This window comes from Chryseobacterium sp. MHB01, assembly GCF_034651565.1.
Classification (GTDB): Bacteria; Bacteroidota; Bacteroidia; order Flavobacteriales; family Weeksellaceae; genus Chryseobacterium; species Chryseobacterium nepalense.
Map to the genome: position 1 here is coordinate 1 of NZ_JAYEDA010000002.1, position 57,671 is coordinate 57,671.

Consider the following 57,671-nt stretch of genomic DNA (forward strand, 5'->3'; position numbering starts at 1 on the left):
ATACTGTCCGTTTGGTTCGGTAAAAGTAATATTTAACTTATCATAAGTCAGTTTACGGAATATATTAACTCCGGATGAATTCTTGCTCAGGGAAAACTTTCCGCTGCGCCCTAATACATTATAATAATAAGTATCTTCAGGAAAACCGTTGAAAGGATTGATATTCCTGTAAATAAGAGCGGTCAGTCCGTAGGTAGACCATCCTAAGCCCAGATCTGAAGCCTTATTGTAACGGCCTGAGTTATTGGGGTGGTAATTCATACCACAATTAAGAGTAATATCTTTGCTATGCGTTGCCAGAGAAAAAAACGGAATATTGGTTTCCGGAATACCGGAAGATATGGCTACAGGAGATTTTACATAAGTCGGTAAAGAAGCCGCTGACGGAGCTGAAAGAAAATTCTCTTCAATAGTAGCCGACTGGGCTGAAAAAAAGTTTACCGAAAGCTTTACTACAAGCAGTATTTTTATAATGTTCTTGATTCTCATAGTTACTTCTTAATCAATTTAGCACTCGCTGTTTTGTTATCATTCGTCTTCACCGTCACCAGATACGCTCCCTGAACCAGGTTCTGTGTATTGATCTTGGTCACTTTATTTTTTGTTTTCAGGCTCTGCAATTGTCTTCCGCCCATATCATATACAACAATTTCTGCCTCGAACTTTCCATCACCCAGCTTCCATCTTCCATCTTCCATTCCAATCTCCACATACGCGTAATCTGATACAGGATTCGGATAGATCTTAATATCCTGCTTTTCAATAAGCTGATCAATCTGCCTGTCACCCAGCTTTACGATCTTCCAGTTTTCTTTGCCAAGCTCTTCGGCGCTCGTCCCGGCCAAAACAATCGAACCGTCTCTGTTCAGCTTTATATCCGAAAGTCGTTCCTCTCTTTTCCTGGATTCTCCTTTTACATGTTTTCTCCACTGCTCATTACCATTCTGATCCAGATACAGCATCCAGAACGTTTCATCATCACTTTCAATTCTTCCTTCAGCCTGGGTATGGCCTCCTAAGAGAACGCCTTTAGACTTCCCGCTTCCATCTTCCTGCTTCCCGGCTATTACGCTCATTCCCATCAGCACATCCCGGTTTTTAAAATTGTAGGACTTCTGCCAGATCTCTTCTCCTCTTTCGTTGAGTGAGATCAGCCACAAATCGGTTCCTTCTTCAATGCCTACGGTTTTGTTTCCTGACCGTTCAGATCTTGATTCGCCTCCGATTAAATAACCTGTAGATGTTAAAGCTAAAGTTCTCAAATGGTCGTCTCCCTTTCCTCCGAAATTCTTCTCCCATTCTACTTTGCCTTCTTTATTGAGTTTGATAATCCAGTAATCACCCTCCCCAAAATTGCCGCTGGCTTTTGGCATCTGGCTGCTGGCTTTACTTCCCGCTTCCGGCATCCCGCTTCCAGCTACCGCTCCGCTTCTGGAATACACTCCAAGCAATGCCCCTCCGTCTTTCGTAGGAATCATTTTCTCTACTTCATCCAAGCCTTTTCCTCCTAAAATAAGTTGCGATAATTCTTTTCCGTTTTTATCTAATTTAACGACCAAAACATCTTTGGATCCGTAACCTTTTGCTGAATTCTGGACATTTCCTGCCACAAAGAATCCCATATCCGTTGTCTGAATTACCGCTCTGGCTTCTTCATCCGAATTACTTCCAATCGTTTTCTGCCACAATTCATCCCCGAATTCGTTGATGCGAATCAGCCAAAAATCGCTTCCGCCTTTGGAATCTTCCTTCTTGTCTAAGCCTTTCCCGCTGAATGATGTTCCTGCTAAAACGAATCCACCGTCCTGGGTATTCACGGTAGCCGAAAGGAAATCATGGTTCTGTCCCGAGAAATATTTCTCCCAGACTTCTTCGCCCTGCTGGTTGAGTTTAACCAAATGAAAATCGTAACCGTTGTTGGGCTGCTGGTTGTTGGCTGAAGCAGCGGTCCCTGAGGCTCTCGAAGGGATGCTGCTTCCTGTGATTAAATACTGCTGGTCGATGGTAGTGGTAACCTGGGAAAGAAAATCCTGGGTGGAGGATCTAATGTCTTTCTGCCAGATCACTTCCTGGGCAGAAATGCCCAGAACAAAGCACAAGAACAGTGCTCCTGAGTAGATTTTATTCATTCCTAATGTTTATTTCGAGTTGTGTTGATTATTAATTTTAAATCGCCGCAAAAATACTTATTTTATACAAGCTGGGGAAAAACTACAATATCAATTTATTATGAATTTGATCAGATAAAATATTTCCCCTTATTATAAATATGATTTGCAAAACTATGATCCATTAACGACAGAACATGTCGTTTCTTATATTAACATGATGAGAAAAATCAGGTAACCGTTGGAATGGCTATTAAAACTCCAATAAAAGGCTGTCGAAGATTTGACCAATATACAATCTCTAATTACGGAAGGCTGAAAAGCCTGGAACGGCAGGCGCCTTCACTATTCGGGAGGGAAAGAATGCTTCCTGAAAAAATGATGAAGCTGATTTTTGTAAAATATTTTAACCAATATCTCCAACAAAACAGTTATCACGTCCATTGTACTTTATCTTCAGACGGTAAAAAATACCGTAAGGTCCGTAGCAAGGCTGATATATTATCACTTTATTGAAAAGTTTGATTACAGCGATCAGGGTATTTCCATGTCCAAAGACGGGGACAGCCTGCATGTACACCAGTCGAATGTACAAAAGGAAAGCAACATTTACGGCTAACCGGGCAAGGAACCGAAATGTTATTTATTAGCAGGAAAGATTAAAGTAATTAGTTTTTCTCTGACTGATATATATTTTGTTTAACCGTTGGCATAAATTGAGATATAATACCGGTATTTTTCTGATAACAATACCCGATTATCATCATTATCAACGCAGGTAATAAAAGTATTAACCCCTCAGTTGCAAAGTATTTATGAAGCAATAAAGCCGCTAAAATGAGAATCCATCCCGATATGAAATAGTAATTTGCCAACCAGCAGCTTCGGTATTTCGGGTCTTTCTTTCGGTAAGGAATGATAATAAAGCTAACATGTGCAAGAATGGCTCCGGTTAAAATATCAATGACATGATGTTGATAGGTAGTCAATGTTGAAATTCCTAAAAGAATCAGCCAAATCATTAGAAACATCCGCCAATTGGTAAGATCTTTAAATACCGACCAGAATATAAAAGCAAAAGCAATATGCAGCGAAGGTGACTGGTTAAAAGGTGAATCAAAAGTATGTAAAAAAGAAAAAGGAAGTTTCAGGATACTGTTGGATACCTCCGGTTTTGTCAATGAAAATCGTAAAGGAACCGTAATAAAAAATATTCCGGCGATAATAATTACAAAAAGCATCCTCCATGTTAATATTTTTAGTTGATTTTTATTTTTACATGAAAAAAATACGAGACAGAAAAAAAATCCGCTTGCCATATACGGAACAATTGATAAAGGCACGAATGGAATTGATCTCTCAAAGTCAAAAGTAAATGATGGCAGATGCCCTAAAGAAGTAGCATGCCACGTACACAGATTGTAGACAGCCATGAATACAATTGTACAGACGGATAATGCAAAAGCCTGCTGCCGGATTTTCAATTGCTTTTCAGTCATTGATCTTTTTAACATAACTATTTTAACGAAATGATACAAAATGATGTACCAAAAAATCCCTGATGCACAGGTTTCTCTATAAAAGCTATTTTTGTGGTACTTTATTATTACGCTCTTACAGCGTTCTGTTGCATGAAGGGCGTCGTCTTAAAAAAACAGCCGGAATTTCTTCCGGCCATGAGTTGATTAATTACTTCTTTTTCTTCTTTGACGATATAACGCTTATGGCAATAGCAGTAACGGCCGCCGTTGCAGCTATCTTCAGCAGAAAATTCTTTCTGTTGTATTTCCATTCTGCTCCCCAGCCGCGCTCAGCAAAAATATTGGGCAAATGACCTTTTTTTAAGTCATCAATAATCCCTTCCAATGCACCGACGCGATCTGCCAATACCAGCGGAAGCCACCTGCCATAGCTGGATTCACTGTATTTAAAAGCAAATTTTCTGATTTCTCCGTTAAGACCTTCAGGCGGTGATGCCGTTCCAAAAGCAGCGGTTAAATTAGGCCGCTCTACTGACTTCAAAATTTCAACGTCTTCAGGCTGCTGTTCCGGTCTTTGCCAGGCATAACCTTCATGTTCTTCGTTGGTACGTTTCTTCATGGGATAAACGGGATCATTTTCAGGATCCGCATCAATTCCCCAGCCTTTTATATGAGTATAATCTGCCTGTTCACTTTTCTTAAAGTCGGAAGGCTTTGTTTCGTCTGTAATCATGTTGTACTATTTTTGGGTTAAAAAACTTTTAAGCAGTTGGCGGAATAAGCACAGTCTTTATGCAACCGTCAAGCTTTCTTGAAAATATATGATACGCATCCGCTACTTCTTCCAGCGGAACGCGGTGCGTAATGATTTGTTTCGGATCAAGAATTCCGTTTTTTACGTGTTCGATAAGCTTAGGCAAGTGACGTTTCACCGCCGCCTGGTTAGCCCGAATCGTAATTCCTTTATTCACCACATTCCCTATCGGAACCAAAGCATCCGTAGGACCGTAAACCCCTACAATAGAAACAATTCCACCTTTTTTAACGGAATTAATAGCCCAATGAAGCGCCGTTGTAGAGCCACCCTGTAAAAGTAATTTTGTTCCCATGACAGTATTCATGAAGTTTCCTTTCGCCTCGCAGCCTACGGCATCAATGCAGACATCGGCACCCAGAGAATCAGTCTGTGTTTTTATGAAGACCACGGGATCGCCGATACTGTTAAAATTATAAGCTTCGCATTGTGCATATTTGGCCACAAAATCAAGTCTGTATTCCAGCTCGTCGATGACAATTACCCGTCCTGCTCCAAAAAGCCATGCCGATTTAGCCGCCATAATACCGATAGGTCCCGCACCGAAAACCACTACCGTATCGCCTTTCTGAATACCCGCCATTTCTGCTGCCTGATAACCTGTAGGAACTACGTCTGTAAGAAGCACGGCATCATCGGGATCCATCCAGTCGGGAATAACGGTTGGGCCTACATCTGCGTAAGGTACGCGGGCATATTCTGCCTGTCCGCCCTGATATCCTCCGGCGGTATGGGAATATCCAAAAATACCGCCTACTGCGGTGGCCATCGGATTAGATTCATGGCAATTGCCGTACAGCTCCTGCTTGCAAAAGGCACATTTACCACAAGAAATATTAAAAGGGACCATAACCTTATCCCCTACTTTAAGGTTTTGTACAGAAGAGCCGATTTCAACGACTTCTCCAATAAACTCATGCCCAAAAGTAGTGCCGGTACGAGTATCGGGAACAAGGCCATGATAAAGATGCAGATCCGAACCGCAAATGCAGGATCTTAATACCTTTACAATAGCGTCTTCCGGATGTTCTATTTGCGGCTCGGGCATATTGCGGTCTGCGCGCACGCGGAAAGGTCCGCGGAAATTCATTGCTAACATATATGTATATTTTGTTGGTGATGCCATAGGTAAAGCAAAACAGAGACCGCCATAACGGCTTTTACTATAATTCCAGCACTATGTGGTATCTAAAGTTTTTTTGAAAAAGTATGTGGTAATAAGCAGATTGTTAATAAAATGTAAAAAATAGTAGATCATTTATTAAAAAGATGTCTGCAAATTGAAAAAGATTATAATTACAGCGATTAATCGGCCTTACATTAATTTTTATATATCAAAATTATAAAAAAAAATCCCGGCCAAAACCGGGATTTCAAATTTCATATTCAACCTTACTTAATCTCCACAGGAACCGAGATTTTATCCCAATCCATGGTGAATCCGTTTTTGTTGATTTTGTACACCAACGCTTCCTGGGTGGTTGGTAACGCTTTTGTTTTTACATCTACGCGTAAAGCATCTTTCGCCTGATCGTATTTATAAGCGCCCCATTGTTTTGGCTCTTTGTTGAAGATAGCCGTCCACAAACCGCTGGCTTTAGGGATCAGGAAAAAGCTGTATTTTCCGGCCAGAAGTTTTTTACCCTGAACGGTAATGTCTTTACTCGTTTCAAAAGTAGTGGCTTCATTGGCACCGGCACGCCAAACTTTATCGTAAGGTTCCAGTCCGCCCCAGATCGTACGTCCTTTCACGGAAGGACTGCTGTAATTGATAGTAATGTCGGCATCTTTAATTTTCCCTGTCGCAGTCATTGGTGGACTTGCCGGTTTTTTAGTTTCCTGTGCAAAGGCATTTACGGAAATCGTCATGGCCGCAACAAGAATGGTAGCAGATTTAAAAATTGTTTTCATAACACTTTATTTGTTTGTTGTCAAAGTATATTTTTCAGAATGATATTTTTTACCTGTTCTTAGGCTTATATTACCTTTATGCTAATAATACGCTCGCAGATCGGGCAGATTTAGCAGATTTTTTTGCGTAGATATCTGCGTCATCACCATAATTTGCGTGAGCTTTGGTTTTCTGCCAAAATGTAACCAGGCTTTTTATCTTATTCTTTTTCGTTTACGAATGTACTGCTTTCGGCTTATAAAACAATAACCCAATTGCTGAAAATAAAATGACCGCCGCAGCGCCGATGACATTGAGCCACAGGAAAGAAACAATATCGAATTGATAAACGGCAATAACCGCAATTTCAGAAAGAATTGCAGAAATAAAAACGTTTTGACCGTTGATTTTTTTATAGTAAAAGGCGACCAGGAAAATCCCCAATATCGGACCGTAGAAAAGGGAGCCTAATACATTCACCGCTTCAATAAGAGAACCCATCTGCGTGGCAAACATGGCAACGCCAATCGAGAAGATTCCCCAGGCTAACGTATGCAGTCGGCTGTACTTCAGTTCGGTTTTCTCATCCGGAATTTCTTTTCTGAATATCAGATGAATATCTTTTACCGAGCAGGCTGCCAGAGAATTCAGCGCCGCCGAAATGGAACCCCAGCTCGCTAAGAAAATGACTGCAAACAATAACCCGATCATTCCGGCAGGCAGGGTATTTTTTACGAAATACAGAAAAATATAATTGGTATCTGTTTTTTCCGCGTTATAATTCGATGTATTGATTGCCTCCTCTACCCTTCCGTGAAGTGCTTTTACCTCATCCTGCGTGTTTTTAAAATCCTGAATTGTTTTGTTAAGCTGAGGAGAATGTGTGTCTTTTAGCTTTAAAATTTCTTTCGATTCTGCATTAAATTTTGCTTGTAAATCCCGATGCTCTTTTTCGAATACCGCGGCCTGTTCAGGTTGTATCTCTTTCAGATTCTGATAAGAACGTTCATTAAAATAAATCGGAGCCGGCTTCAGGGAAAAGAAGGCGAAAAGCAAGGCACCGATCAGAAGAATTGAAAACTGCATCGGGATTTTAACCAATCCGTTCAGCAGCAAACCCATTTTTGCATTGGTATTGTCTTTCGCGGTAATATACCTTCCCACCTGACTCTGATCTGTCCCAAAGTAAGAAAGTGCCAGAAAAAAACCACCAATCAGTCCACTCCAGATATTGTATTTATCTTTCCAGTCGAATTCTGTGGTAATGACATTCAGCTTTCCGGATTTCCCGGCCAGATAAAGGGCGTCTTTAAAACCGATTCCGTTCGGCATATTTTCAATAAGCAGATAACCGGCGAAAGCCATGGTTCCCAGAATGATAAGGAACTGAAATTTTTGGGTATGGGCGATCGCTTTTGCCCCACCGACGTAGGTATAAATCAACAAAATCCCACCCGTTAAAACATTGGTTAAATAAATATTCCAGTTCAATACGCTGGATAAGATGATGCTCGGTGCATAAATGCTGATTCCTGTGGATAATCCTCTTGAAAAAAGGAAAAGCAGCGAAGTGAGCACTCTTGTTTTTTTATCAAACCGGTTTTCTAAATATTCGTAAGCCGTGTACACATTCAGACGCTGAAAAATCGGGATGAAGGTAATACAGATAACGATCATCGCCAAAGGCAGACCAAAGTAATACTGAACAAAACGCATACCATCAGTATAGGCCTGACCCGGCGCCGAAAGAAAAGTAATAGCACTTGCCTGAGTTGCCATAATCCCGATCAGCACTATATACCACGGCATTTTATTATCTGCTTTCAGGTAAGACTCGTTGCTTTTTTGGCCACGGCCTATATAAACCCCGTAAATAACCACTGCAACAAGGGTAAAGATGAGAACAGTCCAATCTATAGTACTCATGACCAGAATTTAGTAAAACAATAATAAAATACAATCTGAAAGACCAGCGCAGCTGCCAATAATATATACCAGAGATTCCAATTTTTAAGTTTTTTGTTCATCAGTTTTTCTGTGCAGATAAAAAGTTTAAAAATAATCGTGCAGCTCCCACATTTCCGGCAGGCAGCTGTCTGAAAAATGCCAGCGGCGTATAAATAAAATTACCCTTTCCATATTTGGCATATAAAGTTGAACCCTTCAGCGGCTCCTCGCCGGTGTCATGCATTTCGAAAAGCGGTTCATAAGCGGCATCCCATTGATCAGGAAAATAAGCGCCACGTTCCTGTACCCAGCCGTTGAAATCATTTTGAGTGATCTTATTCGGGAAGTTCAGTAACTTATGATTAGGGTTTAAGAATGTAACCTCAGCATTTTCTTCAGTTACCCGTTTATTGGCGATATGCAAATTATATATTCCCAGCTGGTCAACGGTTGTATCCTGATTGGTGTTATACTGCATCACCAGATTTCCTCCGCCTTTCACATAAGACCATAAAAAAGGCATCCAGCCTCCCAGTTTTTTCTCTGTGTTGTTGGCACGAACTCCCAGTACGATAGCATCATATTGCGACAGTTTGTTCTGAGTCCCGTTTCCAGATTCATTTACATTGCCGTAGAAATCTTCGTCTTTCAGAATATCTACCTGAATACCTGCAATGCGAAGAAACTCAGGAATGAAATCGCCGGCGCCTTCGATGTACCCTACTTTTTTAACATTCGCCCGGATATCACCTTTCATAACATTAACCGATGCCAGTGCAAAATATTGCAGGGAAGGTAAATGCGGATACTGGATTAATACCTGTTTTTTGTCATAAGTAATACCATCGGCAACGAAGTTCGCATCTAATTTCAGGCGGTTTGCCTGTATTGAAGCCAGCTTCGTTTTTGGAATTATATAATCTACGGTAAAATATTTTCCATTAACCGATTGTAAATCACCACCGCCTAATCGTTCTCCATTATACATCAGATTTACTCTTCCATTGCTTAATGGTTTATCGGAATTGACTTTAAAATTTAAACTTACCCGTAAATCTTCATTTTCTTTAACCAGATAAAGAGGTTGCGTAAATTTTACTTCTAATGCAGGAACAATGCGTAAAGGTTCGACGACATCGCCGCGTACAGGGTCCAATTTCTTAAATGATAAAGGAAGCTTTACCTGAAAATTTTCCGAACCTATTTTTAAAGTCAGTAAAACATTCAATGGTGAATCTGTCTCGGGTAAACCGACCAAAGTATCATTCGGAACAGAGAAAGTCGCCGCATTTGCGGGTGGTTTTGCTAACCAGTAAGGCTCCGTAAGTGCTGCATCTGCAGGAATCTGAATATCTTGCTGAATGGTAATTAATGAATCTTTTGCCAGTTTTCTGTTGAACTTTTCTGACTGGGTTAACCATTTTATATGTTCTAAAACGACAGGGCTTTCAGCTCTTGAAATCATATTCAACCTGAAATTGTATTGATCGCCGGCAACAGCTTCAGCCCGATTGGTAACGACTTCACCCATAAATCCTGCACAGCTTAAAATAATATGATCAAGAGATTTAATTTTATTTTTTTTCAGGTCTGAATCCTTTAATGCCATTACCTTTTTCCTCAAAACAAGCAAAGCGGGCAAACTAAGGTCCGGATGATTGAAATTGAATGTAGAAATAATCTTATCCAAAGCCTGGTCAATATCGGGACTTCCTTCTTTAGTCCAGGTTTTACTGATTCCGTCAAAAAGACTTGTTTTTGCAGGCTCACCATCAACGTGTGAAAAATATTCGGTTTTAATTCCGGCTACAGACTGTGTTCCTGCGCCCTGACTTTTATGCAGACTTCGACTTAATCCGGCCAGCTCACCGTAACCCATTCCCAGTTGGGCATCATATTGCCCAACCGTGATTTTCAGTTGATTTTCAGCGGTTGTATTGACCGAACCAAACCTAAACGTATTCCACAATACGCGTTTTGGCTGCCATGCATTAACATATTTCAGCTGATTCGGGAAAGCCGCTTTATCACCGGCGAGCTTAAAAGCTTTTTCTGCGACCACTGCCGAAGCCGCATGTTGTCCATGACCTGCCGCAGCTGTAGGAGGAAAACGACAAATAATCACATCAGGACGGAATTTTCGGATTACCCAGACCACATCAGCTATAATACTGTTTTCATCCCATTGTTTAAAAGTATCCGTTGTATTTTTGGAAAACCCGAAATCAATGGCGCGGGTAAAAAACTGTTGGGCGCCGTCCAGTTTTCTTGCTTCTAAAAGCTCATGCGTTCTGATTAAACCCAATGCAGCACCCTGTTCGGTGCCTAATAAATTCTGACCGCCATCACCTCTGGTTAAAGACAAATATCCTGTTTCCACATTCCGGTCGTTTACCAGCCAGGAAAGTAGACCTGTATTTTCATCGTCGGGATGTGCTGCAAGGTATAAAACTTTAGGCAGGTTTTTGAGTGTTTTAAGTTCGCGGTAAATTTCAGAAGATTTTGCAGGCCGGACCTGTTGAGCCGAACAAAAACCCGTATAAGCGCTAAGAATAAATACAATGAAAACTTTTTTGAACATTTGAATTGGCTTTGCAGGGCAAATATAAGTAAATCGTTTTTCTTAAAATTAAACAATAAGTATATAGTATAAAAATGCAGTTATTATGATGAATCACTCTTTAAAGGTCTTAAAAAACTAATGAAATTTATAAGTTAAGCTAAATAGTAAAACTTCTACATTATAATTCACCATTTTCAGGAAAACTTTCAATATCATGATTTTTTATTCCTTTTAAGGAACTGTTTGTGGTGGTTTGATCGTACATTTTAACGACACTAAGATCTCCATTTGCTTCAATAACCACAGCAAGTATTTCATCTATATTCTCTATACCTTTCTGGCGGATGGATGCCAGAATTTCTTCTTTGGTAACCGATTCCTTTTCCATATTGCTTTCAAGATAGATGCCCTTATAAAACAAAAGCTTCGGTGATGAATTGAGTAGCTTCTCCATAACTTTCGACTTGCGGGAAAGTTTTGCAAATAATAACTGCATGGAAATAATAAGGAATAATACAACGACACCTTCAGTAAGGCTCACTTGTGCAAGCATCATATAAGCCAGGACCGACCCGAGTGTTACCGTTACCACAAAATCGAATGCATTAAACTTGGCGAGTGTACGCTTTCCTGAGATTCTTATAAACAGAAAAAGTGTTACAAAAGAAATGACGGTAAGTAACGCAACATGCCCTACTTTAGTCCAGCTTTCAAAAAATATATTATCCATAGGAAGTGTTTTTAAATTAATCCTGACTTATTGATGTTTATCAAGTACATCTGCAAACATCCAACCATTAGATTTTTATAACATTTATCAGTTATTTAAATAAACAAAAGAAAATCATATGTTAAAAGCTTATTTTCAACATACTCTTTGAATTATTCTCATAATATAATATGTACTTAAATCTATTGCAAATCGCACAGGATATTTTATTCTCATTTCAACTTAACCTATTAAAAGATAATCTAAATTTGTAAACAAAATAACAACAGTGAGTAAAATACTGGTCATCGACGATGAAGAGAAAATAAGAACGCTTTTATCTAAAATTTTAAGTCTTGAAGGATATGAAGTTTTCCAGGCTTCAGATCTCAAAAATGCGATGAAAAGACTGGAGTTTAGCGATATAGAGGTTGCAGTATGCGATGTAAAGCTTCCGGACGGCAGCGGAGTGGATTTTGTGAAAAAAATAAAAGAAAAATATCCCTCGCTGGAAATTATTCTCTTAACTGCTTACGGCAATATTCAGGATGGTGTTCAGGCGATTAAAAACGGGGCTTTTGATTATATTACAAAAGGCGACGACAATAATAAGATCATCCCACTGGTCTATAAGGCGCTGGAAAAAGTTTCTCTCAATAAAAGAATTTCCCAGCTCGAAAAACAGCTGGGTAACAAACATTCATTTGAATCGATTATAGGACATTCCAGAAAAATAAAATCTGCGATAGAATCTGCGAAAAAAGTAGCGACCACTGATGCAACAGTACTGCTTACCGGTGAAACAGGAACCGGAAAAGAAGTTTTTGCCAACGCTATTCATAATGCAAGCAACCGTACAAAGTATAATTTTATTGCCGTAAACTGCTCTGCCTTCAGTAAAGAACTATTGGAGAATGAACTCTTCGGACATAAAGCAGGAGCCTTCACCGGAGCCGTAAAAGATTCGAAAGGAATTTTTGAAGAGGCCGATAAAGGGACCGTTTTCCTGGATGAGATCGGCGAAATGCCAATGGATCTTCAGGCTAAATTATTACGTGTTCTGGAATCCGGAGAGTTTTTAAAAGTAGGAGACAGTAAAACCACTAAGATAGACGTAAGAATTATTGCAGCGACCAATCGGAACCTCGAAAAAGAAATAGAAAACGGAAATTTCCGGGAAGACCTTTTTTACCGCATTAACATTTTTACCGTACAATTACCGCCTCTTCGGGAAAGAGTGAGTGATATCGAAGAGCTTACTTACAACTTTCTGAAGAACTTTTCTCTAAAAACCGGCAAAAAAATATCCGGCTTTTCAAAAGAGTACGGAGAAGCCCTGAAAAAACATCCCTGGAAAGGAAACATCCGTGAGCTACGGAATGTCATTGAGAGAAGCACTATTCTTACCGATGAAGATGAGCTTCAGGTAGAATCGCTCCCTCAGGATTTTCAATATGATCAGGAAATCAATATAAAAGGTAAAATCCTTTCAGCTTTTGAGCTGGCAGGTGCCGAAAAAATTCATATCCAAAAAGTCCTGAACTATGCCAATGGAAACAAAACCAAAACGGCAGAACTTTTAGGTATCGCGCTTACAACATTATACAGGAAAATTGAAGAATATCAGATTAAGTAGAGAGAGGTAAGAGGTGAGAAGTAAGAAGTAAGAAGTAAGAAGTAAAAAGTGAAATGGAAAACGTAATAAATATTGCAGCGAATTTCATCCTCTCACTTCTCACTTTTTACTTTCAATTGCCAGTTCTCACTCAAATAAATCCTTTCATAATAACAGCATCAACCCTTTCATTTTGAAAGGGTTTTTTGTTGTTTAAAATCTATATTAAATTTTAATATGATGAAATTCAATATTTTATATAAAAAATTCTCAGCTGGACCAGCATTTGAAAAATAGTATGGCATAACAATAATCGTTCGCTATGCAAAAATGGAAAATCAGGATGTACAGGAAAACAAAGACCTGGCATTTATTAGCAATCTTCTATGGCCTTTTGGTCTGCTTCGCAATTACATACAGAATTTTTAATCAATAAAACATGACACTTGTATTAACCATCTCGGGTATTGTACTTTTTGTACTTTTTTTTCTAACCGTAAAATATTTTGAAAAAATATGACAGCATTATTCATCATCGCCATCGCCGTATTTGTTTACATAGGCTACGTGCTGATAAAACCGGAAAAATTTTAAAACCGGTAAAAAGTGAAACGTGAAAACTAAGACGTCCTTCTGATGTTCTTTATTATAGCTAATCACCACTTACCTCTTATTTACAACATCTAACTATCTAAAAAATGAATACAGAAATTGCAGGAATTTTTCTTATGTATGCTCTCGTGGTTTTGTTTGCAATTCCGCTGGGAAGATATATGGGAAAGATCTTTACCAAAGAAAAAACCTGGCCGGATAAAATTTTCAATCCTATTGACCAATTATTTTACAAAATTTCCGGTGTAAATCCTGAAAAGGAAATGAACTGGAAACAACACCTTGCCGCTTTACTCACCATCAATATCGTTTGGTTTCTCATTTCCATGTTTGTGCTCACCAATATGGAGTGGTTACCACTCAATCCGGACTATAATCCTTCAATGAGTGGAGATTTGGCATTCAATACAGCAGTGAGCTTCGTTACCAATACCAACCTTCAGCATTACTCGGGGGAATCCGGATTATCTTATTTAGGACAATTAACCTTAATGCTTTGGCAGTTTATCTCTGCAGCCTGCGGTATTGCTATTGCTGCCGTTGTTTTCCTTGCAATGAAAGAGAGAACTACAGATAAATTAGGGAACTTCTATTATTTATTCATCAGAACCTGTACAAGAGTTTTATTTCCAATTGCTGTAATGGTAGCTTCTTTATTGGCTTTCAGCGGAACTCCGATGACTTTTGAAGGGAAGGACACCATCACCACTTTACAGGGAGATCAAGTGGAAGTAAGCCGCGGCCCGGTAGCCGGATTTGTAGCCATCAAACAGCTGGGCACAAATGGAGGCGGATTTTTCGGTCCAAATTCTGCACATCCACTGGAAAATCCAAGTTATTTTACCAATATTGTAGAAACAGTATCGATAATGCTGATTCCGATTGCGATGGTATTTGCGATGGGTTATGTTTTAAAAAGAAAAAAACTGGCATGGACAATTTTCGGAGTGATGACTGTTGGATTCCTGTTGTTATTAACCCCAACTGTAATTAATGAAGTTAATGGAAACCCTGCCATTGAAAAAATGGGAATCACTCAGAATTTAGGAAGTATGGAAGGAAAAGAAGTTCGCTTCGGACCTGCTGCTTCAGCATACTGGGCCATTAACACCACCGTAACCAGTAATGGTTCTGTGAATGCGATGCATGATTCTCTGACTCCGCTTTCAGGAATGAATACCATGCTCGGAATGATGGTTAATGCCTTTTACGGAGGTGTGGGTGTAGGTTTTCTCAACTTTTACATCTTCATCATTCTTGCTGTTTTCATCAGTGGACTGATGGTAGGAAGGACCCCCGAATTTTTAGGCAAGAAAATCGAGGCCAGAGAAATGAAAATTGCAATGATTATTGCACTTCTCCACCCGTTGCTGATTCTTGCAGGAACTGCAATTGCAAGTTATATGGTGGCCCACAATCCAGCTGAATACGGCAAATGGCTAAATAATCCGGGCTTTCACGGCTTCAGTGAAATGCTGTACGAGTTTACCTCATCAAGTGCCAATAACGGAAGCGGCTTTGAAGGACTGGCAGACAACAACCCTTTCTGGAATATTGCCTGTGGAATTGTAATGCTAATGGCGAGATATTTACCCATTATCGGTCCGGTAGCTATTGCAGGAAGCCTTGCTGCCAAAAAATATATTCCGGAAAGTGCAGGAACCTTAAAAACAGACACCGCGACATTCGGTTTAATGGTATTTGCGGTAATTGCTATCGTGGCAGCCCTGTCATTCTTCCCGGCTTTGGCTTTAGGACCTATCGCTGAGTATTTTAGTATGTGAGAAGTAAGAAGTAAGAAGTAAGAAGTAAGAAGCTAGCTGTTAAAGGTAATGCAACTCGTGCAAAACATCCCAATCCCTCTCACGTCTTACATCTCACGTCACCTCTCACTTTTTACTTTTACATCTTACTATTACCCTACTCACTAAGCAATTTTCGCTTCAAACCATAAGTAAGTTTACCAATGGTTTCGAGTTTATGATTTAGCAAATTAAAATCTTCATCAGATAAAAATTCTAACTCTACTGAAATGATAAACAAGGTATCAAGTTCTGCAATAGAACCAATAGCAATATCAAGAAATCTTACAAATTCTTTCTTACTCGCTCTTGCAGCACCTTCAGCAATATTTAGAGAAATTGATAATGCAGCTCTTCGCATCTGCGAAGTAATGCCAAAAAGTTCTTCTTTAGGAAAAGAACTGGTAATCAGATATAAATCTTTTATTAACCAAATGCTGTCGCTCCAGGCTTTTAAGTTTCTATGAGGTTTCATCAAAAATGTTTTTAAAATAATAAATATATGTACAAATTCTGGAAGTTAATTAAAAGTAAAAAATTAGAGGTTCTAATAATCAACTTTTTACATTTTACATCTTACTTCTCACATTTTACTTCTAAAAAATAAAAAAATGAAAGGAAATAACAATTTGTTTCAGGCAGAATTAGTTAATGAAGCGCTGAAACAATCATTTATAAAATTACACCCGGCAAAAATGTTCCGAAATCCGGTAATGTTTATGGTGTACATCGGGACTTTGGTTATGGCCGGAGTATGTATCTGGATTGCCATGGGTGAACAAAGCCAGGGAGGCCTGATTTATAATATCATTGTGACACTCATATTATTTATCACGCTTCTTTTCGCCAACTTTGCGGAAGCTATTGCCGAAGCAAGAGGTAAAGCACAGGCAGATTCTTTGAGAAAAACGAGAGAGGAAACGCCAGCCAAAAAGGTGAAAAATGAGATGTTAAGTGTGAAAAGTCTTTTCGCTTTGGAACCTTCTGACTTCTTACTAACAACTTCTAATTTATTGAAAAAAGGAGACGTATTTGTTTGCGAAACTGGAGATATTATTCCATCTGACGGTGAAATCATTGAAGGATTGGCAACAATTGACGAAAGTGCCATCACCGGAGAATCTGCACCGGTAATCCGTGAAGCTGGTGGTGATAAAAGCAGTGTAACGGGAGGTACAAAAGTTCTTTCTGATAAAATAAAAGTGAAAGTAACAACGGAACCCGGCGAAAGCTTTCTTGATAAAATGATTGCCCTGGTAGAAGGTGCTTCCAGACAGAAAACACCAAACGAAATTGCTTTAACTATTTTGTTGGCAGGATTTACCTTGGTGTTCATCATCGTTACGGTTACTTTAAAACCATTCGGTGATTATGCCAATACACCGATTACTATTGCTGCATTTATCTCTTTATTTGTATGTCTTATCCCTACTACCATCGGAGGATTGTTATCAGCTATCGGTATTGCGGGGATGGACAGAGCTTTGAGAGCCAATGTAATCACTAAAAGTGGTAAAGCAGTAGAAACTGCGGGAGACATCGATGTTTTATTACTGGATAAAACCGGAACGATTACTATTGGAAACAGGAAAGCCACCCATTTCTATCCTGCGGATGGAATTAGTGAAAATACATTGATTAAAGCTGCGGTTTTAAGTTCAATGGCTGATGAAACACCCGAAGGAAAATCCATCATAGAACTTAGTGAAAAGTTAGATGTAAAAGGTATTGTGAAGGGAGAACTGGCACTTCTTACTTCTCACTTCTCACCTGCATACATCAATTTCACAGCAGAAACAAGAAGTTCCGGTATTGATTATGAGAATACACGAATCAGAAAAGGCGCAACTGATGCAATTAAAAATATTGTTACAAATTCGGGCAATATATTTCCGGCAGAAGTTGAACAGAAAGTCAGGGAAATCTCTCAAAACGGCGGAACACCGCTCGTGGTTTCAGAAAATGAAAGAGCACTTGGGGTTATAGAACTTCAGGACATCATCAAGCCGGGAATCAAAGAGCGTTTTGACCGTCTGAGAAAAATGGGTATTAAAACGGTGATGGTAACCGGGGATAATCCTTTAACCGCAAAATTCATTGCTGAAAAAGCAGGAGTCGATGATTTTATCGCAGAAGCAAAACCTGAAGATAAAATGAATTACATCAAAAAAGAACAGGCAGAAGGAAGGCTGGTCGCCATGATGGGTGACGGAACCAATGACGCGCCGGCTCTTGCTCAGGCGGATGTGGGTGTAGCAATGAACAGCGGAACCCAAGCTGCAAAAGAGGCCGGAAACATGGTGGATCTTGATAACGACCCAACAAAACTGATTGAAGTTGTGGAAATCGGAAAACAGTTATTGATGACCCGTGGAACGCTTACAACCTTCAGTATTGCAAATGACGTAGCCAAATATTTTGCGATCGTTCCCGCTTTGTTTATTGCTTCAATTCCGGCTTTGCAAGGTCTTAACATTATGGGACTCCATTCACCTGAATCCGCGATTCTTTCAGCTGTAATTTTCAATGCAATTGTAATCCCGATGCTGATTCCGCTAGCTTTGAAAGGAGTGGCTTACAAACCCATCGGTGCAAGCGCATTGTTAAGAAGAAACCTTTTGATCTATGGTTTAGGAGGTGTTTTAATTCCATTCATCGGAATCAAAATTATAGATTTAATCGTATCAGTTTTTATTTAAAAAGTAAGAAGTAAGAAGTAAGAAGTGAAAAGTAAGAGGTCAAATTTGTTTATAGAACTTTAGTCTTTGTTTTACCTATGCTTCTTACTCTCAATCACATCCATATTTAATAACATTATTGTGAGAAGTGAGAAGTAAAAAGTGAGAAATGAGAAGTCAGATTTGTTTACGTTTTAACAGTTACTTCTTACCTCTAACTTCTTACTCTCAATCATATCCATTTTATTTAATAACATTATTGTGAAAAGTAAAAGTGAGAAGTGAAAAGTCAGATTTATTTACGCTTTAACAGTTACTTCTTACCTCTAACTTCTTACTCTCAATCATATCCATTTTATTTAATAACATTATTGTGAAAAGTAAAAGTGAGAAGTGAAAAGTCAGATTTGTTTACGTTTTAACAGTTACTTCTTACCTCTAACTTCTTACCTCTCACTATAAAACCAAACATTCAAAACTATGAAACAAAACATATTGCCAGCCATCAGATTAACATTATTCTGTGCTGTGTTTTTTTCAGGAATTTATACCTTTTTAATCTACGGAATAGCTCAGGCAGCTCCGAATAACGGAAAAGGAGAAATCATTTTAAGTGAAAAATCAAATGTTAAAAACAAGCAGTCCGGAAAAGCTTCTAACTCACCAAAAACTTCTTACTATTACGCCAATATAGGACAGAAATTCGATAAGGATGAATATTTCTGGTCCAGACCTTCCGCGGTAGATTATAACGCTGCAGGAGCGGGAGGAAGTAATAAAGGACCTTCTAACCCTGATTATCTTAAAGAAGTTGAAGGAAGAATTGATAATTTTCTGAAACACAACCCAACGGTTAAACGGTCTGAAATTCCTTCGGATATCGTTACAGCAAGCGGTGCAGGTCTGGACCCGAACATTTCTGTACAGGCTGCCAGAGTTCAGGCCCAAAGAATTGCCGACATCAGAAAAATCGACATCAATACGGTAAACACACTTATTGAAAAAAATATCGAGCCTCCTTTCCTTGGAATATTCGGAACTGAAAAAATTAATGTTTTAAAACTCAATATCGCATTAGACGGTTTGAAGTAATAAGTAAAAATAGTGAAAGGTAAGAAGTGAGAAGTATTTGAAACCTTTTTCATTGATTACTATCTTTTTACTTTTCACATTTTGCTTCTAACCTCTTTTAATAAAATTTAAAATGAAAAGAAAATTATCATTACTTGCATTTGTAATGCTTGGTGCAGTTTCTACACTGCAAGCTCAGGAAGAAACTAAAAATCCTTTAAAAATCTCCGGTTATGCAGAAGTATATTACCAGTATGATTTCAATAATCCTGAGAACAATACAAGACCCGGATTCGTGTATAGTCACAACAGGAACAATGAGGTAAACCTTAATTTAGGATTTGTAAAAGCCAATTATGAAACTGAAAAGTTCAGAGCCAATATTGCGTTAGGCGCAGGAACTTATATGAATGCCAATTACGCAGCAGAACCCGGCGTTTTAAAAAATATTTATGAAGCGAACATAGGAGTAAAAATATCAAAAAACAAAAACCTCTGGATTGATGCAGGTGTGTTGCCTTCACACATTGGTTTTGAAAGTGCGGTCAGCAAAGACTGCTTTACTTTGACAAGAAGTATTTTGGCAGATAACTCGCCCTATTTTGAAAGCGGTGCAAAAATCTCTTATACCAGTGACAGCGGAAAATGGTTTTTGAGCGGACTTGTTCTGAACGGATGGCAGAGAATTCAGCGTGTTGACGGGAATTCCACGGTTGCCTTCGGACATCAGCTCACTTTTAAGCCTAATGAAAAGATTACTTTAAACAGCAGCTCTTTCATAGGTAATGATAAACCTGACAGCATCAGACAAATGAGATATTTCCACAATCTTTACGGAAGTTTCCAGATCAGTCAAAAGTTTGCCTTTATCGCAGGTTTTGATATCGGTGCAGAACAGAAAGCTAAAGGAAGTGAGCAGTACAATGTTTGGTACTCTCCTGTCCTGATTGCCAAATATGCTCCAATACAAAAACTAAGCTTTGCTGTAAGAGCCGAATATTACAGCGACGAAAAAGGCGTTATCATTGCAACGGGAACAGAAAACGGATTCAAAACTTTCGGATATTCTTTCAATGCAGATTACTGGATTCTCCCTAATCTTGTCTGGAGAACAGAACTTAAGAATTTAAGCAGTAAAGATGACATCTTTTTGAACCGGGATAATATTCTGAAATCAAACAGCCCATCTGTAGCAACCTCATTGGCGGTAAGCTTTTAATGAAAAATGAGAAGTAAGAAGTGAAAGGTAAAAGGTGAAAGGTGAAAAACCAGATTAGGAGAAAAGTGAAAAAAATTACTAATTATTTCTTCTCACTCTTACTTCTCACTTCTTACTTTTCACAACTCTTAAATCATTACATTTGACACACATAATCCGTTATGAATAAAAATTCTGCACAGGATTTCCTTGACCTGATCAAAAAATCAAGACGGGGAAAATTTAAAATCTACATCGGAATGAGCGCCGGTGTAGGAAAAACCTATCGTATGCTGCAGGAGGCTCACGCCCTTCTGGAAAACGGAATTGATGTGAAAATCGGCTATATTGAAACCCATCATCGTAAAGAAACACATGCTTTATTAGAAGGATTGCCTATTATTCCAAGACGGAAATTATTTTACCGGGGTAAAGAGCTTGAAGAGCTTGATGTTCAGGCAGTTTTAAATCTCCGTCCCGAAGTAGTAATTGTAGACGAGCTTGCGCACACCAACATTGAAGGCAGCAAAAACGAAAAACGTTGGCAGGATGTCGTTGAAATTTTAGATGCGGGAATCAACGTGATTTCTGCGGTCAACATTCAGCATATTGAAAGCCTTAATGAAGAAGTAAAGGAGATCACCGATATTGAGGTAAAGGAAAGAATTCCTGATTCCATTCTTTCTCAGGCAGATGAGGTGGTAAATATCGATCTTACCGCTGAAGAACTCATCAACCGTCTGAAAGCAGGAAAAATTTATGACAAAACGAAAATTAACGCAGCATTAAATAATTTTTTCAGGGCGGAAAGTATTTTACAGCTTAGGGAACTTGCCTTAAAAGAAGTTGCATCACAGGTAACGAGAAAAGTAGAATCTGAAATAACGATTCATAAATCGTTGAAAAAGGAAAAATTTCTGGCCTGCATCAGCTCGAATGAAAAAACGGCAAAGAATGTGATCCGAAAAACAGCAAGACTGGCAAATTATTACAACAGCCAATGGTACCTTTTGTATGTTCAGGTTCCGAGTGAAAGTTCGGATAAAATTGCATTAGACAAACAGCGGCATTTAATTAATAACTTTAAATTAGCCACAGAATTGGGTGCGGAAATTATAAAAGTTGAAGATACCAAAATAGCACATGCTGTCATGACACAGTGCGAAGAAAGAAATATCACCACAGTCTGTATCGGAAAACCTCATCTGAACCTCTGGAAGATTATTCTGGCAACCGATACTTTCAATACGCTGCTTAATAAACTTTCCCGGGAAAATATAGATTTGGTCATCTTGAGTTAGATGTAAAAAGTCAGAAGTTAGAAGTTGAATGTAAAAAGTTAGAAGTAAAATGTAAAAAGTGTTATTCTTTCATTTTTTACTAAAACCTTTCATTATCCTATGAAAATTAAAACAAAACTCAATATCGGTGTTGGCGTTTTATTTGTGATGATTGTCGTGCTTTCTGTATTAAGCGTATGGAATATCACAAAACTGAAAAAAGACACCAATAATATTCTTGTTGCGAATTACAATACGCTGGAATATTCCCGGAATATGCTGTTGGCTCTGGAGGAAATCAATTCGGACCCGTTGGCTTTCGAGGTGTTTGAAAAGCATCTGGAAAAGCAGAAAAAAAACGTAACGGAGCCGGGAGAGAAAGAAACTACGGAGAAAATAATCACGCATTTTGCAAGCCTTAAAAATAATCCGGAAAATACCAGCCTGCAGTCTTCCATCAGGAAAGACCTTACGGAACTGATGCAGCTTAATATGTCTGCCATTCAGCACAAAAGCAGCGTTGCGGATGATACTGCCCGTGATGCCATTACCGTTATTTCCGTGGTGGGAATGATCTGCTTTTTACTGGCATTTATTTTAATGGTAAATCTTCCTTCCAATATTGCGGACCCTGTACGCCAGCTTACGGCAAGTATCCGCCAGATTGCCAATCAGAATTATAAGGAAAGAGTACATTTTGAAGGCAGCAGCGAATTTAGTGAACTTGCAAATTCTTTCAATACCATGGCTGAAAAGCTTCAGGAATATTCCGAAAGCAGGCTGGATAAAATCTTAAAAGGTAAAAAACGTATTGAAACGCTGATCGATAATATGCAGGATCCTGTAATTGGTATTGATGAAAATAAAAGAGTGTTGTTTGTAAACAATGAGGCATTAAGCATTACCGGACTTCAGAAAGAAAGCTTCGTAGGACAATTGATTCAGGACGTGGCGATCAACAATGACCTGGTGCGAAATATCATCAAAGATCTCCTGTACCCTGATGAAAGCAGGGACCTTGAATCGATGAAAATCTATGCTCATGGAAAAGAAAGCTATTTTGAAAAGAACATCATCGATATTAATATTGTCCCGACCGGTGAACAGGACAGCCAGTTTATCGGGCAGGTAATTATGCTTCATAACATTACGCCTTTTAAAGAGCTGGATCTTGCAAAAACCAATTTTATAGGAACCGTTTCACATGAATTTAAAACACCTATTTCATCTATCAAAATGGGATTACAGCTTCTGGAAAATGAAAAAATAGGCAGCCTGAATGACGATCAGAAAAATCTTGTGAACGGGATCAATGAAGATACCAACCGGCTTCTGAAAATCACCGGAGAACTATTGAACATTGCCCAGGTTGAAAGCGGCTCGATGAAATTAAATATTGCTCCGTCCAAAATATCAGACATTATAAAATATGCTGTGGAAGCGAATAAGGCTGCAGCAGAGCAAAAGAATATTACTCTTAACATTAAAACCGACGAAGGACCTGAACTGGTAAAGGCCGACAGTGAAAAAACCTCATGGGTTCTTAATAATCTGATTTCTAATGCCATACGGTATTCTTATCAGAATTCAGAAATTATTATTAAAGTTCAGGAAGTGAATCATCATATTGTTTTTTCAGTGAAGGATACGGGACAAGGCATTGAACCAAAATATGTTAACAGGATATTTGACCGTTATTTCAGGATTCCAGGCAGTAAAAAAGAAGGTACGGGTTTGGGGCTAAGCATCAGTAAAGAGCTGATAGAATCTCAGGGCGGCAATATAGAAGTTGAGAGCGAATACGGCGCCGGAAGTACCTTCAGGTTTACGCTTGAAAAGATTTAAACAGAAAAGCAACTGTAAATTTTTATGACCATAATAATCCTGCGCCGCTTCTTCGAAGCGGCGCAGGATTTAAATAACTTATATAATTTGTAAGATACTGTTTACATAATTGATTATTAATATTATTCTTACCAGATCATGTCACAAGGCTGCAGACGTTCTGCAATCACTCTCAATGAATTAGTGACATATAATCTAAGGAAGCAGCGTGATTCAATATTATACACTTTATTTCCCTGAATTCTTACTTCCATACCGTTTCCTGTATGGTCAAAATTATAAATGACAATTTGTTGTTTCGGATAGATTTCCCTCAGGTTTACGACCATCATGTCTTTAGAATATTCACCAATAATATGGATCAACCTGTTTCTATCATTTAATTCCAGATATCCTGACTGGTCAATTTCGTATTCATGAGGATCTAATCTTATGGCGTATTCTGATTCATCATTGATAATTTCGTCCCTTAAATCTGCGATCTCACCATTAGGAATAAAAAGTGTATCCGGTCTTTCTTTATCCGATTTAAAATTATTTAAAGCTTTTACGGATCCTTTTACAACGAGTTTATCTTTGCCGTTAGATGGCATTCCCATTCCGAAAAGGCTGTATTTACATTCGAAATTCAGACCGTCAAAATTATCATAACCGGAGCCATAAAAATAGTATTCATTCTGTTTCGCAGCAAGAAGCCTTGTTGTCTGATTGTCGATAATCCCGGATTCTCCGCCAAAATAATTATCTGCCAGTACCAAACCTGTATTTTGGAGAACTGTAAATTCTTCATTCAGCTTTAATCCGTATTGATAAGCATAATTCCACTGCTGAATATTAGAAACTGTAAAATCTGCTGTAGTCCAGATCTGTACCCATGCAGTCCACCTTCCTCCCACCATCGTCCTTTGATACGTAATATTAGGAGTATTTCCTGAACCGTATGAAGTAGCGGTTTGCTTTACCCAGGTACTGTCGTGGGTTTCAACTGCCACATACCACCATCCGCCGTTATTCATAGGTGCATTGGCCAATCCGGAACCTCTGTAAAAGCCTGTTTTAAAGTAGCTGTTTAAATCCGAACCGGGAATCATCACAGATGTACCATCCGGAGTACTTAAAAAATTGTTCTGCAAATAGGCTTGTGTTGCCAATGCGATATAAGCCTGCGTTCCTCCATTATTAAAGTAGATGTAGGGATATTGCGAACCGTCTGCAGATGGATAATTACCTGATGAAAAACCTATTCCTGTAGCATTTTCCAGCGCATTGGCTTTCCCGTTCAGCTGATTTAAATTAACTGCATGAGCTCCTAAAGTACCGTTAGGAATTACCGGACTTTGAGCGAAAGTATTGGTATTGGTAAATGTCTGTACGCCTGCTAAAGTAGCATATCCTGAAAGCTGGGAATTCGCAGAAGACTGAGTAACGTATACTGCGGGATTAAGGTTTTGACTGTCCCAAACCTGCACCCAGCCGCTATCAATACCATTCTCCATTTTTTTGTATGCTAAGGCATTTGATCCGCCTGTCATCTGAACTCCTATCTCCCCATAATATCCTGCAGAATTATTGTGTAGCATTTTGATCCTGAACCACCAATTGTTATTGGGATTTCCATTATAGGTTCCTTCATTATTTATATAACCGGCAATCTGTCCATAAGTAGCCTGTAACAAACCTGTATCTCCTCCGGCGTTTCTGGTCTTACCCGGAATATAAGGATTAGAGAGGAGCCCTAATGAATCCCTTCTCCATGTATCTGCCGCATTATCACCGGAAGTATTGGCCTTATATTCCAGTTTTGATGCAATATATGACTGGTTTTTAATATCCAGAACAGGTGTTGTTGTATCTTCTTCAAAAAATACGGAATCATCTTTTAAGTCATTGGAATAGCATCTTACAGTAACATCAATAAATATCGGATTCTCGGCAGGATGAAATTTATGAACATTTATATAAGGTCTGTCCTGAGCAGCATCGTATTTTATGACAGGATCTACATACAATCTTTCCACCACAGCACCTAAAGCCTCTTTTACAATTGCTTCAGCCCCCCACGGACCACCTCCTACATTAATTCCGTACACCAATTCAAGCTCAATCAGGCCGATAGCATAAGCGCCATGATAAGATGAGCCCACTTTGATCGTAACATCAGCTACATTCTGAGTAGGAAGATAAATTCTGTTGACCATAGTTCCCGAATAAGCGGGACTTTGCCAGAAATACGTTCTTTTTTTATGTTGTGTACTTTCAAGAGTTGCGGAAGTGGCAATCTCCACCCAATCTGTCCAATAAGAAGCAGCAACGAGTGTTCTTTTGAACATTCTGTTTGGTTGTGCTGCAGTTCCATAGGTTGCCGCAGTCTGGCTTGCCCATCCTGTGTAATGATATTCACTAGTAATGAAGAACCATTCCGGGCTTCCCATAGGTGCATTTCCTAAATTGCTTCCTCTGAAGAACCCCGTTTCCTGAAGATCATTCAGATCTTTTCCGGTTATTGCTCTGGAAGATTTTCCATCATCTAATCTTACAAATTCATCTTTGCTTAAATTAAGATGATGCCAAACTTCGTTAAATGCCGTATCTTCATTACCATGGTTCCCTCTGAATAATAACTGGTTTTTAGAAATTAGTAATTGTGATTTGTGCCCCAAATTATTTCCTCCTATAGATATGAAGTTTCCTACCCAGGAGTTGATTCCGCCTGCTCCGGTTACGCCACCGTTGATCCACATGAATTTATTTTCTTTGGTAAATAAATTGGCAGGATCCTGCTCATTAACAATTGTGATACCGGCTGCATTATTCTTCCAGTTTTGAATATCTGTTACCGTGAAATCACCGGTATTCCAGTAATCAACATACGATTGATAGGATGAAACTCCTTGCGGACTTCCCTGCCATTGCCGCAGCCCAAACCCATTTTTCTTAATTACCATTAAGTTCTGATTTCCCCCCGAGCTGTCGTGATATCCTCCGAAATGTATATAATCTGCATACGGATAAGAATTGTCGTTATTCCACGAAGTAAAACCGATCTGAAAGTTTTGAGGTAAAATATGGGCCGGCTGAATGTTTCTATTATCCCAATATCCTGCGAAATGTCTCCAGTTTCCTAATTCTGTGGAATTTATTCCGTAAACGGGATGTGAGGTTGGGATATAGCTATTAGGATTAAAATTATTCGGAGTCCAGAAATCTGATAAAGACTTATGATCTCCGCCTCCTAAAAGAACCTTACCATTATCAGAACCATATTTATAGAATGCTCTTGCGGTAATATTTTCAAAGCCGCTGCCATTAACATCCGTAAAATAAAATCCCTGAGCATCACCTCTGTAACTAACAGTTCCGGCATACAAACCAGATTGATGAAAAGCAATTGTTGGGAATATCGTATTTGCAGGACCATTACCCCTCAGCTGCAGAGCGGCTCCCAGATAGTCATTTCCGGTAGCTCCGTTAAAGTCCTTTCTTGCATTAATAAGCTGTTCTTTATGAGTATTTACGACTCTCGAATCTCCATTAAAATTAGTGCTTAATATTGTATATTGGAGAAGCAGTGGTGTAACATCGCCTCCCCAAACAACATCCCAGCTGGAAGACAAAAATGTGTCGTCTCCCCCATATGCCTGTACATCTGTAATTGCTATTCTGGAATAAGCAACCTCAATAATGGGTCTTATATAGAAAACACCCGTAGCGGGATCTTTATAAAACTCTATTCTATCTATGTGTGCAGAATCACCTGCTTTCCAGGTAACCGTAGGCTCGTAAACATCTCCTAAATAATTATAAATATTAACTTGAAACTCATAGAAAAAATGCGGATAATTATACAGTTTTACGGTAAAAGTCATCATATTTCCAGGCCTCGCTCCAATTTTAATTAAAGGATTCGACTGATACCCTCCATAAGAGCCTGCAAATGCGGATAAGGCAATATTATTGCTAATTATTGACCCGGAGTTTTGAAAGTGCCCTACATTTGAGATATTTTTAGAATTAAGATCGATGTTTTGTGAAGCCCCGTTAAAAGGCACATAATTACCTGTTAAATTATTTAATTGTGATGCAACCCAGCTTTTATACGCTATTTGTTCCCAACCGCTCCAGTTTCCGCCACTAATTGACTTTACAAACATCTGGTTTTCACTATTAAAGCCCAACAGGTTTCCATAGTCTCCATCATGTGATGCGATACTGAGTATTGAGTTTGAATTTAGTTTACTGGGAAATAAATTTGCCGAACTTTGATCAACCCGGGTAATAAATTTAAACTTATTATTTTCAAATAACCCGTGAACATCTGCCAGATATGATCCGTCTTTAAATAGATAATCATGCGTATGACTGTTTACGGAGAAGTCTGAAATTGATTTTTCTCCACCACCTCCCAAAAGAACTTTGCCATCATCGGAATTTGCTTTTCTGAATTCAGATGCAACGATGCCTTTATATCCTGTATCATTAAAATTTTTAAAATGAAAATATCCGTCAAAATTGATCTTTCCAGCATCCATTCCCGAGCTGTAGAACACAATTCCTGCTTTTGCGCCACCGGTTCCATAAGTCCACAATGTAGTATCTTCCGGATTGGAATTTCCGGAAACATAGAATACTTTCCTGCCACCGACGTCCTGTGGAGTATTGGTAGTCATGAGACTTAAATCAGAAACTATTTCCGCATGTGTCCTTTTGCTTATCTTTTTCGTTAGAGGGTTCCATACCAATACAAAACCTGTATCGTTCGGAACTCCTTTCACGATAATTTCGCCTTCTACAGCGATGTGATTGTTAAAATATTCCGGTGCGATCATTAATCTAATCTTGCAGTTAAAGTAATTCTGTATTCATTCGGGGAGAGAGGTGCCAAAACATCTATCTGTACATCATTTGCAGAGAGAGGCAGGAAGCTTACATTTATTCTTCTGTTATCTGTATTACGATAGCAGGTATAGTCGACATCCCAGGCATTCCAGCCGTGCGTGATAACAAAAGTTACCGAAGAGCCATCACCAATATACCATGTTTTAGATTTGATTTTCGAATCCAGGACCGCTCTTGTTGATCTGGGAGTCATTGCTTTAGTAGCGTTGCTTCCGGCAAGGGCTTCAGCATCCGTAGCGATCTGAATAAGTCCTTTTACCGAATCTGTAGCATCTACAATATCCGGAATTCCTTTTTCTATGATCTGATAATTGGCCGGTACATTTGACCCGCCATCCGTGTTGGCAATAAGATGGTCTCCCACAGAGACAGGATTATTTCCAACCCAGCCATTTGCCGTAATTACCCATACCATCCCGACTTTTATGCCGGCTGATGTAATGGGTGACGGAGCAGCCATGGAACCTTCAACAGCAGAAGGAACATACCCTCCCGGCTGATAAATCAATGCACCTGTAAGACTTTGTCCTAAAAGGTTTTCAACATACGTTTTGATTTTATTCGACGACCATGTAAACGTTCCCGACTGAACGGCATCATTCAGGAAAATGGAAACAATATCTGCGTTGGTAAGGTTTCTTCCTGCTACTTTAATAACATGTCCGGAACTGTTGGTAAGAATCTGACTTAACAAAAGAAGTCCGCTGGTCTGATCTGTCTGGAACGGATTATTGGTAAGAGGATAATCCGGATGCACATAATTATTTGCCAGATTAATCCATTGATTTCCATTCCATTGATGCAGCTCATTTTTGTAATCAATGATCCAGCCCGCGGGAACTCCGCTTGTGTCAGGAAGTGAATCAAAATACTGGAAACGTGTACGTAGGAGTTCTCCAAAAAAATTATCCTGATTTGCGTTGTTGCTTATTACTGCGTTTTTATTCATGGTATTTTATTTTTTTATGGTTTAACTTTTAAAATGAGAATATTGATTGGGTTAACGATTTCGCCCAGCATATTAATCTCTATGGTCTGGTTGGTTGCATAATCGTCGATATTTATTTTTTTACCAGTAACACTATCGCGTGCCTGGATGATTACATTTTCCGTTTCAACAGGGTTAGAAAATACTGTACTTCCGGTAATCTGTACTAGGGCGCTTGTTGGGGTCTCCGAGATGACTAAAACCTTTTCGTAAATCTGCTGATTAAATTCCTGTTGGTTTTTAGGGCTTTTCAGCCAGCTGTAATCCAGTAGGAGCTTTACTTTATCTTCTTTTATTCCTTCCTGTGAAATCGCTTTTAATGCTTCAATATCAATACGGTTTTTCTTTATGAAATCAACTATTTCCTGAAGTTCATCAAGAGATAAATCGTTGGATAAGAGTAACTTTTTGATATTTTCTATTTCTGACTCCAGATTGGTATCCGCCACCTTCAATTCGTTAACAAAACCATCTGTTTGTATTTTAGTGTATACATTTACAATTCCCAGTTTATCTTTCCAGCTGTTAACATGAGCTGGCGTCAGGTTACCTGCATTCAGTAAAGCCAGGTGCGCGGAATGAGCATCAGAATCACTCAGGTGTTCCTGAAACGCTTCTGCACCGGCAAATAATTGAGAAAGATCTTCAAGCCCTTCAATATTCTCAACCGGAATTGGGTAATCCTTGTGATAAAACGATGAAAATGTTGCTTTGAACTGTGCTTCAGTAGGAAAATCTCCGCTTTGAAACCAGCTGAAAATTGTATTTAATGGTGTATTCATTTGATTGTTGAAATTAGTCTTGATATAATTGAGAATAAGTGAGACATTAAAGCATTTTAAAACTTACTTATTTCATTAAATTATTCTGATTTGTCTTTGGAGGATTAAGTTTTTGCACCGGGCAAAAGAAACTGTATGAAATTCAACCTGAATCATAAACCTGTCTGTTGAATTTAATGATTACCGTTATGCTGTACTCTTCAAATTTCATGTTTTTTCAGTTACCGGGAAAGCTTTTTAACTGGTATAGCCCGTAGCTGCAGTAAGTTTCCATTCAGGATCCTGATCATTTAATAATTGCAGAAGTACATTCTGTCTGTATAAAATTTGTCTGAATAATAGGTCATCATTAAATAAATCAGCGCACATGAATATCCATATACGCTGATAAATTATTGCTGAACGCAAATATTTTAAATCAATGATTCACTTTGCGTTACATTTTTGCTAAGAATTATTAAGAAGCCACGCAGTTTCCTATATTCATTGTTTCCTGGATTATTCTTCCGTTGCTGTTCATGTAATACCTTGCGCTGCTTTTGGGAGGTATGGTAAAATTCACACTGGTATTGTTTACTATAAATTTTGCCTGATTTCCGCTAACGTTCATAACAGTAATTTCCTGATATTCAAGCATAAGACCAATTACTATTGATCCTCCGTCAAGAAGTGTCAATTTTACAACCCTGTTTTTGGTGGCGTATGAATTTGCAGTACCAGTAAATTCCTTATCATCCGGTCTGAGCCGGATATATTCATCTTCGCGGGCTATTTCGTGGGACAAACGGTATAAGCTCCCGTCTCCGCCATATACATCATTATTATTGCTGGATTCCGAATAAATACCATACGGAATTCTTATAGTTCCGTTAAAATAATGATTATGAGAATCTGTTGGTTCTACACCACCATAACCGATATGCCCGTTATTTAAATTAATAGCAATGCCATCGTAACCTCCTGTTTTACAGCCAACTTTTACATAGTCTTTCTCTTTCGCGGCAATAAGGAGATCATTCTTTTTATCAAACAATCCTGCGATCCCAGCTGCACTGAGATTTAACAGCATAATTTCCCAACCCGGAAATGGTTCGTTAAGCTTTACAAATCCGTCCGTTAAATTAATAAGCTGGGATACGTTTACCGCATGATTATCCAATGTCCCAGCGGGGATTACGGGGCTTTGAGTAAAAGTTTTAGTATCATTTATCGTTTCAACTCCATTTTTGCCCACAAATTGATTCAGAGCTTCGCTTTTTGTATAGTAATTGCTTAAAGCTGACTGCTGTACGGAGTTATTCCAATTGGTAATATTACTCTGATTGAAATCTATTTCAGACCACACTCTCAGCCAGCCACTAAAACTGATACCATCATAAATACGCTTCCAGGTTCTGCCATACTGTAAATCACTGTACTCCTGCACAATCCGGGTACTGGAAGTTTTATAAATATTTAAACAGCCGGCCAGACTAACCGGGTAATTTCTTGCTGAAGTAGCATTAGAGCTGGCATGCTGATAGTAAAAACCGGGCGTCAAAAATGTATTCAGGTCGGCAGTACCAAGTAATGCGGCAAATTTAGGAACTGAACCGGTATTATTTTGATCTACCCATGTTCTTGTTGCAACAACTTCCGTAGCAATTGACAGAAGCTGAGTGTATGTTGAAACATCCGTTTCGATGGTTTGTGTCCATCCTTTAGACCAATCGAAGTTCGCTCCCTGATGAAAAGCTGCAACTCTTTCAACCTCTACTTTCAGATAGGTATTCCAGACCGTATTTGATTCCCCAATATTAATACAAACATTGCCGGAAGCATCAAATCCTACATTAATTACCGATGAAGGAAAATTATCAGAACATTCAATAATAGCTTTGTGATTGCTGTTAAGTACAGTTGCGGAAAACTTATAAAAAGATACTCTTACGGTTCCTAATATCCTGGCATTCCATCCGAATATTTTGATTGTTACATCAAACATCGTTGCAAGCGAGGTAGCCTGTGGAAATTTAAAACTTAAAATTCCTGTCTGGGCACCTGCATAAAGTCTTTGGTACACTTTATTAAAAACCCGTGTGTTATTTTCAAATCGTGAAAGACTTCCTGTTGTGAAATTAATATTTTTATCAGCCATATTAATTTCTGTGCCTGCAGGAATATATGAGGCATTATCTACAGAGCCATCAGCTTTTAAAAACTGGGCCGAAGTACCGTTGACTACTCTATAGCCTTTCGCAGAAGTATAATATGCGTAATTAATATCCATTCTATAAATCTAAGTTAGTTACCACTACTGAAATTGGATTAGGAGGTGTAGAATCAAATTCTATTGCTACACTTGTTGTATCGATTGGTTTTATTCTTCCGTAAACTTTGTAAGAAGTAACCGTATCACGCATGGTAATCTCAACGTTCAGTGTGTTTAGGTTGTGAGCTAAAGTTGAAGTTCCTGTAATATTCGTAGTGTATGTTTTTGAAACATTGCTTCCGTCAGTAACCAAACCTTTCGCGTTTACGGTAACCCGGCTGTACGTTCCTGCAGTTACCCCTGAAGGCGCCAATGTTAATGCCGAAGTAACATTTGCCGAGCCATCGAAGGAAACATTCCACGTTCCGTCGCCAGAAGCGGCGATTGTTCTTGGGGTGGCTAATTTAGCTGCCGATCCGCTGGTATTGATGGATGCAGTCCCTGTTAACAATGTTGCCGGAACAGCAGTAACGGGAATGGCAACGTTTCCGGATCCGTCAATCGTTTGTGCCGTTGCGGTAACTCCAGAAAGTGTAATGGTTCTTGCAGCAGTCCATTTTGTAGCAGAAAGAACATTTTTCGCTGCATCCGCAGTATTATCGGCGTTGCTTAAGCCTACATGAGATTTGTTTAAAACGACAACTCCTGTTAAGCCATTTACAGAATCTACGGCTCCTGAAGTAATATAAACGAATGTTGTTCCCGTCCAACGGTATGTTTTGTTGGTATCAAGAGACACATAAATTTTACCGGTTTCGCCGGCAATGAGATTGGTATAAGCCGCTTCCTTATAGAACTTTCCGTCGGCAACTTTATAATATCCTTCCAGAACATCATCTACGTAAGAAGGCAACTGAGAAGCAGGAACCAACCCGGCACCATCAAGCACTGCAACACCGTTTGCCGCACCCTTTTGTGACAATGGGATGTAATTGGCAAGATCCGTTGTTGTAGGTACAGATCCCAAAGAAACCGTTATTCCGCTGGCGGTCTGGGTAATTCCCGTAACCACGTTCCCGGTTCCTGAAGTTGTAACCGGAAGAGAGAATGTAGTTCCTGTAAGGGTTAAACCATTACCTGCAGCATAAGTTGTATCCGTGGAATCTAATTTAATGGTATTTCCGGATTGACTGATAGACATATTGGCACCCGCAGCAAGCGTAATATCTCCGGATACTAAAGAGCCGGATGTACCTCCTTTCACACGGGTAACCGTATCCGGCGTTGTAAATGATCTGTTTGCCGAAAGGTCATAACTTGTTCCGTTAATTGTTAACGTTCTTGTCTTCGGAACATAGTCAGTCGGAGTAAAATTTCCGTCATGCCAGAAAGAGCTGATAGAGCGCGTTCCGCCACCGGCTGTTAAGATGTCGTTGTCTGTTTTTCCTACGATTTTGTATCCGACAGAACTGTGATAATAAGCATATTTAATATCCATAATTATAATTTTTTAATTGTTAACTGAATCATATTTGGTGGTACTGAATCAAACAGTACATCAATGGTATTAGGATCAATCCTCCTTACTTTAATTGGTATTGAAAATAGGGTAACGGTATCGTATGCGTCTATTGCAAAACTCAATGTATTAAGGTCATGTTTTATCCTGGAATCATTCTGCACCTTCTCCTCATGTCTGATTTTTTCGGAGCCGCTATTTTCGATTTGCCGGATTTTGTCATACACTAAACTGTTAAACTGGCTTTGATAAGTAATAGTTCCCCAGTTTGAATAACTTCCCACAAGGCTGACTTTATCATCCGAACTGCCTCCTGAAAAAAGATCGTTAAGCAATTCTATCTGTCTCCTGTTTTCTTTGATATAATGTACGATTTCGTAAAGTGTATCAAGATTTACATCATCGGAAGAAAGCTTACCGGTAATTTCCTGAATACGTTCAAGGAGATCATCATTCTTTTCGCGGAGTATATTTAAAATTTGTTCTGTCTGTACTTTTGTATAGACATTTCCTGTATTTTCGTCACCATCTATGGTAGCAGTTAAATTGATTTGTAATTTTTCTTTCCATCCGTTGATATCGGCAGCAGTGAGGTTGGATGCGTTGAGCTTTGCAAGCACTGAAGTATGTGCGTTTTCATCTTCCAGGTGATTGTTGAAAATTGTGACAGGAAGTATATTCTGAACTGCTTCCTGTAAACCTGTAACTTCATCCATCCTGATTCTTTCATCTATATGACGGAATGAAGAAAAGGTTTGTTTAAATTGATATTCTGTAGGAGAATCACCTTTTTCAAACCAGCTGAATATTGTTGTTAATGGTACTGCCATGTTTATCGAAAATTAAGTTTGAGTTCTTCTATGATCACATTTTTTTTATTTTTGATTATATTCGTATCTACATTTTTCATTGGCTTTAATTTCATTTTAAGTGATTATAAACTCATTGAATTCAACTTTTCTTTCATTCGTTTTTAGGAATACAAAGACGGAAAAGCGCAGTCCCTATTTCGAAAAAAACAGTTCGGCTTCCGCTTTTCTTCGCCTGATCAGTCCGTTCAGGACTTTACCTCCGGCGGTAATATATCTTGATGTAAACCAGTCTCTGATGGTTTCCGGATTTGCTTCTTTATTGATTAAAGAAAACAGGGTATCAGATCCTCCCGTATTGTAGGTATGGGATACCAGCGCATCAAACTGGTTTTGTGTAAGCGCAGTTTTAATTTTATTACTGACTATTTTTTCATAAGCCGGTAAAACGGATGCGAACAATTCCGTTCCTTTTTCTTTGCTGATGGCGGGATCTTTCATGGTTACTTTTTTACCGCCCGGATAATAGGTGTTTCCATAGCCAATTGTAGGGATTCCTGCCGAATCCAGATAAGGTTTTGAACTGAAACCTTCAAATGATAAAATTAAATTGATTCCATTTTGTGATGTTTTCATCTTTTGAAATATTTATAGGTGAAAAACAATAGGATCACAGTAATTCCGAAAACGGTGATGAAAATCCATGCTGCAATTCCAAAGCCTGTTACTTTTATTCTTTTTGTTTCCTGGGAAACGACCGATGCTGTTTCTTTTTCAGTTTCTTTGGAAACAGCATTCTTATTTACCTTCAGGGAAATATTATTGAATGCTTCTTTTTTATTTTCAGTCTTTTCGTTCGATGCTTTTGCATAATGATTGCGAATGGAATATTCTGCATTTCCCATAATGGAAATACTCTGAACAGTATCTTTCCCGACAACATTGTGGAAAACAAAAGGGCTGGAGACATCAGATTTCCCCGTAATTGAAAAATCCCCGGATATTTCGTTGATTTTTTCATTGACTGCAAGGTCTTTCGAGTTGCTTTGAATTGTTTCTGAACTTTGTAAATTCAGGGAATCAACTTTCACTGTTTCAGTTTCCCGGGTATTTTCTTTTGAAACGGTTGTAATTTTTTGTTTGCTTCTGCAGCAGCCGAGTATTAGGCCACTGAATATCATCAGCAGCAGGATTTTTGCTTTCATCAGCTTTATTTTTAGTAGTTAATTGTATGATTGATTGGTTGGTTTAAAACCAGGAGAGCAAAGCTGCACCGTGTTTTCGATACATTTTCTTCACTTCGTTACGAAAACACTCGAACAGACGTGAGTTTAAACTGATGGGATTTTATGTGAAAATTTTATCTTCTTTTACATATTCTTTTCTGATGCTTTCCAGCAGCATATCGGGACTTACTTTATAATCAGGATCTCTTAATGCAATTGTTTTTAAGCTTACATCCTGTATTATGTTCATAATATTAGACCCTGTAAGTTCATACCGGTCGGCAATTTCTTCCAGCTTAACTCCCTCAATATTCAGCTGCTCGGGTATATTATTCTTCCAGATACGCAGGCGTTCTTCGTACTTTGGATTACTGAATTTTATGCAGCTCTGGAAACGCCTTGTAAAAGCTTTGTCCATATTATTTTTAAAATTGGATGCCAGAATAATGAGCCCTGAAAATGTTTCTATCCGCTGGAGTAAATAAGAAACTTCCTGATTGGCATACTTATCATGGGCATCCCGCACATTGGTTCTTTTTCCGAAAATAGCATCAGCCTCATCAAAAAATAAGATCCAGTTTTTATTTTCTGCCTTATCAAATAGTTTTGCCAATTGTTTTTCTGTTTCGCCAATATATTTTGAAACCAGCATAGAAACATCCACCCTGAAAACGGGACGTTTTGTATATTTTCCTAAAAGACTTGCTGCCAGGGTCTTCCCTGTTCCCGGATCTCCGTAAAACAGCACTCTGAAACCGGGTTTTAATTTTTTCTGCATGTCCCAGTCTTCCATAAGAATCCTGCTGCTGTTGTACCAGGATTCAATACTCTGAATTTCATCGAGTGTATTCTGAGGAAGGATAAGGTCTGTCCAGGAACGGTGGGTGTGTATCTGTTCTGCCGGGAAGTCGTTGCTCATTTTCGGCAATAATTCTGATCCGAAAATAATAATATTAAAAGCCTCCTGATGAACACTTAACTGACTATTTTCAGCTCCATACTCCTTTCCTGAGCCGGAGAATGTAATAATCTCATCTTTAACCAACATAGAATCTGAAGCAAAATAATCCAGAGCTGTTAATCTTTCTGAAATATTCTGACCGCCCAAAATATACTGAACCGTCTGAACCGTAGGATAAAAGAGTCTTCCATTATCATTAACCGAACAAAAATCAAACAGCGGGCTGTTGGGAAAATCCAGGTAAATACGCTTCAGAAGTGCGGGATCTAATCTTGGCAATAAAGCCATTAAAAGAATGATAACTTCCTGATGCGCAAATTTTTTCTCTGAAATATAGTTTCCTAATGGAAAACCTGTATGGTCATCGGATATGAATCCCGGCGCTCCCATAAAATCTTCTGAAGAATTGTTGATACGCCAGGTTATCACCTCTTCCAAATGCGTAAATAGTTTCTGTATCTGTTCTGCCTCCATTGGTTTTTAGTCTTTTATTTTTGAAATCAAAACCATTACCTGTTTATCTTTCAAATAAATTTGCCTTATGCAATCGTTAAAGCTTTTTGATTTTAAAAATGTTGAAAAAAAATGACCATCAGTAATATTAAATACTGTAACTCATAAAGGAAAGTCTTACCATAACTGCATTAACAGTTTTTTTGAAAGTCTTCTCATACCGGAATTCCTACTTTTTGATAATCAATTTCCGTTTCACGGATATTATTACCTGCCCCGGAAAGAAAATAACAGATATGATAATCTTCATTTTGCATTATGGATAAGATTCTGATTTATTCAAAAAATTCCAATATTTCAGGGTAAAAAGGGTTCCTGTCAGGGAGCATCTTACTCGGGTTGTTAAAATATCATGCATTTACATCTCTGATGCTGCATTTTATTCTCTGATCTGTGTTAACAAACCTCAGCCTTAAAGCTGCTCACAAATGAGTCTGAATAATTGTTGTAATACTCAGTTTTCATGGTCATTGTTTTTATATTTTATCTTTTTTTAATAATTTTTTCATCAATCTGCAATGTTTTAATAATGTTTTGATGTGGTTGTTTTCAACCTATTTATATTCTGAATTTATTGTATTTTCAATGAGAATAACAATGGTTGTAAAAAAGGAGCCTCAACCGGAAAGCAGCTCACATTAGAGAATCTTACGCAACTGCCGCAGCAACTGTTTTTATAAAAGCTTCTCATCCAAAGGAGTTCCTACTTTTTAAAGAATCAATCTTACTTCTGAAAGAAAACAAGAGATTTTGCAACCTGTTATTTTACATCCCGGCAAGATTCTGATGTGCATCGGAAAATTCCGGTATTTCAAAAGTAAAAGGTTTCCAAGAAAGGAGAATCTTACCCAATTGAGGCTATCTTTTTTATTATTAATTTATAATGTAATTAATCAGGTCCTTCTCATCACGCCCCAAAAGGATTTTGATCGTGACAGGATTTGATCTGAATTTTGTTCCGTTTACCTCAATCTCCAAAAGCATCTGGATCAGAGAATAGGGTTTTCTGTGATGCACGGAATATCTGAATGAACCGGGTCTGTTGAAAGTACCTGCCGGATAAAACTCCTTGTAGTCTGCTCCAGGTCTGAAATAGTTTACAGGATTAATATCAAGTTTCATCTCGTTTGATGTTACAGGATATTCCGACTGCCTGCCCCAGGTTTTTGCATCTTCATTACATTCCTTGTAAAATCCGGGTGGCTTTAAATAACCACTGTAGAGCCTTTTTTTCTGTTTATAACGTTGGATGATGATTTTCGGCTTGTGTTTATCAATATCCAATTCGCCTGATAATTTCACGTTTAGGTATCTGTAGCCGAAACCCCTTGATAAAACATGATTGTACCCGTCTATATCCTGCGGCGGATTGCCCGTATCTTCAAGGGTGATGTGCCCTCTGTGTGAATTTTTGAGATCCTTGGCCACATAAAAATGATATTTTTTTGTCTCATACTCTCCTGCCGGTTTTACTTCGATTCCGAAATTAAACTCATTCAGATGGACATAATTATCTATAAACCTGCCAAACTGACCCTGTGTTGGATATTTACCCGTTTCAAAATAGGTTTTCAGCTCTTCTCTTTGGGTGAATTTATTTATTTCTTCCATAATATCTTAATGTTTTTATCTTATGTCCTTCGTATGATGCCATTTCAGCTGATGATTCCCTTTTAAAAGTATGTTTCAGCATTGAAGTTTTTTGTCTGAATTATCTTAAAATGTATTTATGTATTAGAAATAACCCCCAACCGGAAAGTAGCCCAAATTTCTGAATCTTACCCAACTGCCGGGGCAGCTGTTTATGAAAGTTCCACCGTAAACGGAGTTCCTACTTTTTAAAGAAATCAATCTACTCCTGAAAAAAACAACAGATTCTATGATCGTTTCTGTCATTTTACTTCCCGGCGAGATTCTGATATAAACAACAGAAAATTCCGATATTTCGAGAGCAAAAGGTTTCCTGCGATTGAGGATCTTACCCGATTGAGGATTATTTTTATTATTGATTTTGTAATTGCTTACATTTCGCTGATTCTGCGATATCCAAATAATTTTTTATATTAATTGGAAGGCTTGTATTGCCTGAGAATTGAATTTCAAAATTGCAATTTTTCTTTTTATCAGACAAGTTTTTCGCCTTGTCTCTTTTGTAGCTGCAGTAACTCTTGTTCTGCATAAGCGACTGCTTTATTTTTATTGACACTGCAAAGTTGATACTTATTTTCTTATTATAAAAGCTTTTTGCCCTGTCTTGTCTGTAGCTGCAGTAACTCTTATTTTTTAAAAGTGAATGACCTATTAGTTATTCTGAAAATACAAAGCTCTTTCTTTTTTTCCTATTATAAAGCTTTTTACTTTATCTGTTCAGTAGTTGCAGAAGCTTTTATTTAGCTTTCATATTGGCATTCGATTCTGGCATTTCTTATGCCTGCCAGAGCACCTCCTGCAGAGACATTGATATTTTTCTGTCCTGGTATCAAAGAGGCTTTCATTAAAAGAGTATCATTATCTGCATCATAAATCCTGCATTCTATGGCTTTACTAACTTCGGTGAGATCCGCTCTGTAAAAACAAGCCAGAAAGTCTCCAAGGTCGTAATGATCTGTAACCATATCTTCGGAAATATACCTATTAGACCAGTAATTTCCGTATAAAGCGTATTCAATAAGTATTTCGGTTTTATTAACAAAAGTAAGATGTGTATGTAAATTACTTATTTTACGATCAAAATCCTCATTACTTATTCTTACAGAAATTTTTTTATTTTCTACTGTTCCCATTTCAAAATCCCCGGGAATAGGAGGCAGATTATTTCCGAAAAGCCTGCTCATTGTAGCGCCATCATCGATCTGGGTATTCAGGTAGTAATATCTGTGCCCTTCTAATTGGTTTACCAGAAAGTCTTTTGTCCTGACTGTGTAAGGAGCGCTGCCCTGGAAATATCGTTTTTGTTCTTTGTTTTCGGTTTTGCCGATTGTAAAAATTTGGTCTTCGCCTTCTTTTGAATGTACAACAATCGCAAACTTCTCATTTTCAATATTACTGGTATTGTAAAGAATATATCCATTATCAAGAGCAGCCAGGTTGTTGGCGAGCGTAACCAGTTCTTTATTCGAAACGATATCATCTTTAAGGCTAAAAAAATCAATCAATTCCGCAAACTGACCCTCTGTGGGATATTTACCTGTTTCAAAATAGGTTTTTAATTTTTCTCTGGTGGTTATTTCGTTTGTTTCCATGTATTTTTAGTATTCTGTGCTGCTTTTGATTTACAGGTCAAAATTCATATTTTTTTTGTTTTTATAAAAGCTTTTTGCGGTGTAGGTTCTGTAGTTGCAGTGACTTGTTCTTTCTCAGGTCTGATGTTTATAACGATAATGGAATGTCGTTGGTTTTTGTGTATTCAAGAATAATGTGAAGTGACCAGTCTGCTTTTTGCCCATTCATTTGTCTAAAATTAAGGTAAGCATCGTCATGAAAGAATTTAACCGATAAATTTTCGGCATTTGCGATATGATAGCTGTAAGAGCCTATTCTTGCTGTACCGTTTACGAAAATGTGATCTATATTTAATGATGATAATTCTATTGATTTTTCAATTTCTGCCTCTGAAATATTTTCCATCATCACGCATCTGTAAAGAGGTTTTTTATATTCATTATCAATCTGAAGATAGCTCCCGGTAAACATTTCTTTAAAATAGTGATTTCCATTTATTTTATCTTCAATTCCAAATGTACCGTCAGATTTTGCAACGACGTTCTGCGTAAATCCGGAATCTGCTTTTGGAAGACGATGAACTTTTAATGAAGAATCAAAATCCAACGTTCTTTTCACAAAATCTCCGCCTATCAGAGGAAGTGTAACATTGTGGTTGAGGACGGTTTCTGAGGAGTGGATGACCAATTTATTACTGGTATTACCGCCAATGGGAGCATTAGCACCAATGGTAACATTATTATTCCCTTTCAGATTATTGGGAAGGTCTGTGGTATATCCGGATCTGAATCCTAAAAAAGTATTAAAATTATATTCCTGGGTATGCATCGCTCCGCCATCAACAAACCCGGAATGGCTTCCTAAAGCCGTATTGCCGTATCCTCCTATAAAATTGCACATAGCCACTCTGCCTACTGCTGTGTTATTATGGCCTGTAGCAAAATAATATAATGCGGCCTGTCCTACAACAACATTCCAGTATCCTTCTTTCAAAGCAATCATTGAGCTTGATCCAACCACCGTGTTTCTGATACCGGTTGTGAGTTGCCATAATGCGTGACTTCCAAATGCCACATTTCCATCTCCTGTGGTAACATTCTGTAACGCTCCGAAACCAAAAGAACTGTTGTAAATTCCCGTATGATCGGGATTCATGTTTCCAAACCATTGCGACCATGTTGTTTTATTGATTCTTAGTTCAATTTTAGTGGAGGGTGTTGATTTACTTTGTACGAATTTAATTCCCTGCTCCGGCATCTGATTGTCCCTGTTTACAACGGTTCCCAGAGTTTCCTGTGAAGTTATATCTTCTTTATGCCAGTAAGAATCGATCCATTCTGCAAACTGACTTTCAGTTGGATATTTACCGGTTTCAAAGTAGGTTTTTAATTTTTCTCTGGTGGTTATTTCGTTTGTTTCCATGTATTTTAGTATTCTTTACTGCTTATGATTTGAAATTCAAAATTCAAGTTTTTTTTGTTCTGCTGAAAGTTTTATGCTGTATGGATTCTGTAGTTGCAGGAAGTAGCGTAATGAGGTAAAACAGGAAGGGATGCAGATGCAGAAAGTTATAATTTGGACTGTCTATAACTTCAGTCCAAACTTAGATCTCGCTTCAGATCAAAACAACAAAGGCTCAGATTAAATCCAAGCCTTTTATTTCAGGTAATTGTTAAAAAATTATCTTCTGCTAATCAAGATTAAAAAAGAAAAAAACGACTGCTGCCCATTCTTTTTTTACCCCTTTTGCATAGCCGATCGTTATGTGGCTTCTGTTTTCTACCGTTCCGTCGTCTTTGATATAACCTATGGTAACATGGCTTCTGTTTTCTATCGTTCCGTCTTTTTTAACGTATCCTACGGTAGAATGACTTTTGTTTTCGATGGTTCCATCACTTTTAATATAACCAATAGTTCCATGGCTTTTGTTTTCAACAGTGCCGTCATTTTTAATGTATCCAACGGTCGCATGGCTTCTGTCTTCAATAGTACCGTCGCTTTTAATATATCCTGCCGTATTGTGGCTTTCGGATTCTATGGTTTGAGCGCTTATAATGGAAATATTTAACACAAGTAAAAAAAAGAATAGTATTTTTTTCATGATGGATAATTTTATCTGGTGATTGGTTTATTTTTCATTTTTATCAATACCAATATAAGACGAATTTCCCGAAATAAAAAAGCGAAATTTCCAGCCGGAAATTTCGCTTTTATAGTAAATTATTAAACATGCGTAGGCAAGTCAATTTATCTTGAACTTTCTTTTTTAAGATGTGATCTTTTCTAATCCTAATATCAATTTTTTGGTCAAATTATTCCTACATCTCCATATTCATCTAAAATAAAAAATGTAACTATATTTTTCTCAAAATAAACCATACACGGTACATTTGTATCCAAATAATTATCCTTTCCTTCCGGATGAGTAAATTTTTTATCCTTGTATTTAAAATTACCATACATTGTTAAAGAATAGTTTAACACAGATGGCAAAATGTTGTTTTTTTGCAGTTCAATAAAGGTATCTTGAGAAACAATATTATACATAGTCTTAGATAATCCCGAATAAGAAAAATCTTCTTCCGTATAAAACATAAGTTCATCATCTATAAGCTCTAAAATCAATGCATTAATAGTTTCTAAAGAATGATCCCCTAACGAATATTTATCAACCAATTCTTTTATTTCGTCATAATAAGATCCAGATTTAGGATTTTGTAAATCTATTTGTATTATTCCTGTTGCCATATTATTATTTTGTTTAAATTGTTAATCCAAATATACTATATTACTATAAAACATTTTTGAGTTTACCTTTAAATTCCCCATTGCCTATGGCAATTACAATGTCTCTGGTGGTAGTATTACCGGATGGTTTTATTTGATATACAGTTATTACTTCATCAGTAGCATTAAACACAATTACAGGATCTTTACTATCGTAACTTGTATGTTTTGGCACATCCTCCCCTAATACATAAGTAGTTCGTGCATAATGCACTTGTACCCTGTTAGCTTCTGCTCCCGTAATTTTAAAGGCTCTTCTCATTTTTTCTTTACTTGCTTCTATTTTTTTATGTGCAGTATCCTCATTAAATCCTAAAGTTTCCTGCATGGTTACAAATTTAAAGTTAACATTAGGATATGTAGTTAATAACTCTCCTATGGATTTTTTTATTATTGACCCTACAGAACTACCTGAAAGTACGGGTTCTACAATAGTAAATGTAATGGCTTGATTTTCTTTTCCTTTCATTGCATTTTTTACGTATTTCACTATATCTTCCGGTTGTTGAGTACGATGATCTTTACCTGTTGCCATATCTTTTGGCATTTTTTGAATCTTTTCATTTTTTATAGTAGTGCCTTTCGCTACAGCATCTCCCAAAAATGAACCTCCTGTCTCTGTAGTTATAATAAATTCTTGTCCTTGTAATTGGTTGCGCATATCTTGTATAGCTTCATGATATTCTTCTACAAACGGAGAATATATAGCACCTTGTGCAATATCCCACTTACGAATAGCTGTTGAACCAGATACCATCTCTTTTCTTAATTGAATTTTCTCTCCCTTCTTCAGTTCTGGCACATGTGCAATAAAGTTTTGCATTTGTTTTCTTGCACTTTCCGGATATTTGCCTTCTTCTAAATTTACTTCTTCATTTTTTACAAAAGCAATTTGTTGTATGCTATATTTTAAATCTTTATTCTCATCATCTCTTTCAACATCAGATCCTTTTTCTTTCGGGTTTACTTCTCCTTCAATGTGAGAAGTTTCTTTTCCTTCTTTATCTACTTTGGTTGTAACAATCTTAAGCTCCTTCAATTCATAGGTTTCTTCCAATACATCTAATTGTTTTTGAATTTGCTTTTTGTCGAGGCTTTTGTCTTTCAGGAGTTTTGTCCCTTCCGTAATCCCTTTATGCAAGTCTTTTTTCATTTCTTCCTGCGTACGGGTTTCTTTCTCATTTTTAGCTTTGCCTTTCTTATCCTTATTACTAACCCCAATCTTACTCAACAGCTTACCTGCCTTCCCTTTCACAAAAGTCCAGAACTTCACAATGGCATTTTCAATACGCTGTCTGATTTTGCGAATTACGCCCAAAACCTTATCAGCCAATCCGCCAATTCCCAGTAATGAAGCCAAAAAGCCAATTAAAACAGGAACCGCTTTACCCAAAGCATTTTCTATGGATTTAGCCACGGCACCTACGTTTCCGCTGGCAATGGCTGCCACGCTGTCGATGAAGGCCTTAATCAGCTCCATAATCTGTGCGGCACGCTGGATGAAGAATTTCACCACATCAATAATCGCCATGGCAGCTTTTATAAATGCTCCTACCGGAGTCAGCAAGCCCATAATCCATTTTATTCCCGCCTGGATTACCTGGGTCTGGATCATATCCATAATGGTATCCATGATCGTGGCTTTCAGGTCGGCAAACTGGTCTTTAAGATGTTCCCAGAGCCCGGCAACACCTTCTTTACGGACGATCTGCACCATTTCAAAACTGGTTTCCAGAACTTTCATGACCGGCTCTCCGATCACTCTTGCACCGATGGCTCTGATTCCGTTCCAGGTCAAACCAAGCACCTGTGTGGTGATTGAGAAAATTCCTTTAAGAGAAAATATATCTTCCGGCATGGTAAGGTCGATGCCTTTTGTTGCGCCGGTGAGCCAGGTGAAGAAGCCGGTTTTAAGATGCGTCCAGATATTGGCCCCGAAATTGGCAAATCCCTGCCCGACGCCTGCAATAAGATTTTTAAAGAAGCCTATCGGATCTGCTATAATCGCCATGACAACATCTGCAATACCGGATAATAAATTGGTAAGGGTGTTTTTAATTTCAATAATAATGGCAAATACACCGCTCAAAGCGTTGAGCGCTTTGTTTATGAAACCGCTGTTTTGGGCTTTCAATTCTTCAATTCTGGAATCAATACTTGCTACGTTTTCGGCATATTTTTTAGCTAATACATCGATGAGTGCATCTTTTTTACTGTTCACACTTTCTTCCAGCGCATTGAATTTATTCTGAATTTCAGCAATGGCCTCTTTCCCTATTTTACGCAGGCTTGGCGATAAGCTGTTGACATACGTCTGTACGTCTTTTTTACCTTTGGCAATTTTCGCTTTAGCAGCATTAAGCTGATCGGTAACATGGGTTGCAATTTTATCAATATGCTGATCCATGGTTTCAATATATAGTGCTTTACCACTTACAAAATATTTATTGACCTCATCGGGAAGTCCGGTTGCTTTATCCCACAGCCATAATCCGGCAGTCGCTAAAGCTCCGTATTTGGCATAAGCATCACCGTAACGCTTCTTTTTGTATTCTTTCATTCCCTTATCTACATGATCTTCAAATGCTTTTTTGGCAATCTTGCTACCGTAGTCGAACATCTCTGCAACTTTTTTATCAAGATTGTTTAAAATACCATCAACTTCTGTTTTAGAGCTGTTGTAGATACTATTGATATGATCGGCTATTTCTTTTCGTTTCTGGCTGTCTTTGGTTGCGGTATTCTTTTGTTCGCCGTGCGCATGATTCAATCCGCCTTTGCGTGCATTATGCATTCCGCCAATATGTTGAACAGCCTGTGATTGTGCCTGTTGCCGGGTTTTAGAGAGTTCGGTATTTTCTGTTTTCCTGAATTTCTGTGTGGCGGCAGTACTTTCTGTTTTTGCCTTATTTTTTTCGTCTAAGGCTTCCGTAAATGAAGGCTCGTTGGAGTTGGCGAGCATTTTATCCGTTACTCCATGGGTTTTCATTTCGCTGTCAATGGTATTGGTTTCTTCCTGAAGAGGCTTTTCCACGCTTGCAGCATCTCTTTTATTAGGCATTGCTTTTGCGGCATTCGGAACATTAGGAGCTTTTCCGGTATTAGGTGTTGGCATTTTGGCAACGGAGCGAACAGGTTGTGCCCCAATGTTAGGTTTTGCCGCGGTAGCTGAAGCAATATCATTGGTTGCTGCATTTTTTTCATTCTTAACATCGGCAACTGCATTTTTATTGACCTGCTGTATGTTGTTGTTGTTTTCGAAATCATCAGCTTCAGCTTCATCTTTAGGAAGTCTGATTCCTTCAATTTTCTTCTTTAATAAAGCTTTAAAATCATCTTTGCTGAATGTTCCGGGTTTTTGCGCATCCATATGATCTACTTTGCCTGCCTGCGCCATACTTTCGCGTTCGTTTGCAGGTGAAGGAGCAGCGGCCTGTGCTGCATCGCTTGCTTTTTGTGCGGGTTCATGGCTTTTTTGAGAATGTGCTGTTGCGGCTATTTTACCGCTTAACTGTGTAAATTCGGGATTGTTTTGGGCATTTGGAGAAGGTGCTGCTTCTACGCTTTGCTCTTCCGCTTTATCTTTAGTCCCGGCTGCAGGTTCCCCTTCTGCCTTATGCTCAGGTTTAGCAGCTGTTTCCGTATTTGTTGTTTTTCCTTCCTCAACTTTTTTGCCTTCCTGATACACTTTAGCCTGCTCCTGTAAGGTTTTTGGAGTATAGTTGCCGGATTTAAGATTTTGATAATCTTCTATCTGGTTAACATTCAGGGTGGCCATATAGTCTTTTTCCATCTCCTTGGTTTTGGGATGGTTGATATCGCCGGTCTTCTGTAAATTTTCCTGAAATCTGCCGTAAGAGATCTTTGAGCCCTGATCATAAATATTTTGCGAACCGTGAACGGCCGCCGGTGCACCATTGAGGCTCACCTTGCTATCATCTGATGTGGCGGATCCTGGATTGCTGACTTGATTACCAGATTTTTGGGTTTGTATCGTAGTCATCTCTACCTCTGACTGAGGCAGAACCACCGGATCTTTCTGCTTTTGCTTTTTATTTTGGTTCTGGTGGGCTTTGTTGTCTACTTCTACAGGTTTTGCTGCTTTCATGACTTAGTTTTTTTATTCATAGTTGATGGGTAAAAGACATACAAAACGCAATTGAAATGAATTGCGTTTTATATACCTGTTGAATGTGAAAAATCAGCTCCGGGGCGGGTGATTTTTTAAGAATTTAAGTAATCGGAAATGGCATTTTGCTTTTGTAATGAGAAACAGGTAATGATAAAGCCACTCCGTTTTTTTGTCTCCTGTGTTTTTTCGAGTTTTAAATTCTCTGGTTCAAAAATCTTATTTTTTGATGAGAATACCCTGTTTTTTGAGCGATGGATTCTGTAGTTGCAGTAAGTAAGGAAATGCTTTGAGGCTTGAAGCGGGATGAATGAAGCAGGACGCTATTGCGTTTTAAAGGACTTATTCTGTAGAAAATCTAATATCCATTGTTTTATTGAATATAAAAGTAAGGTCCGGATTATAAAATCCAGACCTTTAAATATGTCTTAGTTGTTCTGTGAATAGATCGTAGTTTAATTAATTATTTTTGTCTAATAAATCTGTATTGATTTTTTAGGACTAGTCATCTTCTTTTTCTCTTGGAATAATTTCCCCCTTAGAGTTATACGTATATTTTTTTTGGAAACTTTCTCCCGTTTCAGGATTTCCGTTTCTTGGATCTATGCCATATTTTAATATATACTCATATACGGTAGCAGGCTCAAATAAATTACCGTTAAACTCTTTTGAGTCGTAAAATCCTATTGTTCCCTCATCTTCTTTTTTTCTTTCCTCTTCAGTTAAGGATGCTCTTCTTTGGGATTCCCTTTCGTCTCTCACTTTCCATTTAAGCTTACTTATCTGGGTTTTATGTTCTTCCGATAAGGCATCAAATATAGCCCTTTCTACTTCCCCGTCTTTTTGATAAAGCATTACTTTTTGTATTAAAGCATCATCTAAGACTTCGGGTAAATTATTAAAGTCAATATAAGGCAGCATTTCCTTTCTTTCTTTCTGGTACTTTTGGGCTTCTTCAGAGGTTTTGTAAGCGAGATATTGTTCTTGCTGATGAGGTTTTAGACTATTAAATACTTCATCAAAAATGGGATTATTTAAATCTTCGATGTTTAATAGTAATTTTAATTTGAATTCAGATAGTTCATTTTTAATGTATGCAAAGTCATCTATAGCGAAAATCATATATTTTATTTTAAAGGTTTAACTAATTCTTTGAATTCTATTTCGTAATATTTTATACCATTAATTGTTTTTGTATATTTTGGATCTGTAATTTGACGGAAATATCCTTCATTCATCAACACTTCTTCCTGTATCATTATTTTTGGTTTATCACTATGTCTTGTAGATCCAAGGTTTTTACCCCAGTCCGACAAGTCATCAATATAAACACCTTCCTGAGTTTTTATTATTCTTATTATTCCCACCTTTTCTCCTGCTTTTACATTTTTGGCGGATTCTTCAATAAAAGCTTCTGCAATTTTGTCATCCAATGAAGAAGATACCATCCCGCCTTCAAAAGCTATTTCTTTACCTTTTCCATGTTTCAGGGTCGATTCAAAATAACTTAAATCCATCATACGTCCACTATATACTGTTTTTCCCTCCATATTTCGTTCCGGGACTTTTCGCAGCTTATCCAATGCGATTTTTAAATCTTTATAAATCCGCTTATTATATTCACCCCAAAAAGAAGGATTAAAACGTGCCGGCGTGTTTACTATTCCTCCATCCACAGTAAAAGCGTGAGAAGTGGCTAGTTCATGACGTGTGGCTTCACCTGTGGGTAATAATTTCTTTTCGCTTTTTAACCAGTCAATAGTAGCTAATGATTTATTAAAATCAGGTAAACTTTCCCAGTATGTATACCATCCGTATTTTCCAAAGAAACTTTCATAATTTCTTACACTTTCTGCAAAAGTTATCGGATTATCTTTATAGCTCTTCGCAAAGTTAGTTAATTTACGTTGATTATTTAATTCATTTAAAACTTTCGGATCAGCTGATTCTAAAGCTTTTTTGAAATTTATAATCTGTTCATCCGTTAGAACAAGTGAAACAGGATCTCCCAAATTGCGGGGAGTATCAATAAATTCAGCATGTTGTTCCGGATTATAAGATTGCTTTGTTTTTTGTGATAAATTTTTCTTTTGCGAACCCGGGATAGTTTTCTCTGTTTTAAAATATGCAATAGTTGATTCCTGTGCTTTTTTATAAGCTGCTTTGAAATTCTGAGCCCATTTCATCCAGGTTTCTTTTTTGAAAACCGATGTTATCTTGCGAGGGATAGAAACAATTTTTGCTTTTAAACCGTTTTTTACATTAATGAACATCCGTTTACCAAAAGTTTTCGGATTTCTTTTGGCCAGATCTTTTATAGAAGCGCCCCCTTTTTGTGAGGCTTTCCCTCCGATTATTGCCAGAATAGCCATTCCTGAATTGGTAATATCACTTTTCAGCTCGCCGGAATTTTTAAATAAAACTTCAGCTGTTTTTGCCGTATGGATATCGTAAATATTTTTTATTCCGTTGAGTACATTCAGTCCCAGTGCAATAGCTCCGATCCAGAAGGTGATGGTACCCATCGTTATGGTTGCTCCTCCCAGCCAGGCCGCTAACGGGGCCAAACCACCTAAAGTGAAGATGGATCCTACCGCTGCCGCTAATGTTAAAACACCCAATATTCCGGTAATTACACCTGCAATAGCGAGTACTTTATTGGCTATTCCTGCAGCTTTCTGAAGAATCATTCCTACAGGATCCTGGGAGAATCCTTTCCAATTCGTCAGATCATCCCAAATTCCCTGTATTGAACCTGAAATGGTATGATACCACTCTTTAGGATTAATAATAGAGTTGATGAGTTTGCCCACATCAGACCAGGTTATCGAAGTAATATCATTCCAGATACCGGAAAAAGCAATGGTAATAGACATCCAGAGTCTTTTTAAACCGGTAATCCTGTTCAGGTTTTTGGTTACCAGATTTAACGGTTTCTGTAAAGCATCTTTTCGCTTATTATTAAAGTTTTCTATTTGGCTATTTCTGATAGTTTCTACATTCTCGCTGATGGAGTTTTGCTGTTCGGACTGATCATGATCATAATTGGCTGTTACCTGTTCAAATTTTTCTTTTAAAAGGTTTTGTTCATTTGGATTTAATCCTCTTACAAAAGCGACCTGATCATCCTGTGTTTTTAGTTGCGAAAAATCAATCAATAAACGTTCTGAAGGATCAAGCTCTTTGGGAGCCTGCTGAATTTTATCTTTTTCTTTTTGTGTTAGGCTATTTCGTCCCTCAACGGTAGCCATGTTTTTATAGTACGCATTCTGGGTTTTTATAACATCACGCTCAATACTATAAGAATCACGCAATAAAGCACTAGCTTCTTTGTCTAATTTTTTGCTTTCCGATTCAGCTGCCTTTAGTTTTGGGTTAAGTTTTGCCAGCTGTTTTTTAGCCTCATTATTCTGTTTGGTATCTGCCGCGAGTTTTGCTTTTGATTTCCGTATAGATTCTTTTGAAGATAAGGCTTCCTTGCGTATTGCCGTATTTTTAGCTTTAGCCTGCTGGGCTTCCTGAGTTAATTTCTGAACAGTATTTCCCGACTGTGAAACTGCCTGATCTATTGTAGCAGCGTTGCTGTTGAGCTCTCTTAATTTTTGAGTAAGCTTTCCGGAATCATCATTTTCCGGATCCTGATGTTTCTGCGATCCGCCGAGTAAATCAGTTGCTTCTTTATGCAAATCTGTTGATTTTGATTTATTCTTATGATACTCTTCCTGGTAAGTTCCAACTTCCTGCTCTACTTTCTGCTGCCTTTTCACGGAAGTTTCCAGTCCTCTTTCCAGTTGATTCACTAAAGTTTCCTTTGTCTGAATGCCGTCTTCCGATTTTTGCAGATCATCGTCTGACTGATGAATTGTTTTTTCAACCTCCCTGATTTTATTTTTTAATCCTTTTGCTGCCTCATTCTGCGATTTCACCTGGTTCCTTGCTTCAACTCCCTGATCTCTGAATTCCTGAGCTGCAGCAACAAGACCAAGAATATTAACGGTAGTTTGTGCATCCGGCTCTACTTCAGCCTGCTCACTGTCAACAGCTTTATCCATTCTTGGCATAAGAACAGGTTGAATATCATTAGGAACAACAACTTTTGCTTCTTCTTCTCCTTTGGTTTTTGTATTTAATTTTTTATTGTCGGATTTTTTCTCATCATTTCCTTTTCTTTTTTCAGATTGGAAATTTTCACTTTTATCTGCGGTCTTTTTTGAGCTGCTGGCATTGACATCAGATAAAACCGGTTTAATCTGAGTTTTTTTAATTTCAGCCGGCTTCTCCTTCGGCTTTTGATCTACAACAGGTTTTGGTACCTTAGGTGTAGGATCAGCGGCTTTTACAAGTTCTTTTTCTTCTGTTGTTTTTACTTTATTTTCAGATTTTTTAAGCATCTGATGAACCACAGCCTGCTCCTGCAAATTTTTTGGGGTATAATTTCCGGATTTAAGCTGATGGTATTCCTGTACCTGACTGACATTCAGGGTAGTCATATATCCTTTTTCCACATCCTTCGTTTCCGGATGACTGATATTTCCGGTTTGTTGTAAACTTTCCCGAAGCTTTCCGTACATCACCTCCGAACCTTGGTCGTAAATGGTTTGCGAACCGTGAACGGGCGTTACTTTGCCATTTGAAGCAACCGGGTTTTTATCTGCTTTTGTCAATCCTTGCTTACCGGCAGTGTCTACGGATTTTTGAGACTGCATCGCAGCAGCTTTCATTCCGGAAAAAAATTTTGCCAGCGGATTTTTCGGTTTTGGTTTTATATTTGGGTTATGATGGGCTTTTTTGACTGTTTCTACAGGTTTTGGTGCTTTCATGACTTAGTTTTTAATTTCATAATTGGATGTAAAAAAGACATACAAAACGCAATTGAAATAATTGCGTTTTATATACCTGTTGAATGTGAAAATCGGACCCGAAGCGGGTGATTTTTAAAGAATGCAAGTAATCAGAAGTGGCGTCCGGCTATGTATGAGAAACAGGTAATGATTGAGCCACTCCAAGTTTTTTCCTGTTATCTGAGCTTTTAAATTTTATGGTTCAAAAATCATATTTTTCTGTCAGAATACCTTGTTTTTCGTACGATGAATTCTGTAGTTGCAGTAATGTATTTTTAAGTACTCAATTGCTTTGATTGATTTCACCTAAAGGCCTGCAGTTCATATTTACTTTTTCACCTGATCTTCAGGAAATCCTATTGCAGGTTCTTCCTTTTGATCAATTTGCTTTTCTGCTCTGATGCCGTATCGGGTTTCAATAAAAAGGTTTACTGCTTTTTCGATCCAGTTTGGCAGATTAGTGGTGATCATCTTTAAGAATTTATCATAACCGTAACCCAGTACAAATAATATCCCTGTCGAATACCATTTGTCGTGCAGTTCGGCCCTGTTCATAAGATAACTCATGGTAAACCCTACGATAATAACGATCATCAAGGTAATCAGGTGTTCCCACGGCTTTTTTTTTTCTTTATTCTGTATTGAAATTAAGACCCTTAATAATCCGCCTGAAAATGCAATGGCAGTTCCGATTAAAAGGGCTTTTATACTATCTAAATTCATCTTTTCTCTTAATATATATATATTGATTCAAATTTTGATTTTGACGCACGGTCAGATGCATCATTTATTCCAGGTCGAGGATGTACATATCATCCAAAAACCTTTTGCTTTTCTGCATGTTTTTGTTTTCGTCCATATAGGCTAATTCATCGATAATATCATCAATGTTTTTTCTTGGATTTTTGTTTATTTCTCGGTTTTTCTTTATTTTTTTTCTTCTCTTTTTCATGGTTACTGAAGTTTTAAATTGAACACTTTTTTAATTAGTAATAATTCTTCTAAGGGCACAAGGTTCCTGCCTCAAGCTCATCATTAGCTTAAACAACAGAACTAAAAGCAAAAACCTTTTTACCTTAGTAATTACCTGTAAGATGAATTTATGAAAGACTTTAGGACAACCCTTTTTATGAGTATGGTTTCGGGTCGTTATTTGAGTTATGTAGTCCTGTTCTACATTATAAGATTATAATGCAGATTAAATTCATGGTTATTATCAGTTTTTAAAAGAAATATGAATAAGACCGGATGCAGATCTATGCCTGAAGAATGATATTGTATATTGTTCTTTCGGATAAAAAAAGCATCTCTGTAAGTTCGGTTACAATTACCTTCATCTGTTTATCCTGATTACGCTTTACATAATCAATGACAAAATCTTTTCTTTTTTCTACTAATTCTTTGCTACGTTTCATGTTTGGTTAAAGTTTTTATGTTAAAAGTTTTTTTTAAAAAGACACCTCAGCTTTCTTATTTATTGTTTAAATAAGACCATAAGAAACCCTAAAGACTTGTTTCAAGCCTTTGAAAGATGTTCATTACATTATTGTTTTTGATTTTTAGAAAAGCAGATCCGCCATTCTTAATCTTCATAACAGCATCCAGCCTTTCTGCTAAATATTACCTATCGTATTTTCCGTTGCTGCTATCAAATCAATGTTTTATAGGCGAGCCACTTCGTTTACCGACCAGTAATTCGTTTTAAAGAGCGCAACATTATATCTTAAGATGATAAGTTTGTCTACAATGTGTATTAGCATGTGCAACAATCCTTACTGATAACTACAATTAATCGATATTTTATATGTTAACAGTTACAATATTTATATTTCGGCTTGCTTTTTTATTATTGGCAATAAGGAAATACTTAGGAAAGCAGTTTCATTTCTGCAATGAATAAAAAACAACCGCATTTTATTCACCATCATACACCACAACACGCATCAAACTCATTAAAACAAGTACAAAAAGCGCAATTTTTACATTTATAAAAACCAGAAATATTTTTTTTGTTCGTTTAAGCGCCAGACAAAACAAAAAGAGGAAATCTAATTTTTTAAAGTCCTTAAGTACAGAAAAAGCATTTAAACCATTGATTATAAATAGATATTTAATTCAAATAAAGTTTCTAAACTTCAAATAAAAATTAAATCATCAATATAATTTTGTATATTTGCAGTGTTCCATCTTAACTGTGAAACAAATATACGAACAATGTTCGCTTTTAAAAAAATAATTATGAATATTTTTCGTAATTTCTTTACACAATGACCATAAACACATCAAAATGAACTATTTAGAATTCAAAGAAATCAGGAAAAAGCTTAATATGAAGCAGGCCGAGATCGCAAAATCCATAGGAGTCGGCACCAGAGCCGTACAATACTGGGAAAAAGGCGAACGGAAAATACCTGAAACCACGGCTTATTTCATTACCAATCTCCTGTTGAACCAAGAGAAAAAACAAAATGAAGACAGTGCCTCGCCGCTTGCTTTTTCAGACCTGAAGATAATGAATGTCCCTCTGGCCAATCAATATGCACAAGCAGGATATCTCAGCAGATTTGCTGACGAAGAATATATAGAAAGTCTCCCTACAATTCCTTTTACCGACGATGTTGAGCACCGCGGTGAGTACATGTGTTTTGAAGTAAGAGGAGACAGTATGGACGACGGATCCTACGAAAGCTACCTGGAAGGTGATATCATTTTATGCAGGAGTATAAGACAAGATTACTGGATGAGTAAGCTGCATTATGATAAATGGGATTTTGTAATTGTTCATAAAGAAAAAGGCATCCTGGTAAAACGAATCATTAACCATGATGTTGAAAAAGGCATTATTACCCTGCACTCTCTTAATGAATATTACGATGACTTCGAAATCCATCTTCAGGATGTTGCCAAACTGTTCAACATCATCAGTACAAGACGTAAGAATAACAGAAGATAAAGAGATCTGACTTAATAAAATCCTCACAAACGGAGGATTTTATTAAGACATACTCAGATCATGCTTCTTATCAGGTTGCACAATTATATGACGTTGAAATACTGGTTATCAAGCCACTGGAAGGGTCTACATTATAAATTTTACTTCCGTTATAACTTCCGAACCTCACCCATCTGATCCCCCTGTCTTTAAAGCCACTGCTGGCTACACCCGTATCAAAGCTACCCAGGTTCGCCGGGATTGCCGGTGTAATACCATCGCTCAGGTAAATATAGCTTCCTTCCTGCGGAAAAGGTGTTGTAAGACTGATTGTCTTCTTCAAAACGCCTTCGCTCCAGCAAATACTTGCGCCGGACTCATTGCTATTGGTGGGATCTTTAAATTTCGCCGAAACACAGAAAGCATCCGCAAAAGTATAAGGTGCTTTTTTAACGATCCATCTTTTGGATTCAAACTGAAATACATTAGACCAGTCTGAAATTCCGGCTGGAGATAAGCAATGTTTTCTGGCCCTCATATAAAGAGATGTATTTTCAGGAATATTTCCGCCATCCATATAAACATTTTCAAGCGGAGTGTAATCAAAATCTACTCTGAAGTGAATAACATCATTAAAGTCCGGATCTGTTGCTATCTGATATTCCGGTGTATCAAGATTTGTATCATCCACCATGTAATCCATTACAATCTGCCCGTTTTCTCGTACCTCTACATTTTTTATAGCCGGTGTTTCGCAGACGGACGTTCCACAATTACCAATTTTAAAAGAACTTACTTTTCTGGTAACAACTCCTGAAGCTGTTAACTCTACTACCAGTTCGTATTCCCCGGATTTTATAATTGCAGGAAGAATTACCAAACCCCCATTAGACGGCACCGGAGTGATATTGAACACCGTATATGGATCTGCCGAATCCTTTATTTTGTAGGACGCGACGGCACCCGTTATAGGAACGGAAGAGGTATAATGTACCTCAAATGAAATATTGCATGTTGCTATTGCCATTATATTATATTTTTTTATTTATCGGTATAAAAAGAGGTGTTTAAAAACTCTTAATAATTAAAACACCTCCTAATAAGATTATACAGAAATCTGTACTTTAATATTACCTGCACTCAAGAGTAAGGTGATATATTACAGATTATTAGCTATCCTTCGAATACACTTATCTGCACAAGATCGGTAGCAAAAGCACCACTATGAGGATCAATAACCGTGAGCTTAAATTCGTAAGTGCCGATGATAAGGTTTTTCACTATTAAAGAAGGTTTATTAACATCCATAAGCGTTACTGCAGGACCCTGTGTCTGTATCCAAGAATAATACAATGTATCCGCTCCCGATCCGCCTCCTGTCAATACAAAGGAATTTTTAGATAAAGGGAACCTTTGGAAATCACCTGCTTCAGCTCTGATAGTTGGCATTACGCCTTCGCAGCAATTTCCTCTGGGGAATGAGATATCATCAATGGTTGTAACAGGACCATTATACCAATTCCTGATCGTAATGATCTGAGTACAGCCATTGCTATTTACATTCACGGTTATTACAGGAATTTCAGCCGGATTCAAATCGTAATAAGTGTAGTTTACATTTCCTTCTCCATCAGGTTTCAGATTGACAAAATTACCATTCTGCAAGAAATCCCAATTGTAATCATAGGTTGTAAATCCTGTTCCCGAAATTTTAAATTTCACTTTTGTCTCGTTGGAATCTCCCGACGGATAAATAACTGAAGCCACCTCAATATGCACATCAGATTCCTTATTCACCTTGATAGTGCAACTGGTAGGTTTTCCGTTAACCGTGAAAGCGATAGCTTTTCCATATAATTGCGGGCTTACCCGAGAAGGATTAAAGACATACTGTCCGCCGACTGACTGTTCTACGCCACCATCCAAACCTGAATTGACAACTGCTTTTACATCTCCGTTCATAGGATACACGGTAAATGGTATTGAGCCAGCTTTAGCACAAATAACCGTAGTTGGAAGTGTTAATTTAACATCAATTTTCGGGGTGCAACAAATGTAAGGAAGTGAAAAATCTGCAAAAACCACCGGGTTTTCTGATGACTCATACATAATAATAAAAGTACCGCCTTTTTCCACTCCGCGCCTGTGCTCCAGTCCGGGATGTTTTTCTACATATTCATTGAAATATGCCTTAAACATGTCTTTATTATCTATAAGCTCTTCCAAAGACAACATCATCACATCAAATCCCAACTGTTTTT

General features: G+C 37.9%; 42 protein-coding genes (1 of these 42 running past the window's edge). 10 read left to right on the plus strand and 32 right to left on the minus strand.

The genetic code is table 11. The features are described 5' to 3' along the window. Positions 1-489 (minus strand): hypothetical protein (locus U9K52_RS03735; RefSeq protein ID WP_322925474.1); only part of this gene is annotated, 489 nt, incomplete at its 3' end. Positions 490-491: 2 nt separating this feature from the next. After that, on the minus strand, positions 492-2,129 hold the full coding sequence (locus U9K52_RS03740; RefSeq protein ID WP_322925475.1) for a T9SS type A sorting domain-containing protein: 1,638 nt from the start codon (positions 2,127-2,129) through the stop codon (positions 492-494). Positions 2,130-2,354: 225 nt separating this feature from the next. Between U9K52_RS03740 and U9K52_RS03745 the strand changes: the two genes are divergently transcribed. Continuing rightward, on the plus strand, positions 2,355-2,624 hold the full coding sequence (locus U9K52_RS03745; RefSeq protein WP_322925476.1) for an NUMOD4 domain-containing protein: 270 nt from the start codon (positions 2,355-2,357) through the stop codon (positions 2,622-2,624). Positions 2,625-2,776: 152 nt separating this feature from the next. Here U9K52_RS03745 and U9K52_RS03750 read toward each other — a convergent pair whose 3' ends face one another. From U9K52_RS03750 to U9K52_RS03780, 7 genes are all read right to left on the minus strand, one after another. Further along, entirely contained in the window at positions 2,777-3,622 is an 846-nt protein-coding gene (locus U9K52_RS03750; protein WP_322925477.1) for a phosphatase PAP2 family protein, read from the minus strand. 175 nt (positions 3,623-3,797) lie between these two features. Beyond that, positions 3,798-4,322 (minus strand): hypothetical protein, encoded by a 525-nt coding sequence (locus tag U9K52_RS03755; protein ID WP_322925478.1) that lies wholly within the window; start codon positions 4,320-4,322, stop codon positions 3,798-3,800. A 28-nt stretch (positions 4,323-4,350) separates the two neighbouring features. Beyond that, on the minus strand, positions 4,351-5,502 hold the full coding sequence (locus U9K52_RS03760) for a zinc-dependent alcohol dehydrogenase (protein ID WP_248393992.1): 1,152 nt from the start codon (positions 5,500-5,502) through the stop codon (positions 4,351-4,353). Positions 5,503-5,795: 293 nt separating this feature from the next. Beyond that, the gene (locus U9K52_RS03765; protein ID WP_322925479.1) at positions 5,796-6,314 is read right to left on the minus strand and encodes a DUF2911 domain-containing protein; all 519 of its coding nucleotides are present in this window, start codon (positions 6,312-6,314) and stop codon (positions 5,796-5,798) included. 214 nt (positions 6,315-6,528) lie between these two features. Beyond that, positions 6,529-8,220, minus strand: coding sequence for a sodium:solute symporter (locus U9K52_RS03770; RefSeq protein WP_322925480.1), 1,692 nt, complete (start codon positions 8,218-8,220; stop codon positions 6,529-6,531). 100 nt (positions 8,221-8,320) lie between these two features. Continuing rightward, complete coding sequence (locus U9K52_RS03775) at positions 8,321-10,822, minus strand: PIG-L family deacetylase (RefSeq protein WP_322925481.1); 2,502 nt, start codon at positions 10,820-10,822, stop codon at positions 8,321-8,323. 160 nt (positions 10,823-10,982) lie between these two features. Then, the gene (locus tag U9K52_RS03780; RefSeq protein ID WP_322925482.1) at positions 10,983-11,534 is read right to left on the minus strand and encodes a DUF421 domain-containing protein; all 552 of its coding nucleotides are present in this window, start codon (positions 11,532-11,534) and stop codon (positions 10,983-10,985) included. 268 nt (positions 11,535-11,802) lie between these two features. On the opposite strand from U9K52_RS03780, the gene U9K52_RS03785 reads away from it, so the two are divergent. The 3 genes from U9K52_RS03785 to kdpA all read left to right on the plus strand — a co-directional run bounded on the left by U9K52_RS03785 (position 11,803) and on the right by kdpA (position 15,524). Beyond that, entirely contained in the window at positions 11,803-13,149 is a 1,347-nt protein-coding gene (locus U9K52_RS03785) for a sigma-54 dependent transcriptional regulator (RefSeq protein WP_322925483.1), read from the plus strand. 495 nt (positions 13,150-13,644) lie between these two features. Beyond that, positions 13,645-13,722 carry a potassium-transporting ATPase subunit F gene (locus U9K52_RS03790; protein WP_248394956.1) on the plus strand — a complete coding sequence of 26 codons (78 nt, stop codon included), beginning with the start codon at positions 13,645-13,647 and terminating at the stop codon, positions 13,720-13,722. Positions 13,723-13,826: 104 nt separating this feature from the next. Further along, positions 13,827-15,524: a potassium-transporting ATPase subunit KdpA gene (kdpA, locus tag U9K52_RS03795; protein WP_322925484.1), complete on the plus strand. Its 1,698-nt coding sequence runs from the start codon at positions 13,827-13,829 to the stop codon at positions 15,522-15,524. Positions 15,525-15,660: 136 nt separating this feature from the next. On the opposite strand, the gene U9K52_RS03800 is transcribed toward kdpA, so the two are convergent. Next, positions 15,661-16,017, minus strand: coding sequence for a four helix bundle protein (locus tag U9K52_RS03800; protein ID WP_322925485.1), 357 nt, complete (start codon positions 16,015-16,017; stop codon positions 15,661-15,663). 136 nt (positions 16,018-16,153) lie between these two features. Between U9K52_RS03800 and kdpB the strand changes: the two genes are divergently transcribed. From kdpB to U9K52_RS03825, 5 genes are all read left to right on the plus strand, one after another. Further along, on the plus strand, positions 16,154-18,241 hold the full coding sequence (gene kdpB / locus U9K52_RS03805) for a potassium-transporting ATPase subunit KdpB (RefSeq protein WP_322925486.1): 2,088 nt from the start codon (positions 16,154-16,156) through the stop codon (positions 18,239-18,241). 459 nt (positions 18,242-18,700) lie between these two features. Beyond that, a complete protein-coding gene (locus U9K52_RS03810; protein ID WP_322925487.1) occupies positions 18,701-19,312 on the plus strand; it encodes a K(+)-transporting ATPase subunit C in 612 nt (203 codons plus the stop codon). A gap of 112 nt (positions 19,313-19,424) precedes the next feature. Beyond that, positions 19,425-20,510 carry a porin gene (locus tag U9K52_RS03815; protein WP_322925488.1) on the plus strand — a complete coding sequence of 362 codons (1,086 nt, stop codon included), beginning with the start codon at positions 19,425-19,427 and terminating at the stop codon, positions 20,508-20,510. 161 nt (positions 20,511-20,671) lie between these two features. Next, positions 20,672-21,790 carry a sensor protein KdpD gene (locus tag U9K52_RS03820; RefSeq protein ID WP_248394013.1) on the plus strand — a complete coding sequence of 373 codons (1,119 nt, stop codon included), beginning with the start codon at positions 20,672-20,674 and terminating at the stop codon, positions 21,788-21,790. Positions 21,791-21,889: 99 nt separating this feature from the next. Then, complete coding sequence (locus U9K52_RS03825; protein WP_248394014.1) at positions 21,890-23,614, plus strand: ATP-binding protein; 1,725 nt, start codon at positions 21,890-21,892, stop codon at positions 23,612-23,614. Positions 23,615-23,742: 128 nt separating this feature from the next. On the opposite strand, the gene U9K52_RS03830 is transcribed toward U9K52_RS03825, so the two are convergent. The 20 genes from U9K52_RS03830 to U9K52_RS03925 form a co-directional block, all read right to left on the minus strand. Next, on the minus strand, positions 23,743-28,440 hold the full coding sequence (locus tag U9K52_RS03830; protein WP_322925489.1) for a pyocin knob domain-containing protein: 4,698 nt from the start codon (positions 28,438-28,440) through the stop codon (positions 23,743-23,745). Beyond that, complete coding sequence (locus U9K52_RS03835) at positions 28,440-29,459, minus strand: hypothetical protein (protein ID WP_248394016.1); 1,020 nt, start codon at positions 29,457-29,459, stop codon at positions 28,440-28,442. The genes U9K52_RS03830 and U9K52_RS03835 overlap by 1 nt, the downstream gene beginning before the upstream one ends. A gap of 14 nt (positions 29,460-29,473) precedes the next feature. Next, positions 29,474-30,280 carry a hypothetical protein gene (locus tag U9K52_RS03840; RefSeq protein WP_248394017.1) on the minus strand — a complete coding sequence of 269 codons (807 nt, stop codon included), beginning with the start codon at positions 30,278-30,280 and terminating at the stop codon, positions 29,474-29,476. A 457-nt stretch (positions 30,281-30,737) separates the two neighbouring features. Continuing rightward, on the minus strand, positions 30,738-32,549 hold the full coding sequence (locus U9K52_RS03845; RefSeq protein WP_322925490.1) for a pyocin knob domain-containing protein: 1,812 nt from the start codon (positions 32,547-32,549) through the stop codon (positions 30,738-30,740). A gap of 1 nt (position 32,550) precedes the next feature. After that, positions 32,551-33,969, minus strand: coding sequence for a hypothetical protein (locus U9K52_RS03850; RefSeq protein WP_248394021.1), 1,419 nt, complete (start codon positions 33,967-33,969; stop codon positions 32,551-32,553). Positions 33,970-33,971: 2 nt separating this feature from the next. Beyond that, positions 33,972-34,820: a hypothetical protein gene (locus tag U9K52_RS03855; RefSeq protein WP_322925491.1), complete on the minus strand. Its 849-nt coding sequence runs from the start codon at positions 34,818-34,820 to the stop codon at positions 33,972-33,974. Between the two features lie 174 nt (positions 34,821-34,994). Continuing rightward, entirely contained in the window at positions 34,995-35,435 is a 441-nt protein-coding gene (locus U9K52_RS03860; protein WP_322925492.1) for a lysozyme, read from the minus strand. After that, positions 35,432-36,004, minus strand: a complete 573-nt coding sequence (locus U9K52_RS03865) for a hypothetical protein (protein ID WP_263602672.1) — start codon at positions 36,002-36,004, stop codon at positions 35,432-35,434. Before U9K52_RS03865 ends, U9K52_RS03860 begins: the two co-directional genes overlap by 4 nt. A gap of 142 nt (positions 36,005-36,146) precedes the next feature. Beyond that, complete coding sequence (locus tag U9K52_RS03870; protein WP_322925493.1) at positions 36,147-37,460, minus strand: ATP-binding protein; 1,314 nt, start codon at positions 37,458-37,460, stop codon at positions 36,147-36,149. Between the two features lie 912 nt (positions 37,461-38,372). After that, positions 38,373-39,110, minus strand: coding sequence for a hypothetical protein (locus tag U9K52_RS03875; RefSeq protein WP_263602670.1), 738 nt, complete (start codon positions 39,108-39,110; stop codon positions 38,373-38,375). 779 nt (positions 39,111-39,889) lie between these two features. Continuing rightward, the gene (locus U9K52_RS03880) at positions 39,890-40,741 is read right to left on the minus strand and encodes a hypothetical protein (protein WP_322925494.1); all 852 of its coding nucleotides are present in this window, start codon (positions 40,739-40,741) and stop codon (positions 39,890-39,892) included. Between the two features lie 127 nt (positions 40,742-40,868). After that, positions 40,869-42,143, minus strand: a complete 1,275-nt coding sequence (locus U9K52_RS03885) for a hypothetical protein (protein ID WP_322925495.1) — start codon at positions 42,141-42,143, stop codon at positions 40,869-40,871. A gap of 268 nt (positions 42,144-42,411) precedes the next feature. Continuing rightward, positions 42,412-42,822, minus strand: coding sequence for a 5-fold beta-flower protein (locus U9K52_RS03890; protein ID WP_263602667.1), 411 nt, complete (start codon positions 42,820-42,822; stop codon positions 42,412-42,414). A 206-nt stretch (positions 42,823-43,028) separates the two neighbouring features. After that, on the minus strand, positions 43,029-43,469 hold the full coding sequence (locus U9K52_RS03895; protein WP_263602666.1) for a hypothetical protein: 441 nt from the start codon (positions 43,467-43,469) through the stop codon (positions 43,029-43,031). Between the two features lie 43 nt (positions 43,470-43,512). Next, positions 43,513-47,616: a hypothetical protein gene (locus U9K52_RS03900; RefSeq protein ID WP_322925496.1), complete on the minus strand. Its 4,104-nt coding sequence runs from the start codon at positions 47,614-47,616 to the stop codon at positions 43,513-43,515. Positions 47,617-48,138: 522 nt separating this feature from the next. Continuing rightward, a complete protein-coding gene (locus tag U9K52_RS03905) occupies positions 48,139-48,759 on the minus strand; it encodes a hypothetical protein (RefSeq protein WP_322925497.1) in 621 nt (206 codons plus the stop codon). A gap of 5 nt (positions 48,760-48,764) precedes the next feature. Continuing rightward, positions 48,765-52,457 (minus strand): hypothetical protein, encoded by a 3,693-nt coding sequence (locus tag U9K52_RS03910; RefSeq protein WP_322925498.1) that lies wholly within the window; start codon positions 52,455-52,457, stop codon positions 48,765-48,767. Positions 52,458-52,805: 348 nt separating this feature from the next. Continuing rightward, positions 52,806-53,201 carry a hypothetical protein gene (locus U9K52_RS03915; RefSeq protein WP_263602661.1) on the minus strand — a complete coding sequence of 132 codons (396 nt, stop codon included), beginning with the start codon at positions 53,199-53,201 and terminating at the stop codon, positions 52,806-52,808. Positions 53,202-53,265: 64 nt separating this feature from the next. Beyond that, on the minus strand, positions 53,266-53,430 hold the full coding sequence (locus U9K52_RS03920) for a hypothetical protein (protein ID WP_248394042.1): 165 nt from the start codon (positions 53,428-53,430) through the stop codon (positions 53,266-53,268). Between the two features lie 304 nt (positions 53,431-53,734). Next, positions 53,735-53,893 (minus strand): hypothetical protein, encoded by a 159-nt coding sequence (locus U9K52_RS03925; RefSeq protein WP_157456450.1) that lies wholly within the window; start codon positions 53,891-53,893, stop codon positions 53,735-53,737. Between the two features lie 872 nt (positions 53,894-54,765). On the opposite strand from U9K52_RS03925, the gene U9K52_RS03930 reads away from it, so the two are divergent. Then, positions 54,766-55,431, plus strand: coding sequence for a S24 family peptidase (locus U9K52_RS03930; RefSeq protein WP_248394044.1), 666 nt, complete (start codon positions 54,766-54,768; stop codon positions 55,429-55,431). A gap of 70 nt (positions 55,432-55,501) precedes the next feature. On the opposite strand, the gene U9K52_RS03935 is transcribed toward U9K52_RS03930, so the two are convergent. Continuing rightward, positions 55,502-56,437, minus strand: coding sequence for a hypothetical protein (locus U9K52_RS03935; RefSeq protein ID WP_263602660.1), 936 nt, complete (start codon positions 56,435-56,437; stop codon positions 55,502-55,504). Between the two features lie 146 nt (positions 56,438-56,583). Continuing rightward, a protein-coding gene (locus U9K52_RS03940) for a PKD domain-containing protein (protein ID WP_322925499.1) crosses the window boundary here: on the minus strand, positions 56,584-57,671 show its 3' end. 1,537 nt of this gene lie beyond the right edge of the window; only the last 1,088 of its 2,625 coding nucleotides appear in the window; its start codon lies off the right edge, out of view; it ends in the stop codon at positions 56,584-56,586.

Bases quoted from the DNA above. Each gene is read 5' to 3' on its own strand.
- U9K52_RS03845 (WP_322925490.1), bottom strand. From the start codon at position 32,549: ATGGATATTAATTACGCATATTATACTTCTGCGAAAGGCTATAGAGTA.
- U9K52_RS03885 (WP_322925495.1), bottom strand. From the start codon at position 42,143: ATGGAAACAAACGAAATAACCACCAGAGAAAAATTAAAAACCTACTTT.
- kdpA (WP_322925484.1), top strand. From the start codon at position 13,827: ATGAATACAGAAATTGCAGGAATTTTTCTTATGTATGCTCTCGTGGTT.
- U9K52_RS03740 (WP_322925475.1), bottom strand. From the start codon at position 2,129: ATGAATAAAATCTACTCAGGAGCACTGTTCTTGTGCTTTGTTCTGGGC.
- U9K52_RS03910 (WP_322925498.1), bottom strand. From the start codon at position 52,457: ATGAAAGCACCAAAACCTGTAGAAACAGTCAAAAAAGCCCATCATAAC.
- U9K52_RS03900 (WP_322925496.1), bottom strand. From the start codon at position 47,616: ATGAAAGCAGCAAAACCTGTAGAAGTAGACAACAAAGCCCACCAGAAC.
- U9K52_RS03930 (WP_248394044.1), top strand. From the start codon at position 54,766: ATGAACTATTTAGAATTCAAAGAAATCAGGAAAAAGCTTAATATGAAG.
- U9K52_RS03765 (WP_322925479.1), bottom strand. From the start codon at position 6,314: ATGAAAACAATTTTTAAATCTGCTACCATTCTTGTTGCGGCCATGACG.
- U9K52_RS03935 (WP_263602660.1), bottom strand. From the start codon at position 56,437: ATGGCAATAGCAACATGCAATATTTCATTTGAGGTACATTATACCTCT.
- U9K52_RS03745 (WP_322925476.1), top strand. From the start codon at position 2,355: ATGGCTATTAAAACTCCAATAAAAGGCTGTCGAAGATTTGACCAATAT.
- U9K52_RS03865 (WP_263602672.1), bottom strand. From the start codon at position 36,004: ATGAAAGCAAAAATCCTGCTGCTGATGATATTCAGTGGCCTAATACTC.
- U9K52_RS03755 (WP_322925478.1), bottom strand. From the start codon at position 4,322: ATGATTACAGACGAAACAAAGCCTTCCGACTTTAAGAAAAGTGAACAG.
- U9K52_RS03880 (WP_322925494.1), bottom strand. From the start codon at position 40,741: ATGGAAACAAACGAAATAACCACCAGAGAAAAATTAAAAACCTATTTT.
- U9K52_RS03815 (WP_322925488.1), top strand. From the start codon at position 19,425: ATGAAAAGAAAATTATCATTACTTGCATTTGTAATGCTTGGTGCAGTT.
- U9K52_RS03760 (WP_248393992.1), bottom strand. From the start codon at position 5,502: ATGTTAGCAATGAATTTCCGCGGACCTTTCCGCGTGCGCGCAGACCGC.
- U9K52_RS03810 (WP_322925487.1), top strand. From the start codon at position 18,701: ATGAAACAAAACATATTGCCAGCCATCAGATTAACATTATTCTGTGCT.
- U9K52_RS03920 (WP_248394042.1), bottom strand. From the start codon at position 53,430: ATGAAAAAGAGAAGAAAAAAAATAAAGAAAAACCGAGAAATAAACAAA.
- U9K52_RS03860 (WP_322925492.1), bottom strand. From the start codon at position 35,435: ATGAAAACATCACAAAATGGAATCAATTTAATTTTATCATTTGAAGGT.
- U9K52_RS03790 (WP_248394956.1), top strand. From the start codon at position 13,645: ATGACAGCATTATTCATCATCGCCATCGCCGTATTTGTTTACATAGGC.
- U9K52_RS03835 (WP_248394016.1), bottom strand. From the start codon at position 29,459: ATGAATAAAAACGCAGTAATAAGCAACAACGCAAATCAGGATAATTTT.
- U9K52_RS03770 (WP_322925480.1), bottom strand. From the start codon at position 8,220: ATGAGTACTATAGATTGGACTGTTCTCATCTTTACCCTTGTTGCAGTG.
- U9K52_RS03915 (WP_263602661.1), bottom strand. From the start codon at position 53,201: ATGAATTTAGATAGTATAAAAGCCCTTTTAATCGGAACTGCCATTGCA.
- U9K52_RS03780 (WP_322925482.1), bottom strand. From the start codon at position 11,534: ATGGATAATATATTTTTTGAAAGCTGGACTAAAGTAGGGCATGTTGCG.
- U9K52_RS03870 (WP_322925493.1), bottom strand. From the start codon at position 37,460: ATGGAGGCAGAACAGATACAGAAACTATTTACGCATTTGGAAGAGGTG.
- kdpB (WP_322925486.1), top strand. From the start codon at position 16,154: ATGAAAGGAAATAACAATTTGTTTCAGGCAGAATTAGTTAATGAAGCG.
- U9K52_RS03830 (WP_322925489.1), bottom strand. From the start codon at position 28,440: ATGATCGCACCGGAATATTTTAACAATCACATCGCTGTAGAAGGCGAA.
- U9K52_RS03855 (WP_322925491.1), bottom strand. From the start codon at position 34,820: ATGGCAGTACCATTAACAACAATATTCAGCTGGTTTGAAAAAGGTGAT.
- U9K52_RS03925 (WP_157456450.1), bottom strand. From the start codon at position 53,893: ATGAAACGTAGCAAAGAATTAGTAGAAAAAAGAAAAGATTTTGTCATT.
- U9K52_RS03905 (WP_322925497.1), bottom strand. From the start codon at position 48,759: ATGATTTTCGCTATAGATGACTTTGCATACATTAAAAATGAACTATCT.
- U9K52_RS03875 (WP_263602670.1), bottom strand. From the start codon at position 39,110: ATGGAAGAAATAAATAAATTCACCCAAAGAGAAGAGCTGAAAACCTAT.
- U9K52_RS03895 (WP_263602666.1), bottom strand. From the start codon at position 43,469: ATGGCAACAGGAATAATACAAATAGATTTACAAAATCCTAAATCTGGA.
- U9K52_RS03750 (WP_322925477.1), bottom strand. From the start codon at position 3,622: ATGTTAAAAAGATCAATGACTGAAAAGCAATTGAAAATCCGGCAGCAG.
- U9K52_RS03800 (WP_322925485.1), bottom strand. From the start codon at position 16,017: ATGAAACCTCATAGAAACTTAAAAGCCTGGAGCGACAGCATTTGGTTA.
- U9K52_RS03825 (WP_248394014.1), top strand. From the start codon at position 21,890: ATGAAAATTAAAACAAAACTCAATATCGGTGTTGGCGTTTTATTTGTG.
- U9K52_RS03840 (WP_248394017.1), bottom strand. From the start codon at position 30,280: ATGAATACACCATTAAATACAATTTTCAGCTGGTTTCAAAGCGGAGAT.
- U9K52_RS03775 (WP_322925481.1), bottom strand. From the start codon at position 10,822: ATGTTCAAAAAAGTTTTCATTGTATTTATTCTTAGCGCTTATACGGGT.
- U9K52_RS03890 (WP_263602667.1), bottom strand. From the start codon at position 42,822: ATGAAAAAAATACTATTCTTTTTTTTACTTGTGTTAAATATTTCCATT.
- U9K52_RS03820 (WP_248394013.1), top strand. From the start codon at position 20,672: ATGAATAAAAATTCTGCACAGGATTTCCTTGACCTGATCAAAAAATCA.
- U9K52_RS03850 (WP_248394021.1), bottom strand. From the start codon at position 33,969: ATGGATATTAAATATGCTTATTATCACAGTTCTGTCGGATACAAAATC.